The following is a 56,005-nucleotide window of genomic DNA, read 5'->3' on the forward strand; positions in this document are numbered from 1 at the left end:
ATGCAGCAAGCGGTATTCCGCCTGCTGGGCATCGAGGCGGCAGAACAGGAAGAGAAGTTCGGCTTCCTGCTCGACGCCCTGAAGTTCGGCGCACCGCCGCACGGTGGCCTGGCCTTCGGCCTGGATCGCCTGGTCATGCTGATGACCGGCGCCCAGTCGATCCGTGAAGTGATCGCCTTCCCGAAAACCCAGAGCGCCGCGTGCGTCATGACCCAGGCCCCTGGCCTGGTCGACGCCAAGGCCCTGCGTGAGCTGCACATCCGTCTGCGCGAGCAGGCCAAGGTCGAGTGATCGACCGGGGCGCCACGGTCACGGGGTGCCCCCGCGCTTGATGCGCAGGATTCTTCACGTTCCGCCCTTCGGGGCGGAACCTGTTTCTGTTTCAAGGATTCGGAGTCGTTATGGCTGGTCATTCCAAGTGGGCGAACATCAAGCACCGCAAAGAGCGCCAGGATGCCAAGAGAGGCAAGGTCTTCACCAAGTGGATCCGCGAACTGACCGTCGCGGCCAAGCAGGGCGGCCCTGACCCGGCCTCCAACCCGCGGCTGCGCCTGGCGCTGGACAAGGCCCTGGGTGCCAACATGAGCCGCGATATCATCGATCGCGCCGTGGCCCGTGGTGCCGGCACCAACGAAAGCGACAACGTCGAAGAGCTGAGCTACGAGGGCTACGGCCCGGGCGGCGTGGCGATCATGGTCGAGGCCATGACCGACAACCGCAACCGTACCGCCGCCGCCGTGCGTCATGCCTTCACCAAGTGCGGTGGCAACCTGGGCACCGACGGCTCGGTCGCCTACCTGTTCGAGCGCAAGGGGCAGATCAGCTTCGCCGCCGAGCTTGCGGTCGACGAGGACGCGCTGATGGAAGCCGCGATGGAGGCCGACGCCGACGACGTGGTGGCCAACGACGATGGCTCCTTCGAGGTGTTCACCTCGTTCAACAGCTTCTATGCCGTGCGCAATGCGCTCGAAGAGGCCGGCTTCAAGGCCTCGGACGCCGAGATCGTGATGCAGCCGACTACCAGTGCAGAGCTGGACAAGGACGGCGCGGAGAAGGTGCTCAAGCTGATCGACATGCTCGAGGACCTGGATGACGTGCAGAACGTCTACTCCAATGCGCAGATCTCGGATGAGATCATGGAAAGCCTCGGCTAAGGTGTTCTGGCGATCCCTGCCGGTTCTTTGAATTTGTCAGCGCCTGTCCCGGCTCTTTCGCGGGTAAACCCGCTCCCACAGGTACTGCACCGACTCTGAATGTGGTGCAGTACCTGTGGGAGCGGGTTTACCCGCGAAAGGGCCGGGACAGTTTGCAGAGATGCACCAATTTTTTCACAGACACTATGACTCTGATTCTTGGTATTGACCCCGGCTCGCGCATCACTGGCTTCGGCGTGGTCCGCCAGACCGCCCGTGGTTGCGAGTATGTGGCCTCGGGCTGTATCCGCACCGGTGGCGGCGAGCTGCCCGAGCGTCTGCAGATCGTCTTTCGCGGGGTGAGCGAGATCATCCGCGAGCATGGTCCGGTGACCATGGGCATCGAGCGGGTGTTCATGGCGCGCAACGCCGATTCGGCGCTCAAGCTGGGCCAGGCCCGGGGCGCGGCCATCGTCGCCGCGGCCGAGGCGGGCCTGGAGATCGCCGAGTACAGCGCCAGCCAGGTCAAGCAGGCCGTGGCCGGCACCGGCGGGGCCAATAAAGAGCAGGTGATGATGATGGTCATGCACCTGCTCAAGCTGACCCAGAAGCCGCAGATCGACGCCTCCGACGCCCTGGCCATCGCCCTGTGCCACGCCCATACCCGTTCCAGCCTGATTCCCCATGGGTTGGCGACGGCGCGGCGGCGCGGCGGACGCTTGCGTCTGTAACCGCTTCATGCGCTGATACACATTTTGTCCGGGTGACGCGCGCTCCCGGCGCATTTGCTGATAGGGTGGACCGGTTTTCGACCGGCGCCCGAGAGGAAGGATCGGAACGTGATTGGACGTTTGCGTGGCACCCTGGCGGAAAAACAGCCGCCGCACCTGATTATCGACGTCAACGGCGTGGGCTACGAGCTGGAAGTGCCGATGACTACCCTGTACCGCCTGCCCAAGGTCGGCGAGCCAGTGACCGTGCACACCCACCTGGTGGTGCGCGAAGATGCCCACCTGCTCTATGGTTTTGCCGAAAAGCGCGAGCGCGAGCTGTTCCGCGAGCTGATCCGTCTCAACGGCGTGGGGCCGAAGCTGGCGCTGGCGCTGATGTCCGGCCTGGAAGTGGACGAACTGGTGCGCTGCGTGCAGGCCCAGGACGCCTCGGTCCTGGTGCGTGTGCCCGGTGTCGGCAAAAAAACCGCCGAACGCCTGCTGGTCGAACTCAAGGACCGCTTCAAGGCCTGGGAAACCTCCCCGGCGATGTTCACCCTGGTCTCCGACGGCCCGCTGCCGGTCGCCAGTGAGTCCTCGGCCGAGGCCGACGCGGTCAGCGCCCTGGTCTCCCTGGGCTACAAGCCACAGGAAGCGAGCAAGGCGATTGCCGCGATCAAGGACAAGGCGGGCCTCAGTAGCGAGGAGCTGATCCGTCGCAGCCTTAAAGGGATGATTGCCAAGTGATCGAGACCGACCGCCTGATCGCCGCCAGTGGCCGCGACCGTGAAGAAGTCCAGGACCGCGCGATCCGCCCGCTGCGCCTGGACGAGTACATCGGCCAGCCGGTGGTGCGCGAGCAGATGGCGCTGTTCATCCAGGCGGCGCGCGGGCGCAACGAGTCCCTCGACCACACCCTGATCTTCGGCCCGCCAGGCCTGGGCAAGACCACCCTGGCCAACATCATCGCCCAGGAAATGGGCGTGTCGGTCAAGAGCACCTCGGGCCCGATTCTCGAGCGCCCGGGCGACCTGGCGGCGATGCTGACCAACCTCGAGCCCCATGACGTGCTGTTCATCGACGAGATCCACCGGTTGTCGCCGGTGGTCGAGGAGGTGCTGTACCCAGCGATGGAAGACTTCCAGCTCGACATCATGATCGGCGAAGGGCCGGCCGCGCGCTCGATCAAGCTCGACTTGCCGCCGTTCACCCTGGTTGGCGCCACCACCCGAGCCGGCATGCTGACCAATCCGCTGCGTGACCGTTTCGGCATCGTCCAGCGCCTGGAGTTCTACAGCAACAAGGACCTGGCCACCATCGTCAGCCGTTCGGCCGGTATTCTCGGGCTGCCGATGGACGACAAGGGCGCCTTCGAGATCGCCCGTCGGGCGCGGGGCACGCCGCGGATCGCCAACCGCCTGCTGCGGCGGGTGCGCGACTTTGCCGAAGTGCGCGGCAAGGGCGAGATCACCAAGGCCGTCGCGGATATGGCGCTGAACCTGCTGGATGTCGACGAACGTGGCTTCGATCACTCCGACCGGCGTCTGTTGCTGACCATGATCGAGAAGTTCGACGGCGGTCCGGTGGGGCTCGACAACATTGCCGCGGCGATCGGCGAGGAGCGTCACACCATCGAGGACGTGCTCGAGCCCTATCTGATCCAGCAGGGTTACATCATGCGTACCCCGCGAGGCCGCGTGGTGACCCGACACGCCTACCTGCATTTCGGCCTGAACATCCCCGGGCGTTTCTGCGAAGGTGGCGAATATGCCGCCCAGGACGACGAATGACAGATCGAATCGGGTTTTTCATGGTCCTACCGCTGGCACGGCGCAGGCTCGCTGGCAATACGACATTATCGATGCAAAAACAGTTGCCGGGGCGGATTGGCAAGTTCAGGAGTAACCACTAGAGTATGCGCGCGCAAAATGGGCTGGAACCGTTCGCACACCGCTGTCGCGTCTATTACGAGGATACCGACGCCGGTGGCGTGGTGTATTACGTCAACTACCTCAAGTTCATGGAGCGCGCCCGCACCGAGCGGCTGCGTCACCTGGGGTTCTCCCAGGTCCAGCTGGCGCAGGACAACCTGCTGTTCGTGGTCCATTCCAGCGAGGCGCGCTATCACGCGCCGGCCCGCCTGGACGATGAGCTGCGGGTGACCGCGCAAGTGCTTGAATTGAATCGTGCCAGCCTGCGCTTCGTGCAGCAGGTGTGGCGAACACAGGATGAAGTGCTGCTCTGCGAGGGGCAGTTCCTGGTGGCCGCCGTGCGCGCCGACACTTTCAAACCCCGGGCCATTCCCCCAGAACTGCGCGACGCATTCCTGGCGGACGGCGCGGGTACTCAATCGAACGCAGGAGAATAAGCGTGGAAGCAAACGTCGTCGACCATACCTCCATGTGGAGCCTGGTCGCCAATGCCAGTGTCGTGGTTCAGCTGGTAATGCTGACCCTCGTGGCAGCCTCGGTGACCTCTTGGATCATGATCTTCCAGCGCAGCACCATGCTGCGCGCCGGTCGTCGTGCACTGGACGCTTTCGAAGAGCGCTTCTGGTCGGGCATCGACCTGTCCAAGCTGTACCGCCAGGCGGGCAGCAACCCCGATCCGGACTCGGGCGTCGAGCAGGTGTTCCGCGCCGGCTTCAAGGAATTCTCGCGTCTGCGCCAGCAGCCGGGCGTTGACCCTGACGCGGTCATGGAAGGTGTCGGTCGTGCCATGCGCGTGGCCATTTCCCGCGAGGAAGAAAAGCTCGAGCAGAGCCTGCCGTTCCTGGCGACCGTCGGTTCAACCAGCCCGTACATCGGTCTGTTTGGTACCGTGTGGGGCATCATGAACTCGTTCCGTGGCCTGGCCAGCGCCCAGCAGGCGACCCTGGCGACCGTGGCTCCCGGTATCGCCGAGGCCCTGATCGCCACCGCGATCGGCCTGTTCGCCGCGATCCCGGCCGTTATCGCCTACAACCGTTTTGCCGCGCGCAGTGAAGTGCTGATTGGCCGCTACTACACCTTCGCCGACGAGTTCCAGGCGATCCTGCACCGCAAAGTACACACCAGCGAAGAGTGATCAGGTAGAAACCCATGGCCCGAGTTCGCCACAAACGCAAGCCGGTCGCCGAGATGAACGTGGTGCCCTACATCGACGTGATGCTGGTGCTGCTGGTCATCTTCATGGTGACCGCCCCCATGCTCAACCAGGGCGTGAAGGTGGATCTGCCCAAGGTTTCCAGCGAAGCCCTGCCGCAGGACAACAACGTCCAGGTCCTGACCATCTCGATCAAGGCCGACAAGACCTACTACTGGAACCTTGGCAGCGAAGTCGACACCGACAAGCAGATGGACAAGGCCATGACCTTGCCGGAAATGACCGGTGCGGTGACCAAGATCATTGCCGCCGGCCGTGACCAGGGCAAGCAGACCCAGGTCTTCATCCGTGGCGACAAGGCCGTCGACTACGGCGCGGTCATGGGCGCCATGGGCGGGTTGCAGAAGGCCGGTGTCGGTAACGTTGGCCTGATTACCGAGGCGCCCTGATGCAGCAGCGAGAGCCATCCGCCTCGGAAAGCTACTTCTGGCCCAGTGTCTGGGCCATTGGCCTGCATGTGCTGGTGTTCGGCATGCTGTTCGTCAGCTTTGCCATGACCCCCGAGCTGCCACCATCCAAGCCCATCGTCCAGGCCACGCTCTACCAGCTCAAGTCCAAGAGCCAGGCGACCACCCAGACCAATCAGAAGATTGCCGGGGAGGCGAAGAAGACTGCTTCGCGCCAGACCGAGGTCGAGCAGCTGGAGCAGAAGAAGGTCGAGCAGGAGGCCGTGAAGGCCGCGGAACAAAAGAAAGCCGACGCCGCTCAAAAGGCCGAGGAGGCTCGCGAAGCCGCCGAGGCGAAGAAGGCTGAGGAGGCCGCCAAGGCCGCCGAGCAGAAGAAAGCCGCCGAGGCCAAGAAAGCCGAGGAGGCGAAGAAGGCCGCTGAAAAGCAGCAGGCCGACATCGCCAAGAAGAAGGCTGAGGAAGAGGCCAAGAAGCAGGCCGAGGAAGAAGCCAAGAAACAAGCTGCGGAAGAGGCGAAGAAGAAAGCCGCCGAAGACGCGAAGAAAAAAGCAGCCGAGGACGCCAAGAAGAAAGCGGCGGCCGAGGACGCGAAGAAGAAGGCAGCTGAAGAGGCCAAGAAAAAGGCCGCAGCAGACGCCCAGAAGAAAAAGGCACAGGAAGCGGCCCGCAAGGCGGCGGAAGACAAGAAGGCCCAGGCGCTCGCCGAGCTGTTGTCCGACACCACCGAGCGGCAGCAGGCGCTGGCCGACGAGCAGGGTGATCAGGTGGCCGGCGACTTCGACGACCTGATCCGCATGCGCGCGGCCGAAGGTTGGGCGCGTCCGCCATCTGCGCGCAAGGGCATGACGGTAGTTCTGCAGATCAACATGCTGCCGGACGGCACCATCACCAACGTGAGTGTGGCCAAGTCCAGCGGCGACGGTCCGTTCGACAGCTCGGCCGTGGCCGCAGTGAAGAACATTGGTCGGTTGACCGAGATGCAGGGCTTGAAGCCGAGCGATTTCAATCCGTATCGTTCATTCAAGATGACATTTACACCTGAGGATCTAGCGTTGTGATTAAACGTCTGAGAGGACTCCTGGTCTTGCTCTGCTGCGTGGCAGGCATGGCCATGGCAGAAGAAAAGAACATCCTGGTCACCAGCGGTAGCGACCGGGCAACTCCCATTGCGGTAGTGCCGTTCGGCGTGCAGGGCGGCAGCGTGCTGCCCGAAGACATGGCTGACATCATCAGCAACGACCTGCGCAACTCCGGCTACTACGGGCCGATCCCGCGGCAGAACATGATCAGCCTGCCGACCCAGGCCAGCGAAGTGATCTTCCGTGACTGGAAAGCCCTGGGCGCCCAGTACGTCATGGTCGGCAGCATCGTTCCGGCCGGTGGCCGCCTGCAGGTGAGCTATGCGCTGTTCAACGTCGCCACCGAACAGCAAGTGCTGACCGGCAGCGTTGCCGGCGGCGTCGACCAGCTGCGCGACATGGCCCACTACATCGCCGACCAGTCGTTCGAGAAACTCACCGGCATCAAGGGTGCGTTCTCCACCCGCATGCTGTACGTGACCGCCGAGCGTTTCTCGACCAACAACACCCGCTACACCCTGCAGCGTTCGGACTACGACGGTGCCCGTGCAGTGACCCTGTTGCAGTCGCGTGAACCAATCCTGTCGCCGCGTTTCGCGCCGGATGGCAAGCGTATCGCCTATGTCTCGTTCGAGCAGAAGCGCCCGCGCATCTTCATCCAGCACATCGACACCGGTCGCCGCGAGCAGATCACCAACTTCGAGGGCCTGAACGGCGCCCCGGCCTGGTCGCCTGACGGCACCCGCCTGGCGTTCGTGCTGTCCAAGGACGGCAACCCGGACATCTACGTGATGAACGTGGCTTCGCGCCAGATCACTCGCGTGACCGCAGGCCCGGGCATCAACACCGAGCCGTTCTGGGGCAAGGATGGCAACACCCTGTACTTCACCTCCGACCGTGGCGGCAAGCCGCAGATCTACAAGCAGTCGGTCGGTGGCGGTGGCGCCGAGCGCGTGACATTCGTGGGTAACTACAACGCCAACCCGAAACTGTCGGCGGACGAGAAGACCCTGGTGATGATCCATCGCCAGCAGGGCTTCACCAACTTCAAGGTGGCCGCCCAGGACCTGCAACGCGGAAGTGTAAAGATTCTCACCGAGACCAGTCTTGATGAGTCTCCCACTGTTGCGCCAAACGGCACCATGCTAATCTACGCCACCCGCCAGCAGGGCCGGGGAGTCTTGATGCTCGTGTCGCTTAACGGCCGCGTGAGGCTCCCGCTTCCTACCGCTCAAGGCGAAGTCAGAGAACCGTCCTGGTCCCCTTACCTGAACTGATTGCGGCGTAACACGTTTTGCTTAACACACTGGGGTTTCATTAGGAGTTTCACGATGGAAATGCTGAAGTTTGGTAAATTCGCTGCGCTGGCTCTGGCCATGGCCGTAGCTGTAGGTTGCTCCTCGAAAGGCGGTGACAACGCTGGTGAAGGCGCTGTTGACCCGAACGCTGGCTACGGTGCCAACACTGGCGCTGTCGACGGCTCCCTGAGCGAAGAAGCCGCCCTGCGCGCAATCACCACCTTCTACTTCGAATACGACAGCTCGGATCTGAAGCCAGAAGCCATGCGCTCCCTGGACGTTCACGCCAAGGACCTGAAAGCCAACGGCAACCGCGTTGTTCTGGAAGGCAACACCGACGAGCGCGGCACCCGCGAGTACAACATGGCTCTGGGTGAGCGTCGTGCCAAGGCCGTTCAGCGCTACCTGGTTCTGCAGGGCGTTTCCCCTGCTCAGCTGGAACTGGTTTCCTACGGCGAAGAGCGTCCAGTTGCCACCGGCAACGACGAGCAGTCCTGGGCTCAGAACCGCCGCGTAGAACTGCGTAAGTAAGTTCTTATGCGTATGTGCCGTCGTGCTGTAACCGTCCTCGCACTCAGCCTGCCCCTTTCGGCGTGGGCTGCGGTTCCCGTAGTAGATGACAACGCGGGTGGCTATCCACCTGCGGGTTATGGCACGAGCGGCGCCTATGCCGGAGCAGGGGCTTCGGCCCCTGCTTCTGCAAATGGCCAGCTGTTCATGCAGCTGCAGCAGATGCAGGACCAGATTTCCCGCCAGCAAGGCATCATCGAAGAGTTGCAGAACGATGTGTCGCGCATGAAGCAGGAAAACCTCGAGCGCTACCAGGATCTCGATCGCCGCCTCAGCAGCGGTGCCGCGCCTGCCGCGACTCCAGACAATTCCTCCACCGGTGGCGCGAACAACGCAGCCACGGGTGCCGCTGCCGGCGCCAGCGCCGCGCAGCCACCGGCCGCCAGCAGCGAGCCGGGTGATCCGGCGAAAGAGAAGCTGTATTACGACGCCGCTTTCGACCTGATCAAGCAGAAGGACTTCGACAAGGCCAGCCAGGCCTTCAACGCCTTCCTGCGCAAGTACCCCAACAGCCAGTACGCCGGCAATGCCCAGTACTGGCTCGGCGAGGTCAACCTGGCCAAGGGCGACCTGCAAGGCGCCAGCCAGGCCTTCGCCGAAGTCGGTCAGAAGTACCCGAAACACAGCAAGGTGCCAGATTCGCTGTACAAGCTGGCCGATGTCGAGCGCCGCATGGGCCACACCGACAAGGTCAAGGGCATCCTGCAGCAGGTCATCACCCAGTACCCCGGCACTTCCGCCGCACAACTGGCCCAGCGCGACCTGCAGAAGCTCTGAGCGACCCGTTGATGAAGAAACCCGCGCCTGTCGCGGGTTTTTTCGTTAGAATCACGGCCCTTTTTTCGTAAACACGCTGCCGCGGATAACGCCATGTCGAGTCCGCGACAGTGCCTGACGGAGGCGGACAGCCTGTTCAGCTGTCACGCCCGTGGCGATCATGCAAGACACATTACGCATCACCGAAGTGTTTTACTCGTTGCAGGGTGAAACGCGAACGGCCGGGCTGCCCACGGTTTTCGTGCGCCTGACCGGTTGCCCCCTGCGCTGCCAGTACTGCGACAGTGCCTACGCCTTCAGTGGCGGCACTATTCGCACCCTTGATTCGATCCTCGAGCAGGTCGCCGGCTTCAAGCCGCGCTACGTCTGCGTGACCGGCGGCGAGCCGCTGGCCCAGCCCAACGCGCTGCCGTTGCTGCAGCGCCTGTGCGACGCCGGTTATGACGTGTCGCTGGAAACCAGCGGCGCCCTCGACATCAGTGGCGTCGACACTCGCGTCAGCCGCGTGGTCGACCTCAAGACCCCAGGCTCGGAAGAGTCCCATCGTAACCGCTACGAGAACATCGAGCTGCTGACCGGCAATGACCAGGTCAAGTTCGTCATCTGTTCCCGCGAGGACTACGATTGGGCGGTTTCCAAGCTGATTCAGTACAACCTGGCCGAGCGTGCCGGGGAGGTGCTGTTTTCGCCCAGCCACCATCAGGTGAGCGCCACCGACCTGGCCGACTGGATCGTCGCCGACAACCTGCCCGTGCGTTTCCAGCTGCAGCTGCACAAGCTGCTGTGGAACGACGAACCCGGACGTTGAGGAGCAAGACATGACTGACAAACGCGCGGTAATCCTGTTGTCCGGTGGCCTGGACTCGGCCACCGTGGTGGCCATGGCCAAGGCCGACGGCTACCAGTGCTACACCATGAGTTTCGACTACGGCCAGCGCCATCGCGCCGAGCTCAACGCCGCGGCACGGGTGGCCCGTGACCTGGGCGTGGTCGAACACAAGGTGATCGGCCTGAACCTCGACGGCATCGGTGGCTCGGCCTTGACCGACAGCAGCATCGATGTGCCCGAGGCGCCGAGCGAGGGGATTCCGGTCACCTACGTGCCGGCTCGCAACACCGTGTTCCTGTCCCTGGCCCTGGGCTGGGCGGAGGTGCTCGAAGCCCGTGACATCTTCATCGGTGTCAACGCCGTGGACTATTCCGGTTATCCGGACTGCCGCCCGGAATTCGTCGAAGCCTTCGAGCGCATGGCCAACCTGGCCACCAAGGCGGGTGTGGAGGGGCAGGGCTTCCGCATCCAGGCACCGTTGCAGAACCTGAGCAAGGCACAGATCGTCCAGGCGGGGATCGCCCGTGGCGTGGACTACAGCCTGACCGTTTCCTGCTACCAGGCCGACGACGACGGGCGTGCCTGCGGCAAGTGCGACAGCTGCCGCCTGCGTGCCGACGGCTTCAAGGCGGCCGGCGTAGAGGATCCCACCCGGTATTTCTGAAAAATTTTGCGATGGGGTGTTGATTTCCTCTGAGAAATCAGTAATATACGCGCCATCCAACGGGTCGTTAGCTCAGTTGGTAGAGCAGTTGGCTTTTAACCAATTGGTCGTAGGTTCGAATCCTACACGACCCACCATATGCTGTACGAAAAAGCCCGCCTTCATGGCGGGCTTTTTCATGCCTATCGAAAAGTGGGCTGACTCACCGTCAACGGTTCAGGCGTCGCGCATCGAAGGCATCGCGCGCCTGGTAGGCGGTGTAGGTGGCCTGCGCTGCCACCAGGCCGGCAATCCCGAAGGTGCGGTCGAGGCCGAACTGGCTGAAACCGCTCGGTATCGGCAGGCGGCGGGCGATGGCGTCCGCCAGGACTTCGCCGGCGACCGTGGTCGGTGCCATGCCATGGCCACCGAAACCGACGGCGTGCCAGATGCCGTTGGCGTCCTGGCCGATCTGCGCCATCTGGTGGCGCCCATAGCTCATCAGGCCGCCCCAGGAATATTCCAGCTCAACGTCCTCGAGTTGCGGATAGACGCTCACCAGGTCGGCCTTGAGCAGCTTGGCGATGGCCTGCGGGCCGCGATCAAGGATGGAGATGCGTCCGCCCCAGAGGATCCGGGTGTCTTTCAGCGGGCGGTAGTAATCGAAGGCGAAGCGAGTGTCGTAGATGGCCGACTGGCAGTTGATGGCATCCGGCAGGCGTGCGCCCAATGGCGGTGTGGTCACCACGTAGGTGGCGATCGGCAGCACGGCGCGTTCGATCGGGGCGTAGACGCCGCGGGCATAGCCCCCTGCGGAGAACACCACTTCCTCGGCATGGACTTCGCCCTGGCCGGTGCGCACGATGTAGCCACCGGCCTTCTTCTCGATGCTGGTCACCGGCGACTGCTCAAAGATCGTCACCCCGGCCTGGGTGGCGGCCTGGGCAATGCCGCAGACGTACTTGAGCGGATGGAAGTGGAATGCGTTGCGCTCCAGCAACCCGCCGTAATAGCGCTCGGTCCTGAGCTGTTCCTTCAGGTCGCCGGGTGCGATGTATTCCCAGTCGACGCCATAGGCCTGCTTCATCAGCTGGCGCGGTTTCTCCAGGCGCGACGGGTCGTTGAACCAGTTGGCGAGGATCACGCCCTGGTCGACCAGGTCGCAATCGATGGTGTAGCGGCGGGTGCGCTCGCGGATCAGATCGACGGCGTCGAGTGTCAGCCGATACAACTTGCGTGCCTCGTGGGCGCCCAGGGCCGACAGCAGGTCGGCGTTGCCGAGGCTGTAGCCGCCGAAGACGAAGCCGCCGTTGCGTCCTGAGGCGCCGTGGCCGACGCGTTGCGACTCGAGGAGCGTCACATCGCTCACCCCGCGCTCGGCCAGCCCTATCGCGGTCGACAGTCCGGCCAGGCCGCCACCGAGGATGCACACACGCGTATCGGTGCGTCCGCTTTGAGCGGGATAGAAGGTTCTGCTGGCGGTGGCTTCGTAGTAGGAGTCGAAGGTGCTGTTCATCAGGGTCCCGGAGCAGTGGTGGGCGGACCGGGGCGGGTCCGCCAATGGAGTGTTCAGGCGGGCTGCTGGCTGGCCGCGAGCGCATCGCCGGCGGGCTCTGCCTTGCTGCGTTCGGCCTTGCGCATCTCGATGCTGGAGAAGTCCATTTCCCTGTAGCGCACCACCCTGGAACCTGTGACCAACTTGTGGCCGAACCAGACCACCACGAACAGCACCAGGCCGACGTAGGTGGCGAAGGCGCCGATCCAGTCGATCTGCCCGCCGATGAATGCCTGGTAGTTCTGCCCGAGCATCACCACCATGCACAGGCCGAAGGCGAACAGCGGGCCGAATGGGAAGTACTTCGACACGTACGGCAGTTTCGCCAGGTCGTTGCCGTGGAACAGGTAGCCGCGGCGGAAGCGGTAATGGCTGATCGCGATGCCCAGCCAGGCGATGAAGCCGAGCATGCCGGAGGTGTTGAGCAGCCACAGGTAGAGCTTGCCGGGGCTGAACAGGAAGCTCAGCAGGCACAGGCCGGCGACCGCGGCGGTGGCCAGCAGCGCCCAGACCGGCGTGCCGCTGCGGGTGACCCGGGCGAAGATGGCCGGCGCCTTGCGCTCCAGCGCCAGGCTGTAGAGCATGCGCGAGGAGGCGTACATGCCTGAGTTGCCGGCAGACAGTACCGAGGTCAGGATCACTGCGTTCATCACGGCGGCGGCGGCGAGCATGTCGGCCTTGGCGAAGATCAGGGTGAACGGGCTGATGGTGACGTCAGACAGGCCATCCTTGAGCAGTCGTGGATCGGTGTAGGGGATCAGCAGGCCGATCACGACGATGGTGAGCACGTAGAACAGCAGGATGCGCCAGAAGATCTGGCGCACGGCCTTGGGAATGTTGCGCCCCGGGTTTTCCGTTTCGCCGGCGGCGATGCCGACGAACTCGGTGCCCTGGAACGAGAAGCCGACGATCATCGCCACGCCGATCAGCGCCGGCAGGCCGCCGGCGATGGGCGCGTCGCCGATCTGCCAGAGGTGGGCGCCGCCGTCCTGGCCGCCTTCGAGGATGCCCATGAGCATCAGTACGCCCACGGCGATGAAGATGATGATGGTGATGACCTTGATCAGGGCGAACCAGAATTCCGCCTCGCCGAAGAAGCGCACCGAGGCGACGTTGAGGGCGAACAGCAGCACCAGGAAGGCCGCGCTCCAGATCACCCCGGGCGTGTCCGGGAACCAGTAGAGCATGATGATCTGCACGGCCACCAGGTCCACGGCGATGGTCACGGCCCAGGAGTACCAGTAGTTCCAGCCCAGGGCGAAGCCGAAGCTTTCTTCCACGTAGCGCGAGGCGTAGGTGGAGAACGAGCCGCTGACCGGCATGCACGCGGCCATTTCACCGAGGCTGGTCATCAGGAAGTAGACCATCAGGCCGATCACCGCGAAGGCCAGCAGCGCGCCGCCGGGGCCGGACTGGGCGATGGTGGCGCCGGAGGAGACGAACAGGCCGGTGCCGATGGAGCCGCCGATGGCGATCATGTTCAGGTGGCGGCTGGTAAGGGTGCGTTTGAGGTGTCCGGAAGGCGGGGTTGCGGCAGTCAAACTTGCGTTGTTGTTCGAATGGGTCATGGGCAACCTATTGGATCTGCATTCGGGTGAGTTGTTGTTTTTGTTGTGATCTGACCACTTCCAGTTGCAGGTGACGGGCGCGGTTTGGGCGCCGGTCGGCCGGCGGCTTCTCCAGTGCCGCGGCGCTCGCGATTGCATTGATTGAAATCAGTATTGGCGTTGAAAGGCGTTCTCAACAAACGACAATTAGTTGCTACATCATTCCATTTTGGAATGTTTAATTTCGTCGTTTTGTTCATGTGCCCAAGCGGGTATTCGCACGCATTCATCTGAGTTTCCAGTATTTGCTGAGATGCAGTGACGTCATTCTGAAGTGGAATATTGTCGTTTTGTATTTGTCATGAAATGTACGAAACAATATGGCGGAAATTTATTCATCATTGATGCAACAAAAAACCGATATCTGAGAGACCAGATATCGGTTTTGGGGGCGTGTCCCTTCAAGCGGAGGGATTGGTATGAGGGGCAGCCTTGTCGCGGGCTGTCAGCCTTCGTCAGGGCGAACCGTGCCGCTGCTGGCGGTCCGCTGTTCCTGCTTCACTCGGGTGCCGGGCAGGTTGTCGAACTCGTGCAGCCCGTTTTTCGCGTACGGGTCGCCGATCCAGCGTGGGCTGGCGGTGAACGCTTCGTTGACCAGGCTTTTGGCCGGCTCGTAGCGGTCGTAGCTCAGGCCCGCCAGGTCGGACAGGGTGTGGATCAGGTGTGCGCTGCTGTAGGGGCGGTTGACCATCGACTGCAGGTCGCGCGGGTGCGCCGCCTGCCAGCTGGGCGAGGTCCAGAGCAGGAAGGGGATGGTGTACATCGGCCGGGTCGGGTTGGCCTCGTTGCGGCCGAGGCGATCATGATTGCCTGAACTGTAGACGTCCTCGCCATGGTCGGAGAGGTACAGCAGGAAGCCGTTCGGTGTGCTGGCCGAATAGCGCTTGATCAGGTCGGACACGACGAAATCGTTGTAGCGCACGGCGTTGTCATAGAAGTTGTAGGTCTGTACCTGGTCGGGAGACAGCGCCGCCGGCGCGCCGGTGTTGTCCTTGAAGTGGTCGAAGCCGGCCGGATAGCGGTAGCGGTAATCCATGTGCGTGCCGAGCAGGTGAACGATGATCAGCTTCTTGCTGGCCGGGTCCTGCAGGGCCTTTTCGAAAGGCTCCAGCACCACGCTGTCGTACTGGCTGGCGTTCTGGTTGCGCTGGTTGTTCAGGTAGACCGGCACGTCCGTCTGCTGCGAGAAGGTGGTGAGCATGGTGTTGCGCTTGGTCATCGTCTGCTGGTTGGTGATCCAGAAGGTCTTGTAGCCAGCCTGTTTCATCAGGTTGATCAGCGACGGATCGGTGAGGAAACGGTCAGGGTGCTGTTGATCGCCGAAGGTGAGGATCTGCTGCATCACTTCGATGGTGTACGGGCGTGGTGAGACGACGTTGCGGAACACGGTGAGGCCCTTGTCGCGGGCGGCCAGGGCATCGAGGTTCGGCGTGGTGTCACGGTCGTAGCCGTACAGGTGCATGTGCTCGCGGGTGGTGGACTCGCCCAGTACCAGCACAAGTGTGCGTGGCGCGTCGCCGCTGTTGTCCTTGAGGTCCTGCAACGGCGGCAGGGCGGCGTTCTGCTCCAGTAGGGCCTGCATGTTGTCCAGCTGCTGGCGGTACTGCCGGTAGCCGACCACCAGTTGCCAGGGCACTGCGGCCGCCATGCGCTGCTCGACCTTTTCCCGGGCGTCGGCGAAGCTGCGTTGCTGGGAGACCATCTGCTTGTAGAACGGGTAGCCCAGGGTTGCCGTCAGTAGCACGGCGACCACCGGCAAGCGGCTGTACCGTGGCAGGGTGACCGGGCGGATGCGCCGCCACAGCAGCACGGCGATCGCGCTGTAGAGTAGCAGCCCCAGGCACAGCCAGACGCTGAAGTACTGGCTGAAGTATTCCCCGGCTTCGGCGGTGTTGGACTCGAACATCACGAAGATGACGCTTTGCGAGAACTCCTGGCGGTAGATGCCGAAATAGCTCAGGCCGACCAGCGAGCTGGCCCACAACACCAGCCCGATCAGGGCGGCGAGGGGGCGGGTCAGGCGCGGCAGCAGCAGTACTGGGGCCAGCCACAGGCTGCTGAGGAACAGGGCGTCGCGAAAGCCGGCGAAGCCGGTGGTGCCGCTGAACAACAGCAGGGCCTGGGTGATGCCGGAGAAGTACCAGAAGAACAGCAGGAGCCAGCCGAGGCCGGGCCAGTCGATGGATTTGCGGGCGGGGGGAGTTGTACGGGACACGTATGCCTCAGAGAGCGGTTGCCTGCCGGATTGGTTGGCAGGCGACGCTAAAGGGGGCCGCGTGAAAAGATCGTTAACAATTCATGAAAGTCCCGGAGAGACCGACGAGTGAGATGCGAGTAACTTGCTCTTGTTGTTCGTTCTTGTTGTTCGCTCTCGTTGTTGCTGTTTGCTTTTGCTTCTAAACGCGCGGTAGATCAGGCAACACCAATTGCGACTTCAGGAGGCCGAGCGGAGTTCTTGCGAAGGGAGGTGACGGGCATGGATGCCCGTCAAGCGCTGCGCCCCAGGATGGGGCGTTCAGCGCGGTCCTCCCGGGAGCAAGAACGGAGCGAGGGGACCCCGGAGCGAAGCGTAGGGGCCGGATGAATGGAGCGAGGATTTTTTGGTTCCTTAATGAGATGGTCACCCCGGCACCCTGCGAGGCGTACGCTTTCGCAGGGTGTTTTTTCTTCGGAGACCGTCATCATGAGCACCGTGACACTGATCGGCATCGACATCGGCAAACATACCTTCCACCTGCATGCCCAGGACAAGTTCGGCAAAGAGGTATCGCGCAAGAAGTGCTCAAGGCTGCAGATGATGCGGTTTCTGGCCAATCATCCTCCCTGCACGGTGGTGATGGAGGCCTGTGCCGGTTCGCACTATCTGGCTCGAGAACTCACGGCGATGGGGCATGAAGCCAAGCTGATCTCGCCTCAGTTTGTTAAGCCTTTCGTCAAGAGCAACAAAAACGACTTCGTTGATGCGCAAGCCATCTGCGAAGCTGCTTCCCGGCCTTCCATGCGCTTTGTGACGCCAAAATCGCCTGAGCAGCAAACGCTCTCTGTTTCTCATCGGATGCGTGAATCATTGATCCGCGACCGAACCAAGACGGTGAACCAGATGCATGGGTTCCTGCTCGAATTCGGCGTCAGCCTGCCGACCGGACTGGCAGTGGTCAAACGCCTCGCTTCTGTGCTTGAAGAGCACGACTTGCCTGTACGTCTTGTCGCATTGTTGCAGCGGCTACATGAGCATTTCGTCTACCTGAGCGAGCAGATCAAGTTGTTGGACGAAGAGCTGGTGAGCCAGCTGACTGACGATGATCTGGGTAGTCGTTTGCTGAGTATTCCGTGTGTCGGACCGATCACCGCCAGCCTGCTGGCTGTGGAAATGGGCGATGGCCAGCAATACGGCAGTAGCCGGGACTTTGCGGCCTCTGTAGGTCTGGTGCCCCGTCAGTACAGTACCGGTGGCAGACAGAATTTGCTGGGGATTAGCAAGCGCGGCGACAAGAACCTTCGACGCTTGCTGGTGCAATGCGCACGGGTTTACCTGATGCGTTTGAAGTACCAGAAAGGCCCATTAGCCGATTGGGTGCGCTCACTGCTCGCTCGACGTCACTCCAACGTGGTGGCCTGCGCGTTGGCCAACAAACTGGCACGCATCGCTTGGGCCATTACCACTCGGCACACGCAATATAAAACGGAGCCAGGCGCCATGAACGCCTGACCCCGTAGTGCTGCACCGTGTTTCACCATCAGGTTTTGCGATAGCTGTACAACAGATGAAACAAACGGCCGATCGGCCTGACGATGATCCTGGGATCAAAAATGGCTCTTGGAAGCCGCTTACTTTTTAAGGATTGTCAGGTGCGAACGCTCATCGTGGCGCGGGCGGATACGAGCCCATCAGACGCCGGATAGATTTACGCAAGCCATCCATTTCATCTGATGAACAGTATTGCAGAAAACGGGGTGACCATAGATTTTGATCCTTCAAAAAGGGACCCGCCGTAAGGGCGGAAAGGTGACTATGCGTCACCATCGCAAATGAATGCGCATATAAATTTCAAAACTCATGCTCTAAAAGTCAAAGTCAAAGTCAAAGTCAAAGTCAAATGCGGTCGGCGTCGGTTTTAATAGTTGTAAGTGCATTCATTTGCGATGTCGACGCATAGTCACCTTTTCGCCCTTACGGCCATCCCTTTCAAGGTCTTCGGTAGAATCCACTGAAATCCAGTCAGGAAGACCCGAACGATGTGGGCTGATGTACTAGCGCGATTCGAGAAAAAAGCACCCGCCAGCGTAATGGCCAAACTTGCCTTGGAGCAGGCCATTGCGCCGGAGTGGGTCGATCAGGTTTTCGAGGAGCACCGGCAACGGCAGTATTCTCGCGAATTGCTGTTCTCGACCATCGTCAAGCTGATGTCGCTTGTTTCTCTGGGCTTGAAGCCATCCTTACATGCTGCCGCGAGACAACTAGACGACCTTCCCGTCAGTCTGGCGGCCCTTTACGACAAGATCAGTCGAACCGAACCTGCCCTGTTGCGTGCTCTGGTGACAGGCTGTGCGCAGCGCTTGGCGCCGACAATCCATGAGTTGGGCTATTCAGCCATGCTTCCTGATTGGCAAGTTCGGATAGTCGATGGAAGCCACCTGGCCTCCACCGAAAAGCGTCTTGGTGCGTTGCGCCAAGAGCGTGGGGCGGCTCGCCCCGGGTTCTCGGTAGTGGTCTACGATCCCGATCTGGATCAGGTGATCGACCTCCAACCGTGTGAAGACGCCTACGCAAGTGAGCGCGTCTGTGTCTTGCCGTTACTGGCTCAAGCAAAGGCCAATCAGGTCTGGGTCGCTGATCGCCTCTACTGCACGCTGCCTGTCATGGAGGCGTGCGAACAGGTGAGCACATCATTTGTCATTCGCCAGCAAGCCAAACATCCCCGCTTGATCCAAGAAGGTGAGTGGCAAGCACCGATGCCGGTAGCAACAGGCACAGTGCGCGAGCAATCCATCGAAGTAAAAGGCGGGCACTGCTGGCGACGTGTCGAGTTGACACTTCATTCGCCAAACGACTCAGGTGATAACAGCTTGATGTTCTGGAGCAATCTGCCCGAGAGCATCAGTGCACAACAAATCGCAGACTTCTATCGCCGTCGCTGGAGCATCGAAGGGATGTTTCAGCGACTGGAAGCGATTCTGGAAAGTGAAATTGAAACCCTTGGCAGCCCGCGAGCTGCCTTGCTTGGCTTCACCACTGCCGTTCTGGCATACAACGTTCTGGCCTTGCTCAAACGTAGTGTTGAGCAGGCCCATCGGGATGCCTTGCCCGATAATTGGGAAGCCTCGATCTATCACTTGGCGGTGCAGATCAGAGGGGGTTACGAAGGCATGCAGATTGCCCTGCCATCCGAGTACATGCCAGTTGTACCGATAGACAAACTGGCCCAGCGCCTGCTGGAGCTAGCCAGAAACATCCAGCCCAAACAGGTCGTGAAAAGTCCACGAGGCCCCAAGGTGCCCAAAGCGAAGGCCTGGGTGCAAGGTACGGCTGTGCATGCCCACGTTTCGACGGATCGGGTCATCAAGGCCGCTAAAACCAAAAGACCTTGAAAGGGATGGCCCTTACGGCGAGTTCCTTTTTGAAGGATCAAAAAGGAACCAAAAAATCCTCGCTCCATTCATCCGGCCCTACGCTTCGCTCCGGGTCCCCTCACTCCGGCCTTGCTCCCGGGAGGACCGCGCTGCAGGGCCCATCCTGGGCCCCAGCGCTTGACGGGCATCCATGCCCGTCACCTCCCTCCGCAAGTCCTGCGTTCGGCCTCCTGAAGTCGCGAAGGTACGGGCGGCGCCTGGGCTGGCGTAGCTATCGCTCGTGGGGAGGGGGTTAGCCTTGCGATCAAGATCAAGATCAAGATCAAGATCAAGATCAAGATCAAGATCAAGATCAAGCAACGGCTACACCCGGAACTGCTCCATCAACACCTGCTGTTGGTTGGCCAGGCGGTTCAGCGCCTGGCTGATCCTCGCCGACTCATCGGCCTGTCCGGCCAGCGACTCGGTCACATCACGTATCCCCGCCACGTTACGGTTGACCTCCTCGGCCACGGCGCTCTGTTCCTCGGCCGCCGAGGCGATCTGCAGGTTCATGTCGGTGATCACCGCCACCGCCTCACCGATCCGCTGCAGCGCCGGCAGCGTCTGCTCCATCTGCGCGGCGCTGTCCTGGGCCTGGCGCTGGCCGGCGTGCATCGCGCCGACCACGTCCTGGGTGCCTTGCTGCAGCCCCTCGATCACCTGGCGGATCTCCTCCACCGACACCTGCGTACGCTGGGCCAGGTTGCGCACCTCGTCGGCGACCACTGCGAAACCACGCCCGGCTTCACCAGCGCGGGCGGCCTCGATGGCGGCGTTGAGTGCCAGCAGGTTGGTCTGCTCGGCGATGGCACGGATCACCTCGAGCACCGAGCCGATCTGCTCGCCGCGGCTTTCCAGGGCCCGGGCCTCGTCCATGGCCGCGTCCATGCCACCGGCCAGCTCGCCGATCGCCTCGCGGGTGGCGGCCACCCGCGCCAGGCCATCACGGGTCGCCTGGTCGGCGCCGCGTGCGGCTTGCGCTGCCTGGGCGGCATTGTGGGCGACGTCGTGGGCAGTGGCGCTCATCTCGTTGGCGGCGGTGGCCACCTGCTCGATCTCGCGGTGCTGTTGCTGCATGCCGTCACTGGTCTGGCTGGCGATCAGCGCCGACTGGTCGGCCGTACCACGGGCCTCCTGCAGGGAACCCTTGAGCTGGGCGATCACCGGCTGGAGCTTGTCGAGGAAACGGTTGAACCAGCCGGTCAGCTGGCCCAGTTCGTCGTCGCGGGCGTAGTCCAGGCGCCGGGTCAGGTCGCCTTCGCCGCTGGCGATGTCCTTCAGGCGGGCGGCCACGGCCAGGATCGGCCGGGTCACGCCACGGGCGGTCAGCCACACCAGCAGCAGCCCCAGCACGGCGGCGCCCAGGCCAATCAGCAGGCTGACCAGGTTGGCGCTCTGGTTCTGACTGTCCAGGCGCTGGTTGAGGGCGACGGCGGGAGCCTGCAGCACCTGCTCGGGCAGCTCAAGCAGGACCTGCCACGGCGCCGCGCCGGGGATTGGGGCGAAAGGGCGGGAAATGCGCATGGTGCCATCGTCCAGACGCTCGACCGCCTGGCCGGCGCGCAGCGGGCCGGCCAGCGCGGTGGCGCTGGCGCCGAAGGCCTGCTCCACGGTCTTGCTCAGCTGGTTGGCGTCCTGGCTGTGGCCGGCGAGCAGGCCCGAAGGGCTGACGATGCTGACCTGGCCCTGGCCATCGAACAGCTCCTGGCGGCCGGCCAGGCTCAGTTGCTGCAGATTGTCCAGGCCGATGTCCAGGCCGACCACGCCCACCACCTTGCCGTTTTCCAGCAGCGGCAGGGCGATGCTGGTCATCAGTACCTGGTGGCCGTTGACCTCGTCGAAGTACGGGTCGAGCACACAGGCCTTGGCGGTCTCAAGCGGGCAGGTCAGCCAGCGGTTGTAGGGCGAACCGTTGGCGCCGATGCTGGTGTCGGCGAGCATCGACTCGGGCATCGCCTCCACCTCGAGGTTGCCGGTGCTGGGCTGCGACCAGTACAGGGAGAAGCGGCCGCTGTCGTTGCTGCCGTTGTCGACCTGGCCGGCGAAGCGGGCGTCCTGTTGGTCCAGGGCGTTGGGCTGGAACACCAGGTACAGGCCGATCAGGTCGGCGTTGCCGGCCAGGGCGGTGCGCGCCTCGCGGCTGAGGTCGGCGCGCAGGTCGGCGCCGCCACGGGCCTTGAGTGCCTGTACCAGGCGGGCGAAGCCGTTGCCGTACTGGTAGGCGTCCATGAAGTAGCGCTGGATGCGCAGGGCCTGGGTCTCGCCGTGGGCCTGCAGGCGCAGGCGGGCGCTGTGGTCGAGCAGCTCGGTGTTGGCCTGGAACACCTGCTCGGCGCTGCGCCGGGCCTGGGTGAGCGAGGTGGCCACCAGCAGGGCGACGATGGCCAGCAGGCAGAGGCCGGCAAGCAGGGTGATCTTCCACTGGATGGAGAGACGGCGCAGCAACATGGGCTTTTCCTTCTCGGGCAAACAGGACGCCCGCGGTCAGGCGGGCGTCGGCGGGGTCAGTCGGCGATGCAGTTCGGTGGCGCGACCCTGAAGGCCTTGGTCAGCCAGGCCAGGTAGAGCACGCCAAGCAGGGCCCAGACACCGCCGAACAACAACGAGTGTTCGTTCAGGTCCAGCCACAGCGAGACGATGATGCAGAAGCCTATCGTCGGCGCCACCAGATACTTGAGGTTGTTCGTCAGGCCCTTGTTGCGGCCTTCGCGGATATAGCAGTGGTTGATCACCGAGAGGTTGACGAAGCTGAACGCCACCAGCGCGCCGAAGTTGATCACCGAGGTGGCGGTGACCAGGTCGAAGAAGATCGCCGATAGCGAGATCAGGCCGACCACGGCGATGTTCAGCACCGGGGTCTTGTAGCGCGGGTGCAGGCGGGCAAATACCCCGGCCGGGATCACGTTGTCGCGGCCCATCACGTACAGCAGGCGCGACACACTGGTCTGCGAGGCCAGGCCCGAGGCGATGGTGTTGATCACCGTGCAGGCGATGAAGATCGACTGGAACAGCTTGCCGCCGACATACAGGGCGATTTCCGGCAGGGCCGCTTCCTGGTCATGGAAGCGCGCCATGGTGGGGAAGTAGGCCTGGATGAAGTAGGACACGCCGATGAACACCACGCCGCCGATCAGCGCGGTGAGGAAGATCGCTCGTGGGATGGTCTTGCCCGGGTCGCGGGTCTCTTCCGACAGGCAGGTCACCGCGTCGAAGCCCAGGAACGAGAAGCACAGGATGGTCGCGCCGGCGGCCAGGGCGGCGAACTGGGTCTGGTCGTCGGCGAACGGCACCAGGCTCCAGGCGGTGCCCAGCCCCTCGCCGTGGTCCAGGCCACGCCAGCACAGGTAGATGAACACGCCGATGATCGCCACCTGCACGGCGACGAACAGCAGGTTGAAGTGCGCCACCAGGTTGACGCTGCGCATGTTGATCAGGCTGATCAGGGTGACGAAACCGGCCACCCACACCCAGGCCGGCACCTCGGGGAACATCGCCGACAGGTAGAGCTTGGCCAGCAGCGCGTTGACCATGGGCAGCAGCAGGTAGTCCAGCAGGGATGACCAGCCCACCAGGAAGCCCACGTGCGGATTGATGGCACGCTGGGTGTAGGTATAGGCCGAGCCCGATTGCGGGAAGCGCCGCACCAGGGTGCCGTAGCTCACGGCTGTGAACAGGATGCCGGCCAGGGCCAGGAGGTAGGCGCTGGGCACGTGTCCGGCGGTGATGCCGGAGACGATGCCGAAGGTGTCGAACACGGTCATCGGGGTGAGGTAGGCCAGGCCGATGATCACCACATGCCAGAGACGCAGGGACTTGCGGAACTGGGCGTCAGGCTGCATGGCGTGCCTCCTCTGGGGGGCAGACGGAGGTGTGCGGCAAGGACGTGCGGATGGGCTCCATGTTATTCACCATTTGTAGTTGGAGCGGCAGGTAACGCCCGAGGGCGTGGCAGAAGGTACGCGGATCAGCCGATCGAGGGGCCGGGGCGTGGATGGCGGACGTGCACGAGGGGGTGGCGAAGATGATTCGAGGACGGGATCGGCATGATCGGGGCGCTTGCCTGTAGTTGTGGTTTATCGGGCGCGACGCAAAGCGGGAAAAATAAACGACGAAGGGGGTGGGGGTGTCAAGTGAAACACGACAGCATGTCGGGGTTTTGTGAATTTTTATTGAACGACTAGTCGCTATTTTGGTTTTCTCGTCGTTTTTTGAGTGTTTTCCTCGTTATGTGTGTTGATAAAAATTAACGCTTACCTGAAATGTGCTGTGACGAAATACGTCGCGCTTGCGACGGCTGTCATGGATTTTTCCTTTATCCCTTCTAGGGTGATTCGTTCTAGTAAGAGTACTCGCCTGGCGGCCCTGCAACGGGTTGGCCGGGCCGGGCTCCACGGATCAGGAGTCTGCTGGCGCGCCAATCCTGGCACGCCCTGGGCAAGGGAGCTGGCATGGAGAGCGCGGCGTTTCTGGATTACCTGCTGGTGCTGGTACTCGGCTCGATCGTGGTCGAGGGGGCATGGCTGGCCTGGCGCCGGACAGCGGACTGGCACCCGGCCGAGGGACTGGTCAATTTCGTCCTCGGCATCGGCAACCTGGCGGTCGGCGTGCTGTTCGCCGCGACCAGCCTCGGGCTTTATGCTTACCTGCACAGCCATTGGTCACTGGGGCTGGACCTGGGCAGCCCCTGGGCGAACATCGCCTTTGCCTTCCTCGTCTATGACTTCCTGTACTGGGTCAATCACTGGGCCCATCACAAATGCGCGCTGCTCTGGTGCAATCACCTGATCCACCACTGCGGTACCGCCTTCAATCTCACGACCGCAGTGCGCATAGGCTGGCTGGGCAATTTCACCGTCTGGCTGTTCTTTCTGCCCATGGCGGTGCTGGGCATCCCCCTGCAACACTACCTGCTGGTGGTGGCCGCGCAGCTGATCTACCAGTTCTTCATCCATTCGCCACTGATCCCTGAGCTGGGCGTGCTGGAGCGAATCCTGGTCACGCCGTCCCAGCATCGGGTCCATCACGCCAGCAACGATCGCTACCTGGACAAGAACTTCGGCTGTTTCCTGGTGATCTGGGACCGCCTGTTCGGTACTTACCAGCGTGAACTGCCGCAGGAACCGGTGCGTTACGGGGTGACCACGCCGATCAGCCAGCCGGGCTCGCCTGGCCACCTGAACTTCTTCCTCTATCGGCATTGCCTGCGTTCGGCGCGGGAAGCCAGCGGGTTGCGTGGCAAGTTGCGGGTGCTGTTCGGCAGTCCGGCGCATACCCGGGTCGTCGAGCAACACGCCAGCCTGGGGCTGGGCGCATTCGCCTGGCCGGACTACCTGCCGGCCTTGTTCCTCGGTTTTTTCCTGGTGACCCAGTACGCCGTCCTGCCGCCGGGGCAGGCGGCCCTGGCGGCGCTCGCATTCCTGTTGGCGGCCAATAGCGCCGGCCACCGCGAGTCCGGCCTGGCGCACCTGCGCTGGCCGTTGTATCTGGGGCTGGCGCTGGCCAGCCTGTTCCTGTGGTGGCAGGCGACCGGCGGAGCCTGGTTGCTGCTGTTGGCAATCCTGAGCTGCTGCCTGCCCCTGCTGGCCGTGCGGCGCAATCCATTGTTGATCAAGGAGTGATTGATGAACCCGACAAGCGCCTTGCGGGGCTCGGCCGATGACGGGGCGCAGCCCCAGCGGCTGGCCCGCGACAACCAGGCCCTGGAGAGCCTGCTCGAACGCCTCGAAAGTCTGGTGGGGCAGGGCTACATGGACGTCATCGGGCGGGTGTTCCATTCGATGCCGACCAAGCATGCCTCGGTCAGCTTCAGCGAGCATGCCAGGGTCCCCGAGCGCCGTGACGTGTTGCACCTGGGGTCGTACAACTACTCCGGGCTCAATGGCCATCCCCGTATCAACGAGGCGGCCATCGACGCCATACGCCATTACGGCACCACCTCCAGCGGCGTGCGCCTGCTCAACGGTACCAGCGAGCTGCACCTGGAGATGGAGCGGCGCCTGGCGCAGTTCCTCGGGGTCGAGGCGGTGATCACCTTCTCGTCGGGGTTCGCCGCCAACCTGGCAGCCCTGGGAACCCTGTGCCGCGAGGGCGACGTGGTGCTCAGCGACATGCTCAATCACCAGTCGATCGTCGATGGCCTGCGTCTGAGCGCGGCGCGGGTAGTGCCTTACCGCCATGCCTCGCTACGCAGCCTGGAGAGTCACCTGCAGCGCCTTCCCGCGCAACAGCGCAAGTTCATTGTCACCGATGGCGTGTTCAGCATGGACGGCGACCTTGCTCCGCTGGACCGGATCGCCGAACTCGCCAGGCGCTACAACGCCTTCCTGATCGTCGACGATGCCCATGGCACGGGGCACCTGGGGCCCCATGGGCGGGGCACGCCGGCGTTGTTCGGGGTAGCGGGGCAGGTCGATGTGCTGACCGGCAGCCTGAGCAAGGGGTTGCCGGGTGTCGGCGGCTTCATCGCCACTCGCCATGAAACCGCCAGCCTCTTGCGTGCAGGCGCCAACCCTTACATTTTCTCGGCGTCGCTGCCGCCCCCTGTGCTGGCCTCGATCATCGCCGCGCTGGATGTGCTGGAGGCTTCGCCACAGATCATCGAGCAATTGCGCGACAAGACCGAGTACTTTGTCGCGACCCTGCGCGCCCGTGGCTTCGACCTGCTCGACACACGCAGCAGCATCATCCCGCTGATGACCTACGAAGAGCACAAGGCCTACGAGCTGGCCAAGGCCTTGCACCTGCGCGGCGTCTACGTCAATCCGGTGGCTCACCCGGCGGTGAGCCGTTCGCGTGCCCGGGTGCGCATCAACCTCAGTGCCAATCTCACCCGAGAAGAACTCGACTACAGCATCGAGGCCATCACCGACGTTGGCCGGACACTGCGGCTGATCGATGCGCACGGAGCCCGGGATGGCCGTCGTGTTTGAGTGGACCCGGCAACTGAGTGATATCGGAAGGAGCGAATGGCAGGCCTGCTTCGGCGCCGGCAGGGTGACCGCCTCGTACGAACTGCAGCAGGCATTGGAGCGAGCAGGCATCGTCGACAGCTTTCATTACCTCAGGGTGCTGCGTGACGGGCGGTTGGTCGGCATCGTGCCGTGTTTCGTGATGGACTATTCGCTGTCCGACCTCGCGCCGGTGGAGGTTCAGGCCGTGGTGCGGCAGGCGCGCAGGGTGTACGGGCGCTTGCTCAAGGCACGCCTGTTCGTCATCGGCAGCCCGTTGGCGATCTGTTCCGACCTGCTGGGCCTGCCCGGGGTACGGGAGGGGGCCTGGGATCCGGTGCTTGCGATGCTGCATCAGGAATTGCAGGCCAAGGCCGACGCGTTGGGTATCGGGTTCGTCTGCCTCAAGGAGTTCGACCAGGCCCTGCAGCGGCGGCTTTCAGCGGCGTTCGGCGAGCACTACCTGCTGTGCCGCAGCCCCGACACCACCTTTGTGAGCACTGCGGCGGTGAATGGCATGGGTTATGTCGACAACATGCTCAGCAAGTACCGCAACGTATTGAAGAAGCGCCGCAGGACGTTCGACGAAGCGGGCTTGCGCTGGGTGGTCGAAGTGAACTTCGCCGATCATGCAACACAAATGCATCGGCTCTACCTGAACGTGCTCGAACGCTCCAGCACCCGATTCGAGCGTCTCTCCGAAGCGTTCTTCCGTGAGGTCTGCCACTGCCTTGGTACCCAGGCCTACGCCTTGCTCTGCTTCGATGAGCAGCGTCTGGTGGCGTTCGAGTTGTTCCTCGCGGGCGATGCGTTGCATCCGCTGTACCTGGGCATCGATTACGCCTATCGCGATGCCGGCAGCCTGTATTTCAACTGCCTGTACCGCATCGTCGAGGAGGCCGAGCGTCGTGGCGTGCCGTACATCGAGCTGGGCCAGACCAGCTACGAGGCCAAGTTCAGCATCGGGGCCGTTTCCTCACCGCTGTATTTCTACATCCGCCATCGTTGAGGCTGGGTCAACCGACTGTTGTACCTGCTGCGCGACGGACTGTTCCCGGCGCCGCAGATTCCGGCGCTGCGCAATGTGTTCAAGCACCACGATGCCTACCTGGACAGTCTCAAGGCCCAAGGATTGCTCGACCATGCTGATTGAAACCTACGACCTGGATACCTGGCAGGTGCAGGTTTTCGACAGCATCGACGACCTCGACCAGAGCCTGTGGGACAGCACCCTGGCCTTCCATCATCCGTTTCGCAGCCACGCGTTCATGCAGGTGGTCGAGGCTTGTTTCCACGATCGTGACTACCGCTACCTGGTGGCGCGCCGGCCTGGATCGGCGCAAGTCGCCGGGATGCTGTTCGTCACCCAGCAGGACCTGGACCTGATGGCCGAAGCGCCAGCCTGGTTGCGCCGTGGCGTTGGCCCGCTGCGGCGGCTGGTGCCGCGGATCGGCATGCTGCGGGTGGCCATGCTGGGCTGTTTCGAAACGGCAGGGCAGCACTGGTGGGTAGCGCCGGAGCATGACCAGGACGAACTGTTCGCGCTGCTGGTGACCAGTGCCGAACGGGCGCTGCCGCAGGCCCGGGTGCACGTGGTGCGTGACCTGGACCGCGAGAACGCCAGTCATGCCGCATTCGACGGCCTGCTGCACAGGCGCGGCTTTCGTCATTGCCACAACTACCCCCTGGCACTCATCCACCTGCACGGCCTGGACTGGGCAGGGCATTACGCCCGGCTCAAGGCCAACAGCCGCAAGATCCTCAAGAAGGCACTGAGCAGTTTCGAAACCTCCGGTTACCGGGTGCTTCACCATGAGGGCGAGGTGCCCGGCCTGGAGCGGCTGTACGAGCTGTATGTGTGTACACACCGGCATGCGACTGAGTACCAGCGCGAGCAATTGCCACTGGCTTTCCTTCAGCGCCTGCAAGGCAGTGACCAGGCCGTGTTCTCGGTGTTGCTTGATCCGAATGACCGGGCCGTGGCGTTCGTGCTCAGCGGTGTGGGCGAGCGGGTCATCAACCCGTTCCTGTTCGGCCGTGACTATGCCGTGGACCTGCCGGTTAACGCCTACTATGTGCTGCACATCGACCTGTTGCGCCGGTTTGCCTCGCCGGCCACGGAGCGGGTCGACCTCGGCATCACCAACTATTTCGTCAAGCAGAACCTCGGCTCGCAGCTCAGCGGCAGCGGCCTGTACCTGAAGCTGAAGAACCCCGTCCTGAACAGGATCCTAGGACCTCATGTCGCAGAAATGTTCGATATCAAGCAGCCCGGCCAGCGCCGCATCTTCCGCGCCTCCGCCCAGTCAGATGCGGAACCGGCAGGCCCTGCGTGACGACTTCACGGCCAGGTCGAGCCGTCATCGGCAACAGGCCGTCCGGCTGTCGGCACGCCTGCGCAAGACCGAGTGGGCGCGCCTGCTGGTGTTCCTGGCCATGCCCACCCTGGCCTGGCATGGCTATGAGAACGGCTTCGCGCCATGGCTGTGGTTGGCCTTCGGCGGTTGCCTGGCGCTGTTCGTGGCGCTGGTCCGGCGTCATGCCGGCCTGCGCGAGCGTATCGCCCACCAACAGCACCGGGATACGCTCAATCAGTGGGCCCTGGCACGGCTGGACCGGCGTTTCGACGACCTGCCCGCGTGTCCAACCAGCCTGCGTCCACTGTTCGACAAGCAGGACCTGGACATCAACCTGTTTGGCCCGGCATCGCTGGGCCAGCTGTTGTTCAGCCAGTCCACCAGCCTGGGTGAGGAACGCATCGCCGCCTGGCTGACCCTGCCGGCCACCACGGCCCAGCTGGCCGAGCGCCAGGCGGCCATTGCCGAGTTGGTCGAGCGCCGGAGCCTGCGTCAGGCCCTGGCGGCTAACGCGCTGCAGATCAATGCGCGTGGCTACGGGCTGGGGCGGCTGGCCGCATGGGTGGTTCGGGTGGATGCCGGGGTGTTCCCGCCGGCGCAGGTCGTACTGGGGTTGCTTGCACGCTCGCCAGCCTGGGTGGCGTCGTGGCGGTGCTGGCCGGCGTGGTGCCGCCGTTGGCGTTGCTGGCCTGTATCGTGGTCAATCTGATGTTCTACGGCTGGCGGGCCAAGGCCTGGCACAAGGTGTTCGACGGTGCGGACGATACCGCCGATGCGCTTGGTGGCTTGTCGGACTGGTTGGCCCTGGCCGTTGCGCAGCGCTTCGACAGCCCGGGCCTGAGCCGCCAGGTGACGCGCCTGCAGGCCGATGGCCGGGCACCGGCAGCGGCGATTCGCCAGCTTGACGGCATCCTCGGCTACGCCCGGTTGCGGCACAACCCGACCGTCAGCGTGTTCGCCCAGGCCCTGCTGCTCTGGGACTTCCATTGCGCCCGTGCCCTGGCCCGCTGGAAGCGCGAGCAATGTCGTCGCTTGCCCGAGTGGCTGGAGGTGGTCGCCGAGCTGGAGGCCCTGGCAGCCTTTGCCGGATTGGCGGACGAGAACCCGGGCTGGTGTTGGGCCGAAGCCATCGGCGAGGCCGAGATTCATGCCGAGGCGGCCTGTCATCCGCTGATTCACCCGGAGCGGGCGGTCGCCAACCCGATTGAGCTGGTACCGGGGCGGGTCACGGTGATTACGGGCTCCAACATGTCGGGCAAGACCACCTACATGCGTACCGTGGCCCTCAATCTGCGCCTGGCACAGGCCGGCTCGGTGGTGGCGGCGCGGCATTTCGCTTTCGGGCGGATGCGCATGGTCTCGTCGATCTCGGTCAGCGACTCGCTGGAACAGGGGTTGTCGTACTTCATGAGCGAGGTCATGCAGGTCAAGGCGGTGATCGACACCGTGCGTCAGGCAGCGGAGCCGGTGCTGTACCTGCTCGACGAGCTGCTCAAGGGCACCAACGAGAAGGAGCGCAACCTGGCGATCATCGAGATCCTGCGCACCCTCTGCGCTCATCAGGCACTGGGCATGCTCACCACCCACAACGTGGCGCTGGCCACGGCGCCTGAACTCCAGGGGCTGGGCCGCAACATCTACTTCGAAGAAGGTTTCGAAGAGGGCGAGGCACAGGCGCTGCGCTTCAACTATCAGCTGCGCCACGGCATTTCGCGCAACACCAACGCCATTCGCCTGTTGCGCAGCATGGGAGTGCTCAAGGGTGACTGACACACTGGACATGGGCGGGCAGCTCGCCGATGCCGGGCATGTCGGCCAGGTCGTGCCGCTGGTCGCCAGCATCGCGCCGCAACCCCTGGCGTTCATCTACGGGACACGCCATCTGGAGCCTTACCTGGCGCACGCCTTTGCCCGCAACCTGGGCTGGTTTGGCCATGCCCGGCATCGGGTGCTGTTGCAGGCAGGGGAGTGCCAAGGGGTTGTGGCTACGCTTGGTGCCCGCGAAAAGACCCGTTTCGACCTGGCCCTGCTCACCTCGATACTGCGTTTCTATCCGGGGTTGTCCGGGTTGCGGGTGATCCGCCGCCTGCAGCGGTCGGTGGCGCGCCATCCGCGGCCCGGTCACGATGCGTTGTGGCTGTACAACCTGGCCGTGGCGCCCCAGGCGCGCGGGCGGGGGCTTGGCACGCGGCTGCTGCGAGGCGCCATCGCCCGGGCACGGGCGGCGGGGCATGGGCGCCTGCAACTGGATGTGGACACCGACAACCAGCTGGCGCGGCGCTTGTACCGGGCCCATGGTTTCCAGGTTGACAGCGAGATACCGGGGGTGTGTTGCGACGGCTTTCTGTTCGCCGACCAGTTGCGCATGAGCCTGGATCTGGGCAACCGCGGATAACGATGCGAAAACTTGCGTCTCACGCCGGGCCGGTCAGTGCTAATCTTGCATACCCCCATTCGAGGGGGCCTATCAGCCCTATATGGACAGCAATCGGTTCTATTCATGAAGAAATCAGTAGGCATCCTTTCCGGTCTGGCCGTGGCCATCGCCGTCGCAACCACCGCTGGCGCCTGGTACACCGGCAAGCAGTTGCCCGCGGAGCTGGAGCGCTCCGTTGCCCGCGGCAACGAAGAACTGAAGAAAGCCCTGGCCGGCAACGGTGGCAGCATGACCATCGAGCTGGTCTCGCTGGACCAGCACTTCTTCACCAGCACCGCGCACTACCGCCTGAAGGCCGAGAACGTGCAGGTCGGCGAAGCCGAGGCACTGAACTTCCAGGTGGGCGTGACCGACCAGATCGAGCACGGCCCGTTCCCGTGGTCGCGGGTCAAGGCCCTTAAGCTGATGCCGGTCATGGCCACCAGCAACAGTGCGCTGGACAAGGATGACTTCACCAGCGGCTGGTTCACCGCCGCCGGCGACAAGGCGCCGGTCACCGCCCAGGTCAGCCTCGGCTATGGCGGCAGCATCGACAGCGACATCCGCCTGGCACCGGTCACGCTCAAGGAAGACGGCGGCAATGTCCTGGACTTCTCCGGCCTGCAGCTCAAGCTGCGCGGCGACCGCGAAGGCAAGGTGGTGGAGATCCACAGCAGCGCCGAGCGCCTCGAGCTGAACTTCGTCGACGAGCAGCAGGCGCCGGTGAAGATCCTGCTCAACGGTTTCAAGGCCGGTGGCAAGCTCACTGAGACCGCCCACGACATGGTCTATGTCGGCAACTTCGATCTGGCCCTGGCCGACACCCAGGTGACCTTCGGGCCGAAGCAGGAAGTGCTGGTGCTCAAGGGTCTGCAGCAGAACAACCTGTACAACGCCGAGGGCGAGGACAAGGACAAGCTGGCCGGGCGCCTGGAATACAAGGTCGACGACATCAGCTATGCCGGCCGCAAGGTGGGCAGCGCGGAAATGGTCCTGACCATGAAGTCCATCGACATTCCGGCCATGCAGGCATTGATGGAGTGGTACCAGACCCAGTTGCCGCAGATGCAGCAGGCCGCCGCCGATGGCGAGGCGCCGTCGCTGGAGATGACCCCGGAGGAGCAGGCCAAGGTCCAGGGCGACCTGCAGAAGCTGCTGGTGGCCAAGCCGCAGGTGGCGGTGGAGAAGCTGGCATTCAAGACCGCCAATGGCGAAAGCCACTTCAACCTGGCGATGGACTTTGCCAGCCCGAGCTCGTTCGACCTGCCGCCTGACCAGTTGGGCAAGCAGCTGCTGACGCAACTGAAGGCCAAGCTCAGCGTTTCCAAGCCGATGGTCGCCGACCTGGCCACCTTGCAGGCGCTGCTCGAGGGCGAGACCGATGCCCAGGCCATCGCCCAGCAGTCCAGCCAGGCCGGTGAAATGGTCGGCATGATGGCGCTGCAGAGCGGCATGGCCACGGTGCAGGGCAGCGACGTGGTGTCGAGCCTGCAATACGCCGACGGCATGGTAGACTTCAACGGCAAGAAGATGACCGTCGAAGAGTTCGCCATGCTGATCAGCGGCCACCTGGCGGCACTCCAGCCGCAGGGCTGATTGCTGGCTCGCGGTCCCTTTCGCGGGGCAAGCCCGCTCCCACGAAGTCGCCATGAATTGGATGGCTTCGTGGGAGCGGGCCTCGCGACTGCATTGGGGCGGCCAACGTAAAAACCTCTTTTGCATCCCTCCGATTGCCTGTAGCCTTCGCGTCCGATAAGAATCCGCGCCCGCAGAGGGGCCGAGACGCTGGCCGTCCGGCACCATCAGCCGATCTGCCAGGGCCGGGTGATACACTCGACTGACGCGCTCAAGCGCCCCGCAGGTCCAGCGATCATGACCCAGATTTCCGAACGCCTGTTGGTCCAGGCCCACCTCGATGCCAAGCAGCCCAACCCGCTGACGCCCGCGCAGGAGGCCGAATACCGTGCGGCCATCGCCGCCGAGCTGAAAAAGCAGAACGCCGTGCTGGTGGCCCACTACTATTGCGATCCGGTGATCCAGGCCCTGGCCGAGGAAACCGGCGGCTGCGTGTCCGACTCGCTGGAGATGGCGCGCTTCGGCAAGAATCACCCCGCCGAGACCGTGGTGGTGGCGGGGGTGCGCTTCATGGGTGAAACCGCGAAGATCCTCACCCCGGAAAAGCGCGTGCTGATGCCGACCCTGGAGGCGACCTGCTCCCTCGACCTGGGTTGCCCGGTCAAGGAGTTCTCGGATTTCTGTGACCAGCATCCCGAGCGCACCGTGGTGGTCTACGCCAACACTTCCGCAGCGGTGAAAGCCCGGGCCGACTGGGTGGTGACCTCCAGCTGCGCGCTGGAAATCGTCGAAAGCCTGATGGACAACGGCGAAACCATCATCTGGGGCCCTGACCAGCACCTGGGCCGCTACATCCAGAAGCAGACCGGTGCCGACATGCTGCTGTGGGACGGTGCCTGTATCGTTCACGAAGAGTTCAAGTCGCGCCAGCTGGCCGACATGAAGGCGCTGTACCCGGACGCGGCGATCCTGGTCCATCCGGAGTCGCCGGAAGCGGTGATCGAACTGGCCGACGCGGTGGGCTCCACCAGCCAGCTGATCAAGGCAGCGCAGACCCTGCCGAACAAGACCTTCATCGTCGCCACCGACCGCGGCATCTTCTACAAGATGCAGCAGCTGTGCCCGGACAAGGAGTTCGTCGAGGCGCCGACCGCCGGTAACGGCGCGGCCTGCCGCAGCTGCGCGCACTGCCCGTGGATGGCGATGAACACCCTGGAGCGCACGCTGGACTGCCTGCGCAAGGGCAGCAACGAGATCTTCGTCGAGCCTGCGCTGATTCCCAAGGCGATCAAGCCGCTGAACCGCATGCTCGATTTCACCCAGGCGGCGCGGTTGAAGTTGTCGGGCAACGCCTGACATCACCTTGTAGGAGCGGCCTTGCGCCGCGAAAGGGCCGCAGAGCGGCCCCAGGATGTTCAGGGTCACGCAAAAAACAGGGGCCGCTCTGCGGCCCTTTCGCGGCGCAAGGCCGCTCCTACAGGGTTATCGGTTCTGACGCCTAGCGCCCCATCATCTCCTTGACCATCCGCTGCTGCTCCATGATCTCGCGTTGGCGCTGGTCGATCTGCGAGGCCAGCGGGAAGTTGCTGCCCGAGCGGCGCTTGGCGTAGTCGAGCTGCTGGATCGCCTGGTCGAAATCGCCGACCAGGGTAAAGTACTCGGCGCGGGCACGGTGCAGGCCGATGGTGTTGCCCGACAGCCCGCGGACTTCGGCGACGTCGTACCACACGTCCGGGTCGTCCGGACGGTTCTTGACCAGGTCGTCCAGCACCTTCTCCGCCTCGGCCGGCTTGTTCTGCTTGATCAGCAGGTCGGCGCGCACCTGTTTCAACGGATAGTTGGCCGGGTACAGCGCCTGCATGCGCTGGGCGCGTTGCTGGGCATCGGCCAGGCGGTTGTTGGTGATGTCCAGGTCGATCTGCGCGAGGTTGTAGGTAATGTCGTTGGGCGCCTTGGCCAGTAGTGGCTTGAGGTTCTCCCGTGCTTCGTTGAGCTGGCCACCCTTGATCTGCGCCAGCGCCAGGCCATAGCGCGCGGCGTCCATTTGTGGATTCTCGTCTAGTTGGGCGCGGAAGCGCTTGGCGGCCAGGCCCGGGGTGCCTTCATAGGTGAGCTGTACCCGTGCACGAATCAGCTGGTAACGCAGGCTGTCCTCGACGCCCCCCTTGGGCGCCTGCTCGGCACGGTTACGGGTATCGGCTACCCGCGACTCGGTCACCGGGTGGGTAAGGAGGAATTCCGGCGGCTTGGCGTCATAGCGGTATTGGCGCGCCAGGCGTTCGAACATGCTGGGCATGTTGCGTGGGTCGTAACCGGCTTTTTCCAGATTCAGGATACCGATACGGTCGGCTTCCTGTTCGTTCTGCCGGGAGAAGCGTCGCTGTTCCTGGATCGCCGCCGCCTGGGTGCCGGCAATCACACCGATGCCGGCATCGCCACCACCGCCGGCGGCCAGGACGATACCTGCAAGCAGCGCGGCCATCATTGGCAGTTGCATGCGCTGCTGGGCTTCGACGCCACGGGCGAAGTGGCGCTGCGACAAGTGCGCCAGTTCGTGGGCCAGGACCGAGGCGTACTCGCCTTCGGTCTGCGCATTGAGGAACAGGCCACCGTTGACCCCGACGATACCGCCTGGCGCGGCGAAGGCGTTGAGTTCCTTACTGTCGATGAGGATGAACTCCAGGCGCCGGTCCTGCAGTTGGCTGGTCTCGGCCAGCTTGTACACGCTGGTTTCGACGAAGTCCTTGAGCTGCGGGTCGTTCAGCTGGTTGACCTGGCCGCGCAACAGGCTCAGCCAGGCGCGACCGAGCTGGTGTTCCTGTTGCGGCGAGACGATCGCGGAGCTGGCGTCGCCCAGTGACGGCAGGTCGTCGGCGTGGCCGGGAAGGGCCATCAGGCAGGCCAGCGTCAACAGGGTGGGGCGCAGTAGATTCATGCAGAAGCTCGCGTCGATGAAAAGCCTTACTGTAGCCGGGTCGCGCGATGCCGACCAGTGGCGGTATCCTACCAGACCTTTCTGTTCATACCCCGGAGACGCGCCCGATGAGTGACACCCCGACCAGCGACGCCGAGCTCGACGCCAGCGGGCTGAACTGCCCGCTGCCGCTGCTCAAGGCCAAGATGGAACTCAATCGCCTGGCCAGTGGCGCGGTGCTCAAGGTGATCGCCACCGACGGCGGTTCCCAGCGCGACTTCCGCACTTTCGCCCAGCTGGCCGGTCATACGCTGCTGCATGAAACGGCCGAGGCCGGCGTGTACACCTACTGGCTGCGCAAGGCCTGAGTCTTTTCCAAGGATCGTCAATGTTCAAAGTGCTTCGCGACTGGATGCAGCGCTACTTCTCCGACGAGGAGGCAGTGGTGCTGGCGGTCCTGCTGTTCCTGGCCTTCACCGTGGTGCTGACCCTGGGCGGCATGCTCGCGCCAGTGCTGGCGGGCATGGTCCTGGCGTTTCTCATGCAGGGCCTGGTCAATGCCCTGGAGCGCTTGAAGGTGCCGTCCAGGCTGGCGGTCTGGCTGGTGTTCGCCCTGTTCATGGGCGCGCTGGCAGTGTTCATGCTGGTGCTGGTGCCGCTGCTCTGGCATCAGCTGATCACCCTGTTCAACGAACTGCCGGGTATGCTCGGCAAGTGGCAGTCGCTGTTGCTGCTGCTGCCCGAGCGCTATCCGCACCTGGTGTCGGACGAGCAGGTGCTGCGCGCCATCGAATCGGTGCGCGGCGAGATCGGCAAGTTCGGCCAGTGGGCGCTGACCTTCTCGCTGTCGAGCCTGCCGTTGCTGGTCAATGCGATGATCTACCTGGTGCTGGTGCCGATCCTGGTGTTCTTCTTCCTCAAGGACCGCGAGCTGATCGGGCGCTGGGTCAGCGGCTACCTGCCGCGTGAGCGTACGCTGCTCAACCGGGTGGGCGACGAGATGAACCGGCAGATCGCCAACTACATTCGCGGCAAGGGTATCGAGATCCTGATCTGCGGGATTGCCACCTATATCGCGTTCATCAGCCTGGGCCTCAACTATGCCGCCTTGCTGGCGCTGCTGGTGGGCCTGTCGGTGGTGGTGCCGTATGTCGGCGCGGTGGTGGTGACGGTGCCGGTGACGCTGATCGCGCTGTTCCAGTGGGGCTGGGGCGACCAGTTCATCTACCTGATGGCGGTGTACGCGATCATCCAGGCGCTCGATGGCAACGTGCTGGTGCCGCTGCTGTTCTCCGAGGCAGTGAGCCTGCACCCGGTGGCGATCATCTGCGCGGTGCTGCTGTTCGGCGGGCTGTGGGGGTTCTGGGGAATCTTCTTCGCGATCCCGCTGGCGACGCTGTTCAAGGCGGTGCTGGATGCCTGGCCGCGGCAGGACAAGTCTGTGGCGCCGATGTTGTAGATCTGGGGCTGCTTTGCAGCCCTATCGCGGCACAAGGCCGCTCCTACAGGGGAACGCGATTCCTGTAGGAGCGGCCTTGTGCCGCGATAGGGCGCAAAGCGCCCTCAAGATCTCAAGCCTTATCGAGATTCTGCGCCGCCGCCAACACGGCATCCACATGCCCCGGCACCTTCACCCCGCGCCATTCCTGGCGCAGCACTCCGTCCTTGTCGATCAGGAAGGTGCTGCGGTCCACACCCATGTATTCCTTGCCATACAGCTTCTTCAGCTTGATCACGTCGAACAGCTGGCACAGCGCCTCGTCCTTGTCGCTGATCAGCTCGAAGGGAAGCGCCTGCTTGGCCTTGAAGTTCTCGTGTGACTTGATGCCATCGCGCGACACGCCGAACACCACGGTGTTGGCGGCCTGGAACGCTGCATGCTGGTCGCGGAAGCCCTGGCCTTCGGTGGTGCAGCCCGGGGTGCTGTCCTTGGGATAGAAGTACAACACCACCTGCTGGCCCTTCAGGTCGGCAAGGCTGACGGTCTGGCCGCTGGTGGCCTGGACCTGGAAATCGGCGACGGGTTGGTCGAGTGCTACGGCCATGGGAGCTTCCTTACATGGGGTTCTGTGGGCGCCACGGTTCGATCAGCGCGTCCAGGTTCAGGGCGTCGGCAAAGTCGAGGAACTGGTCACGCAGCCAGCTGATCTGGGTGCCGGCCGGCAGGATCACGGTGAACTGGGCGTTGAGCATGCTGCTGCCAGTTTGCGGCGCGAGGTAGGTGTCGCAGGTCATCGCTTCGAGTTCGACGCGGTGGTCGAGGAAGAACTGGCACAGCTCGTTGATGATGTCCGGGCGATAGGCGGCGCTGACGTAGGCTACATAAGGCAGGGCCTGCGGACGCACTTCCTGGTCGGCGCTGCGCACCACGTCCAGGGTCAGGCCGTGCTTCTTGCCCAGGCCCGGCAGGGTGGCTTCGAGGCGGGCCAGGGCATCCCAGCTGCCGCCGACCTGCAGCACCAGGGCGCTGGTCTCGCCGTGGCGCGACAGGCGCGAGGTGACCACCGCGCAGCGGTTGTCGAAGGCCGCGCGGCTGAGAACGTTGGCCAGTTCCATGGGGTTGGGGCCCAGGGCGCTGATGACGAGGAATTGTTCGCGAACGGTGGGGGTGGACATGCAGCATTCCTAAAGCGATGAGCGGTCGGTGCAGGACGGGGGCAAGCCTCCTGCATCAGCAGGGCCCGGGCCGGTTTTGGCGGCTGTGGACGCAGGCCGGTAGCACTGTCGACGGCCCGGCGGGCCGTGCTGCACCGATCAAAGGATCAAGGGTAGCGAAAAGCGGCGCGAAGGGGAATGCTCCGCCCGCCTGCTTCGCTTGTGCAAGGCCGATGGCGCCAGTACCATTACCGCTCTCTTTTTCCGGCAGGAGCAGTTACATGATTGCGGGCAGTATGGTGGCATTGGTCACTCCCATGGATGCACAAGGGCGTCTGGACTGGGACAGCCTCGACAAACTTGTAGACTTCCACCTGGAAAACGGCACCCACGCGATCGTAGCTGTCGGCACCACCGGCGAGTCCGCCACGCTGGATGTCGAAGAGCACATCCTGGTCATCAAGCACGTGGTCGAGCGGGTCAAGCACAGCAACAAGCGGATTCCGGTGATCGCCGGTACCGGTGCCAACTCCACTGCCGAAGCCGTGCACCTGACCAAGAACGCCAAGAATGCTGGCGCCGACGCCTGCCTGCTGGTGGTCCCGTACTACAACAAGCCGACCCAGGAAGGCCTGTACCAGCACTTCAAGCACATCGCCGAAGCCGTCGACATCCCGCAGATCCTCTACAACGTGCCCGGCCGCACCTCCTGCGACATGCAGGCCGACACCGTGATCCGCCTGTCGAAGGTCAAGAACATCATCGGCATCAAGGAAGCCACCGGCGACCTGGTCCGTGCCAAGGCCATCCTGGATGGCGTCGACAAGGACTTCATCGTCCTGTCCGGCGACGATCCGACCGCCGTCGAGCTGATCCTGATGGGCGGCAAGGGCAACATCTCCGTCACCGCCAACGTCGCCCCGCGCGAAATGGCCGACCTGTGCGAGGCCGCCCTTGAGGGCAATGCCGAGAAGGCCCGCGCGATCAACGAAAAACTCATGCCGCTGCACAAAGACCTGTTCTGCGAAGCCAACCCGATTCCGGTGAAATGGGCGCTGGTGGAAATGGGCCTGATGCAGCAGGGCATTCGCCTGCCGCTGACCTGGCTGAGCGAAGGTTGTCACGAAAAAGTCCGTACTGCCTTGCGCCAGTCCGGCGTACTGGTTTAATCGAGGAAGTACACCGCATGAAGCGACTGGCTGGTCTTTCCGCTCTCGCCCTGATCATTTCCAGCACCAGTGGGTGCGGCTGGCTGTGGGGCGAGGATGGCTATTTCCGCGACCGTGGCAGCGACTACCTGCAGGCGCAGCCGACCGCGCCGATGCAGCTGCCGCCGGACGCCAGCAACGTCAAGCGCCTGGATCCGCTGCTGCCGATCCCGCGCAACGTGGCCGACGATCGCGCCACCGGCGAGTTCGAGGTACCCCGTCCACAGCCGCTGTCGGCCACCGCCGACATCAGCGATTTCAGCCTGCAGCGCAGCGGCAACAGCCGTTGGGTGCTGGCCCAGCGCTCGCCCGCCGAAGTCTGGCCGGTGACCCGCCAGTTCTTCGAAGACAACGGTTTCCGCATTGCCGAAGAGCGTCCGCAGACCGGTGAATTCAACACCACCTGGCAGCGCTTCGACGAGCTGTCGGCTTCCCTCGGCCAGCGCTTGGCCAGTACCTCCAGCAGCCCGGACAGTGAAGTCCGCGTGCGGGTGCGCATGGAGCCCGGCGTGCAGCGCAACACCTCCGAGGTGTATGTGGTCAGCGTCGAGCGTCCGGCCGGCAGCACCGCCGAACCTGATTTCCCGTCCGCCTCCAGCAACACCGGCACCGACGCCCTGCTGGTCGACGAAATGCTCGCCAGCATGAACCGCAGCGCCGAGAAGGGCGGTTCGGTCTCGCTGTTGGCCGCGCGCGACTTCGATGCCCCGAGCCAGGTCAGCCTGAGCGAGGACGGCAGCGGCAACCCGGTGCTGTTCCTGGGCTCGGACCTGGACCGTGCCTGGTCAGGCGTCGGCCGTGCCCTGGAGCAGGGCGAGTGGCGTGTCGAGGACATCAACCGCAGCCTGGGCCTGTACTACATCAACCTGTCCGAGAAGCCCGACGACAAGCAGAAGGAGCCTGGCTTCTTCAGTCGCCTGTTCGGCAGCGAGCCGAGCAAGGAAGAGCGTGAAGCCCGTGCCGAGCGCTACCAGGTTCGCCTGAGCAAGGTCGGCGACAACGTCCAGGTGACCGTCGAGAAGAACATCAACACCGTGGCCCCGGCCGATGTTGCCCGCCGCGTGCTGAGCGCGATCCAGGACCACCTGGGCTAAGTGCGCTTCGCGGTTCTAGGAAGCGGTAGCCAGGGAAACGGCACGCTCGTCGCCAGTGGTGATACTTTCATCCTGGTCGATTGCGGGTTTTCCCTGCGCGAGACCGAGCGGCGCCTGGCGCTGCTCGGGGTGTCGGCCACGCAGCTGAGCGCGGTACTGGTGACCCACGAACATGCCGACCACGTGCATGGGGTGGGGTTGCTCTCGCGCCGCTACAATGTACCGGTCTACCTCAGCCAGGGCACGTTGCGCGGCATGCGCAAGCCGGTCGAGGTGGCCGGTTTTCTCGGTTGTGGCGATGTGCTGCAGGTCGGCGATCTGCAGGTCAGCGCGGCACGGGTCGAGCATGACGCCTATGAGCCGCTGCAGTACGTGATCAGCGATGGTCGTCGGCGCTTCGGCATGCTCACCGACCTGGGCAGTTACGACGCGCGGCTGTTGGAGCGCTATCAGGGGCTCGATGCCTTGCTGATCGAGGCCAACCACTGCCGCGACCTGCTGGCCCGTGGGCATTACCCGCACTTTCTCAAGCTGCGGGTCGGCGGCAGCCAGGGACATTTGAACAACCACCAGGCCGCGAGCCTGGTGGCCGAGTTGGGCTGGCAGAACCTGCAGCACCTGGTGCTGGCCCACCTCAGCAGCAAGAACAACCTGCCACATCTGGCCCGCCAGTGCTTCGTCGACGCCCTCGGGTGCGACCCGGACTGGCTTCAGGTGGCGAATCAGGATCATGGGCTCGACTGGCGCCAAATCGCCTAGCCCACCCACTCAAGCAAGCGGAGCCCATCATGGAAAAACGCGACGAACTCTACCGCGGCAAGGCCAAATCGGTTTACAAGACCGACGACGCCGACCGCTTGATCCTGCTGTTCCGTAACGACACCTCGGCGTTCGACGGCAAGCGCATCGAACAACTCGACCGCAAGGGCATGGTGAACAACAAGTTCAATGCCTTCATCATGCAGAAGCTCGAAGAAGCCGGCGTGCCGACTCAGTTCGACAAGCTGTTGGGCGACAACGAGTGCCTGGTGAAGAAGCTCGACATGATCCCGGTCGAGTGCGTGGTGCGCAACTACGCCGCCGGCAGCCTGGTCAAGCGCCTGGGCGTGGAGGAGGGCATCAAGCTGGAGCCGTCCACCTTCGAGCTGTTCCTGAAGAACGACGAGAAGGGTGACCCCTTCATCAACGAATCCCACGTTGTCGCCTTCGGCTGGGGCACCGCCGAGCAACTGGTCGAGATGAAGAAGCTGTCGCTGAAGGTCAACGAAGTGCTGAGCAAGCTGTTCGACGACGCAGGCCTGCTGCTGGTCGACTTCAAGCTGGAGTTCGGTGTGTTCCACGGCCAGATCGTCCTGGGCGACGAATTCAGCCCGGACGGCTGCCGTCTGTGGGACAAAGAAACCCGCAAGAAGATGGACAAGGACCGCTTCCGTCAGGGCCTGGGCGACGTGATCGAAGCCTACGAAGAAGTTGCCAAACGCCTGGGCGTGCCGCTGTAAGCGGCGCGTTCACGCAAGCGCCTGATACCACGCGAATTTTTTTCAAAAAAGGTTTGCCAGAAACGAAATCGCTGGTATGATGCGCGCCATTGGAGAGATGCCGGAGTGGTCGAACGGGACGGATTCGAAATCCGTTGTACTGGCAACAGTACCTAGGGTTCAAATCCCTATCTCTCCGCCATACGCGAAGTAGTCGAAGCCCCCGAAAACGTTGAGTTTTCGGGGCTTCGTCGTTTATGGTTCGCCCGGAAAAAGTTGGGTAATGTTTTTGCAGTCGCTAACTCAGATCACGTCTCACAACTTCGACTTTTAGATTCGAAGCCTTCCAGCCCTTCAGATTTTTTATAAAGTTTGCTGCAGGCTTTAGGGTACTTTCCGCTGGGAGAAAATGGCCGCTTACATTTGTTAGTTGCACCGTGTTGCCTTTTTTTTTCAGCATCCCTGCAGCGACTACGTTGGTCCGTGTCAAGCCCGCCTGAGCAGCAATGGCAAGAAAAGCTGAGTGTGACGGTTCGACTTCCGGACTATTGTGGTAGCTGCCGACGATGAGCGTCCTATCCTGGGTGAGCACCCACTTATGGCTATGGAGTGAGTTGTTGATGTGTGGCTCGTTGAAAAAGTCCGCGTGTTTGATAATGCTGACTTGCGCTTGTCTACTTTCAAGGTAGGTATTTAGCTCCATTCGTTCACTGGCAAGCTTACCTGCTTTTACATCCGTCAATGGAGGCATGTTCTTAAGCTGCCATTTGTTCACCATTCTACTCAACCAGTTGTTTCCGCTTGGGTCGATCCTGTTTATCGGGTCTCCTGAGCAATAGGCGTAAGCATTGATGCCACCGGCATTGAAGGGGCTGAAGGCGTCTGGGCTTTGAAAACGCATTAAAACTGGGCTGAACGCTCGGTGACCATTGCCCAGCAGGTAGTTCCCGATTTTCGGATCGAAGGGTTTGCCGTTGAACGCCAAGACCGCTGATGCCGGTATTTCCGGGTGATGGTAGCCATAGGCGTTGTAGGTCCGTGTGCTAGCTGATCGACTTGTCTGCAATACAGATTCATGTGAGTCGACCTTGAGCAGCGCCAGGGTTATGGTGGTGTCCGACGATGCAGGCAGCGATTGGCTCATCGCTTTGCTGGGTGGCATGGATGTTTCTCCGTTTATTACAAGGCTCCTTGGAACTTGAATACTCTTGTCCAGAATCAACCTCCTGTGTAGCTGATAAAAATTACAGGTAGCATTCCTTCGGTACGTCAGGCTGGCGGCTATTTGCCATGATTTGCACTCTGGGTGCTTGTTGTACACAATCGCACCCTTTGCCTCGAAAGGATGCGTGCAATGAAGTTCGAAGGGACTTTCCAATACATGGGCAACCACGGGATCGTCTTCAACGTCTCGCAGATCACCCTGACCGACAGTGAGCGTGGACGCCTGCGCGAGCTGCATTTCGGTGAGGCGAGAAGCGCCCATTACGAGGTCAACAGCAAGGTCGTCGAGACCTACGACAGGATGCTGGCCAAGGGGCTGCCCTGCGTGATGAAGATCGGTATCTCCAAGCCGCTTACCCGCCAGCAGGGCGATACCCTCAATGCCCAGCGCACCAAGGTCGCCAACCTTGCCGCCTCGGCGTTCGCCGCCGCCGCGAGTTCTGTCGCATCGCCCTATGTTGGCGTGCCGGTGGGCGCTGGGGTGCGGGCCTATGCCAATGACGTCCTGCCCACCTACCATGCCGGCGATGTATTGGTCAGCATCGAGGCGCAGGTCAATGGCGGCATCGGGCCGCAGCACACCACCTCGACCCTGATCATCAAGACCTGAGGGAGACGCCTGTGTCCGAAATTATCTATGCGGTCATCGCCCTGGTGCTTTACGGCCTGTTGGATCGGTTCCTCAGGCCTTACGCGCTGCGCAAGTGGCTCGGGGTGGCGTTGGCGGTGGTTGGTGTCGTCGGTTGCATCCTTGTGAGCCAGACCCGTTCGTTCGGGTTGGACCTGGGATTGCTGTCGGTGCTTGCCACGGGGGCGGGTGTGGGCCTGTTTGTGAGGCGGCGGCGATTCGAGCAAGTTGGTTGATGCGATAAAGGTTTTTACCCGAAAGCCCCGTAGTTCTTGCTACGGGGCTTTTTGTATCAAACAGCGGAGTTGTTCGTCACTGCGTGGGAGACATCTTGCGACAGTGCTTTGGCCATGCCGGTGAGGTAGTGCGCGGCTACCAGCAATGTAGGTGCGTTCTTCAGATCTTGAGTCAGCGCGATATCGCTCAGGGTGTAGGCGCAGGTTATCAAGTTGGTGGATTGTTCCAGGGCATAGTCCATGGGGTGGCCCGCAACGACCTGGAACAGTGGGTTTTCGTTATCGACTTCACCGCTTTCGCCAAAGCTGCCGATGCCGACGGTGGTGATGCGCTTGTCTTGAGTCATGCCTGTTCTCCTTGTTGTCTGGGCGCGATCAATGCCTTGCCTGTACACGGCTCAGGGCCATTTCGATCAAGCTGCGTGCACTGTCGATTTCGTGCACGGCGGTCAGGGCCATGACCTGGCCCGGCGGCTTGCTGTGGATCATTGCGGCGTGCTGGGCGGCGGTGAGGGCGCAGACGAGATACTCGGCAACTTGAACGAGCAAATCTTCAATCTGATGTGGGGCGTCGCCAAGGCTGTTTGGCGGATCTGGAACCATCTTGCGCATATGCATCTCCGGAGTCGGTGGTGCTGCAACAAGCTTGCTGTCAAACAAGGGGGTGGCAGCGGTACGTGGGTTGACAGACCGAGGACTCCGGGACCCGGCGCACACAAGGTGCCCCACGTACTGCCGCCATAAGGGGTGCACGTGCTCGGAGTAGTATTCGGCCTGTCAAAGCCGGTCGTTGAGTTGGCAACGACGGGTCGAGACTAGGCCGCGAACCGAGCAGCTGCAATGGCTTGAATGGGGGAAAAGTGTGCTTGGGAAATGGACTACAGGAAATCAGGAAAGTCTGATGAAAATCTGTAGGAAGCTGAAAGGAATTGCCAGCAAGTTGGTCTTCTCAATCCTCAGATCACTTATTGGCTCTTTGCGGGAAACTCCGTTTTCACTTCATGCTATCGCCTGTTTATCGGCTTCTCTTGCTGTAGACGTTGGCGGTCTCGAGCGGCCTGACTGTCAGCTCTACACCTAGTGCAAGCATCAGCTTCTGGACGGTAGCGAAGCGCGTCTTGTCCCCTCCCTTGAGCGTTTTATAGAGTGACTCGCGGTTAACGCCTGCATCCTGGGCAAACTGATTCACACCGATGGCCTTGGCGACTTCACCGATGGCCTGCATCAGCGTCTGGGCATCGTTGCTGTGCATGGCTTCTGCCAGGAAGGCAGCAATGGTTTCGGGGTTGTCGAGGAAGCGGGAGGCCTCGAAGCGGTTGGTGTTGCTCAGTTCCAGGTCAAGGATCGGCATATCGCCAGACTCGGCATTTTTACTCATCTTCTTTTACCTCGCAGGGCATCGAGAATGTCCTTCGCTCGTTTGATGCCTCTGTCTTGATCAGTCTTGTCACTGCCGTAGAGCATCAAATAGCGCGCCATGCCTGTCCGCACATAGTAGATGCGGTAACCAGGCCCGATGAACACGCGCATTTCGCTGACACCGTCGCCGACGGGTTCGGTGTCACCGAAGTTGCCACCTTCTGCGCGGAGAATCCGTCCGGCGATCGCACCTTTGCCGATGGGGTCCTTGACGCCATCGAGCCAGGATTCAAATTCCGGCGTTGTGTCGATCAGGTTACTCATGCATGAAAGTAGCCTACTGGCTACTCCTTGTCCATGTGGGTGGTATTTTCGGATCAGACGCCAAGCCGGACGACGCTCGATTCAGCGCAGTGACGGCCTGAGGCTAGAGAGCGATTCGGTCGGTTGCAATGCTTTGAAGGAAGGGGACATCCGACTCGGAAAAGGACTACGGGCAGAGGGAAGTCCATGCTTTTCAGTCGGGATAGGCATCAGTCCCAGGGAATCAAGCTATTTCCGGTAAGGGCAATCTGTGCGAACTACGCCAACCTGTAACGTTTTAGCAAGTAGTTCATTACACTTAGTTGCCGTGCCGACAACTTGTTAGTTGACCCCCGTCAACTAGTGCAACTGTACTAACGCCTTTCGCTCACACCCCCTTTTCCCGTATGATCCGCGCGCCATCAGTTTGATGGTGGATCATGGACTAAAGGATTTTTATGAAAAAGCTGATCAAAGCTACTGTCGCTGTTGCTGTCGTTTCGGGCGTTGCCCTGCTGTCCGGCTGCACCGGCCAGGTCTACAACCAGCCTAAGAACTGCTCGTACGACTACCTGTTCCACCCATCGGTTTCCATCTCCAAGATCATCGGCGGCTGCGGCCCGATCGATAAACTGCCTCAGCAGCAGTAATCTTGGAAATACCCTGATCGGGTCGTTCACGGCCTGATCCAAGACCCCCGACCATGGATGTGGCCGGGGGTTTTTGTTTCTGGGGGGCGTGGTGGCTTGTCGCGTGGCAACCTGTCGTCTTGACGTCCCGGCGCGCGTTTGTTTGTGCTGGCAATTCGGTTACAATCCGTAAATCGTTTCAGCCTTGTCGGTCAATCCGACCAAAGGCTGGCGCGTCCAATGTCTCTCTGGCTGCTGAACAATGATCACAACAAGCCTGCGCTGAAGAACATGGAATACCTGGGCCAGCCACAGGCCCACCCTCCGTTCTACTGACTGGAATCGATCAATGTTCAAGAAAGCTGGCAAGACCTTGCTGGGTCTGGCAGTCGCGGCGAGCTTCATGCAAGCGCACGCCGAAGACACCAAGAAAGTCGACGTGCTGCTGGTTGGCGGCGGCATCATGAGTTCCACCCTGGCGGTCTGGCTCAACGAGCTGGAACCGAGCTGGTCGATGGAAATGGTCGAGCGCATGGACGGCGTCGCCGAAGAAAGCTCCAACGGCTGGAACAACGCCGGTACCGGCCACTCCGCGCTGGCCGAGCTGAACTACACCCCGATGGACAAAGATGGCAAGGTCAACATCACCAAGGCCATCGAGATCAACGAGTCGTTCCAGATCTCCCGCCAGTTCTGGTCCTGGCAGGTACGCCAGGGCGTGCTGAAGAACCCGCACTCGTTCATCAACACCACCCCGCACATGAGCTTCGTCTGGGGCGATGACAACATCAAGTTCCTGAAGCAGCGCTACGACGCCCTGCAGGCCAGTCCGCTGTTCCGTTCGATGCAGTACTCGGAAGACCACGCGCAGATCGCCAAGTGGGTCCCGCTGATGATGGAAGGCCGCGACCCAAGCCAGAAGCTGGCCGTGACCTGGAGCCCGATCGGCACCGACGTCAACTTCGGTGAGATCACCCGTCAGTTCGTTGGTCACCTGAAGACCAAAGAAAACTTCGACCTGAAGCTGTCCAGCGAAGTGCAGGACATCACCCGCAACGAAGACGGCTCCTGGCACGTCGAGTACAAGAACCTGAAGGATGGCACCGAGCACGCCACCGACGCCAAGTTCCTGTTCATCGGTGCCGGCGGCGGCGCGCTGAAGCTGCTGCAGAAGTCGGGCATTCCGGAAGCCAAGGAATACGCAGGCTTCCCGGTGGGCGGCTCGTTCCTGGTGACCGAGAACCCGACCGTTGCCATGCAGCACATGGCCAAGGCCTACGGCATCGCCTCGACCGGCGCGCCACCCATGTCGGTTCCGCACCTGGACACCCGCGTGCTGGACGGCAAGCGCGTGATCCTGTTCGGGCCATTCGCCACCTTCTCGACCAAGTTCCTGAAGAACGGCTCGTACCTGGACCTGCTGAGCAGCACCACCACCCACAACGTCTGGCCGATGGCCCGCGTCGGCATCGATCAGTACCCGCTGGTCGAGTACCTCGCCGGCCAGCTGATGCAGTCCGACGACGACCGATTCGCCGCCCTGCAGACCTACTTCCCGAACGCCAAGAAGGAAGACTGGAAACTGTGGCAGGCCGGTCAGCGCGTGCAGATCATCAAGCGTGACGCCGACAAGGGCGGCGTGCTGAAGCTGGGCACCGAGGTCGTGGCTTCCGAAGACCGCACCATCGCCGGCCTGCTGGGCGCCTCGCCAGGTGCCTCGACCGCCGCGCCGATCATGCTCAACGTGCTGGAAACCGTGTTCAAGGAGAAGGTCGCTACCCCTGAGTGGCAGGCCAAGATCAAGGAGATCATCCCGAGCTACGGTACCAAGCTGAATGATTCGGCCGCCGCCACCCAGAAAGAGTGGGACTACACCGCCGAAGTCCTGCAGCTGGAGAAGCCGCCGGTGATCGACCAGAGCGTCAAGACCAGCGTGGCGCCAGCCGCACCGGTCGAGAGCAAGCCTGCGAACGACATGGCGCTGTAAGGCCCCTGCTTGCCGGGCTTGCCCGGCAACACCAACCACGAGGATCGCCCCTGGCGGCCTCGTGGTTTTTTTGTGCCTGAGAATCGGGCAAGGGATTTACGCCTACCCTGTAGGAGCGGCCTCGTGCCGCGAAAGGGCTGCGTAGCGGCCCCAGCATTTCGGCGTTGAGCAAAGATTGCCGGGGCCGCAATGCGGCCCTTTCGCGGCACAAGGCCGCTCCTACAGGGATCGCGCAAGACTTGAGGTTGGCGTGGCCGGGTGCGGCTCAACGCTGCTCGAGAATACTGCCCAGCAACCCCGGGAAGCGGCTTTCGAGTTCTTCGCTGCGCAGCGAATTCATATGCGTGGTGCCGACGTTGCGGGTGTGCACCAGCCCGGAATCGCGCAATACGCGAAAGTGATGGGACATGCTCGACTTGGGCCGGCCGCCGTCCAGCTCGCCGCAGCTGGCTTCGGCGACACCGGCCAGGCGACGGACGATTTCCATGCGCACAGGGTCGCTCAGGGCATAGAGCAGGCGCTCCAGCGTCAGGTCTTCGGGGTTGGGGTGGGTATAGGCTCGCATGGACGACATGATAACGGGGGTTTCACAAATTGCCATAGTTCGAATATGATCGAACAATCGTATCCACCCTGTCCCTGGAGTTACCTCATGGCCGCCTTGTTCGAACCCTATACCCTCAAAGACGTCACCCTGCGCAACCGCATCGCCATTCCGCCGATGTGCCAGTACATGGCCGTGGATGGCCTGATCAATGACTGGCACCAGGTGCATTACGCGGGCCTGGCCCGTGGTGGCGCCGGCCTGGTGGTGGTCGAGGCCACCGCGGTGTCGCCGGAAGGGCGTATCACCCCCGGCTGCGCCGGCATCTGGAACGACACCCAGGCCCAGGCCTTCGTGCCGGTGGTCAAGGCGATCAAGGCCGCCGGTTCCGTGCCGGGCATCCAGATCGCCCACGCCGGGCGCAAGGCCAGTGCCAACCGTCCCTGGGAAGGTGACGACCATATCGCCGCCGACGATGCCCGTGGCTGGGACACTATCGCCCCGTCCGCCATCGCCTTCGGCGGCCACCTGCCGAAAGTGCCCAAGGCCATGACCCTGGACGATATCGCCCGGGTCAAGCAGGACTTCGTCGATGCCGCGCGCCGTGCCCGCGATGCCGGCTTCGAGTGGATCGAGCTGCACTTCGCCCACGGTTACCTGGGCCAGAGCTTCTTCTCCGAGCACTCCAACCAGCGTACCGACGCCTATGGCGGCAGCTTCGACAACCGCACGCGCTTCCTGCTGGAAACCCTGGCCGCGGTACGTGAGGTGTGGCCGGAGAACCTGCCGCTGACCGCTCGCTTTGGCGTGGTGGAATACGATGGCCGTGACGAGCAGACCCTGCAGGAGTCCATCGAACTGGCCCGTCGCTTCAAGGCCGGCGGCCTCGATCTGCTGAGCGTCAGCGTCGGCTTCACCATTCCCCAGACCAACATCCCGTGGGGCCCGGCGTTCCTGGGGCCGATCGCCGAGCGGGTGCGCCGCGAGGCGAAGCTGCCGGTGACCTCGGCCTGGGGCTTTGGCACGCCGGAGCTGGCCGAGGGCGCGTTGCAGGCCAACCAGCTCGACCTGGTGTCGGTGGGGCGTGCGCACCTGGCTGATCCGCACTGGCCGTATGCCGCTGCCAAGGCACTGGGTGTGGACAAGGCGGCGTGGACGCTGCCGGCGCCTTATGCGCACTGGCTTGAGCGTTATCGCTGAGTGAGGCTGGGGCCGCTCTCATGAGGCAAGACCTAATTCTTTGATCTCACTGGGGCAGCGTGGGAGCGGGCTTGCCCCGCGATATGGTGTATGGCACCGGCTTTGCCGGTGATCGCGGGGCAAGCCCGCTCCCACGCTGGTAGTGTTTGCAACGTTATTCTTTGAACGGCCTGGTGCTCGAAAAATCAGAACCGATCCAACCTGTACACCTGTTCCACTTCGGCCCCCGCAGCCAACCGCCCCACCCACTCTGCCGTCACCGCCGCCTGGGTCAACCCCAGGTGCTGGTGCCCGAACGCCAGCAGCACCTTGCCATCAGCCACCCGGTCGATCACCGGCAGCGAATCCGGCAACGAAGGCCGGAACCCCATCCACGGTGTCGCTCCCTTGGCATCCAGCTCACGCCGGAACAAGCCCTTGCTCAACCGATGCAGTTGCCATGCCCGCTGCATGCTCGGCGGCGCCTCGAGCCCGGCGAATTCCACCGTGCCGGCCAGGCGCAGGCCGTCGGCCATGGGCGTCATGATGAACTTGCGCTCCAGCGAGGTGACGGCGAATGGTAGGCGCTGGTGTTCCGCCGGCAGCATCAGGTGGTAGCCGCGCTCGGTATCCAACGGTACCTGCCGACCGGTCAGGGCGGCCGTGAGCCTGGCCGAATGTGCCCCGGCACTGATCAACACCTGGCGGGCCTCGAGGGTGCCCTGGTCGCTGGCAAGGGTGATGCCCTGGCCATGCACCCGGCCGCCATCGACCTCGGCATGCAGGAAGCGCACGCCGCTGGCCCTGGCGGCGCTGAACAGGTCGCAGACCACCTGATAGGGGTCGAGGAAGTGACCGGTGCGCGGGAAGAACAGGCCGCCCAGGATCGACGGACTCAACTGCGGCGCCGCTTCGCTTACCGCCTCGGCCGACCACAGGTCCACGGGCACGGCCTGTGCCTGCAGGCGGGCGTGCAATGCCGCGAGCGCCTGGCGCGATTCGTGGCGTTCGAACACCAGCAGCGAACCGTCTTCCTTGAGCAGGTGGTTGCGGTCGATGGATGCAAGCAGCCGTTGCCAGGCGCCGAGGCTGCTTTCGTTCAGCGCACGAAGGCCCGCGACGCTACGCTGGAACGGCGCCGGTCGCAGGTTGAGCAACAGGCGGGTGAACCAGGGCAGGGCCCGTGGCAGGTACTTCCAGTCCAGGCGCAGCGGGCCCATCGGGTCTAGCAGCATGGCCGGCAGGCGCTTGAGAATCGTCAGGTCGGCGATGGGAAACACCTGCTCGGTGGCCAGGTGCCCGGCATTGCCAAACGACGCACCGTGGCCCGGCGCCTGGCGATCGATCAGCAGCACCCGGCGGCCCTGGCGGGCCAGTTGCAGGGCGCAGGCAACGCCGACAATGCCGGCGCCGACCACGGCGATGTCCGTGTCAGTGGCGGTCATGGTTCAGCCTTCCCGTCGGCCATCGAGCAAGCGGCGCAGTTGCAGCGGGTTGCCCTGTTGCAGCGCATCGGGCAGCAGTGCATCGGGGAAGTCCTGGTAGCACACCGGGCGCAGGAAACGCAGGATCGCCGCAGTACCCACCGAGGTGCCGCGGGTGTCGGAGGTGGCCGGGAACGGGCCGCCGTGGACCATCGCGTCGCACACCTCGACCCCGGTCGGCCAACCGTTGACCAGGATCCGCCCGGCTTTGCGTTCGAGGGTGGGCAGCAGCTGGCGGGCGCGGTCGAGGTCGGCGGCGTCCAGGTGCAGGGTGGCGGTCAGTTGTCCTTCCAGGTGCTCGGCAACCTGGCGGACTTGCTCGTCGCTGTCGCAGGCGACCACCAGCGAGGTGGCGCCGAACACCTCGGCCTGCAGCGCAGGGTCGGCGAGAAACGCCTGGGCCGAGCTGGCGAACAGGTGCGCCTGGCACTGGTTCGGGCCTTGATGAGGCTGGCCGCTGGCGATCTGGCGGGCATTGCGGTTCTCACCCAGTGCGGCGACGCCGTTGGCATAGGCACTGGCAATGCCGGGGGTGAGCATGGTCTGCGCCGCGGCTTGCCGGACTTGCTCGGCGGCGGCATTGATGAAGCGCTCGAGGGCCGGCCCCTGGCGGGCGATCAGCAGTCCGGGGTTGGTACAGAACTGGCCGGCGCCCTGGGTCAGCGAAGTGACGAAGGCTTGGGCCAGAGGTTCCGCTCGGGCCTGCAGGGCGGCTTCGAAGAGGAACACCGGGTTGATCGAGCTCATTTCGGCATAGACGGGGATTGGCTCGGGACGTGCCTGGGCGGCCTGGCACAGCGCGAGACCGCCGCTGCGCGAACCGGTGAAGCCAACGGCCTTGATGCGCGGGTCGCTGACCAGACCGATACCGACCTCACGGCCGGCGCCGTACAGCAGCGAGAACACGCCTTCGGGCAGCTCGCACTGCGCGACCGCCCGGGCCACGGCCTGGCCGACCAGTTCGCTGGTGCCGGGGTGGGCGCCATGGGCCTTGACCACCACCGGGCAACCGGCGGCCAGTGCCGAGGCGGTGTCGCCGCCGGCCACCGAGAAGGCCAGCGGGAAATTGCTGGCGCCGAACACCGCTACCGGGCCCAGGGCAATCTGTCTTTGGCGCAGGTCGGGGCGTGGCAGTGGCTGGCGCTCGGGCAGAGAGTTGTCCACCCGTACATCCAGCCATTCACCGGCCCGCACCACGCGAGCGAAGGTGCGCAGTTGCGCGCAGGTGCGGCCGCGCTCGCCCAGCAGACGCGCCTTGGGCAGGCCGGTCTCGGTGTTGGCGCGGTCGATCAGGGCATCGCCCAGGGCTTCGATCTGCTCGGCGATGGTTTCGAGAAAGTGGGCGCGTTGTTCGAGGGTGGTTTCGCGGTAGGCATCAAAGGCCGCCCAGGCCAGGGCGCAGGCCTGGGTTACCTGTTCGGCGCTGGCGCCGGCGTAGCTGGGCTCCAGCGATTGGTTGCGAGTCGGGTCGACGGCACGGATCGGTGCTTCGGTGCCGACCACGGAGCGTTGGCCAATTAGCAAGTTGCCGGTAAGGGGCATGAGCACATCCTTTGGAATTAAATTCAGAATCAAGGGCGTGTCGCAGCCCTGTGGGAGCGGGTTTACCCGCGAAACAAGCAACTCGGTGCATGGCACCGGCTTTGCCGGTGTTCGCGGGTGAACCCGCTCCCACAGGGGGGCGGGCTGTCCTCGATATCAAGCCTGGTTGTGCTCGGCCGACCAGCTGGCGTACCAGGTGCGGAACAGCGCGTATTGCTGTTCGGCGTAGTGGCGCTGGGCGTCGGTGAGGGCGTCGGTTTCGTTGAAGTGCAGGCGGTACTCGGTGTCGCCGTTGAGCACCATCAGGTGCTTGTAGTACAGCACCAGGTCGCAGCCTTCATCGAACGACGACAGCACCGCCAGCGCCGACTCCAGCTCCCGGGCCTGGCGTCGGGCCTTGGCATCGCCCTTGGCGGCGCGCTTGCTCAGGCTGACCAGTTGCAGCACTTCACGGGGCAGCGCGTTGCCGATGCCGGTGATGGCGCCGGTGGCGTTGCAGTTGACGAAACCGTGCACCACTTGCGTGTCGACGCCGACCATCAGGGTCACGTCATCGTCCTGCGAGGTGATGTGCTCGGCGGCGTAGCGCAGGTCGGCGGCGCCGCCGAACTCCTTGAAGCCGATCAGGTTGGGGTACTCGCGACGCAGCGCGAAGAACAGGTCGGCGCGGGTGGCGAAACCATAGTAGGGGCTGTTGTAGATCACTGCCGGCAGCTTCGGCGCGGCGCCGAGGATCGCCGAGAAGTGATGCTGCTGGGCGGTCAGCGAGGCGCCGCGGGACAGCACCCGGGGGATGACCATCAGGCCGGCGGCGCCGACCTTGGCGGCGTGGGCCGCGTGGGACACCGCTTCGCGGGTGTTCACCGCGCCGGTGCCGACGATGGTCGGGATGCCGGCGGCGACCAGGCGCGCCACGCCCTCCTGGCGCTCGGCCTCGGTCAGCAGCGGCCAGTCGCCCATCGAGCCGCAGTACACCACCGCGCTCATGCCGGCGTCGATCAGTTCGCGGCCCTTGCGCACCAGGGCGTCAAAGTCCGGCTTGCGCTCGGCGGTGCAGGGGGTCATCAGGGCGGGCATGGTGCCGGTGAAGATGTTGTCGGTCATTGTTGTCACTCCTGGCGGTATTCAGTGGGAAATGAACGGGGTCAGATGCCCCAGGCGAACGGATCCTGCTCGTCGATCAGCAGGGTGCTGTCGGCGGTCATGTGGGCGCGGCCGGTGATGATCGGACGAATGCGTTCGCCGTCGCGTTCGTAGCGGCCGTGGAACTGGCTGCCGGTGATGCTGGCCTGGACCCAGGTCTGGCCTTCGGCGAGCTTGCCGTCGGCGGCCAGGCACGCCAGCTTGGCGCTGGTGCCGGTGCCGCAGGGTGAGCGGTCGTAGGCCTTGCCGGGGCACATGACGAAGTTGCGGCTGTCGGCGTTGGCGTCGTCGGCGAACAACTCGACATGGTCGATCGGGGCGCCGTGTTCGCCGGTGATGCCTTGGGCCTCGAGGGCCTTGAGCAGGGCCCAGGTGTAGTCGGTGAGGGCTTCGCGGTTGTCCAGCGCGATGCGCTGGCCGTGGTCGGAAACCAGGAAGAACCAGTTGCCGCCCCAGGCGATGTCGCCGCGCACCAGGCCATGCCCCGGCACGTCCACCGTCACCTGCCGGCGGTAGCGGTAGGACGGCACGTTGCCGACAGTGATGGCGCCGTCGTCATGCAGGGTGGCGCTGACCTGGCCGACCGGCGTGTCGATCTTGTGCTCGCCCGGCTCGATCAGGCCCAGGTGGCGCAGCGAGGCGACCAGGCCGATGGTGCCGTGGCCGCACATGTTCAGGTAGCCGGCGTTGTTGAAGAAGATCACCCCGCAGGTGGCATCCGCAGAGACCGGCGGGCAGTACAGCGCGCCCACCAGCACATCGTTGCCGCGAGGCTCCAGCAGGCAGGCGCGGCGCCAGTGGTCGTGCAGCTCGCGCAGCTCGTCGCGCTGTTCGGCCATGCTGCGGCCGTGCAGTGGCGGGAAACCCTTCATCACCAGGCGGGTCGGTTCACCGCCGGTGTGGGAGTCGATGACGTGGATCTGTTTCATAGGTCAGTTCGTTCCAACGTGTGGGGGAATCGTGGGAGCGGGCTTGTCCCGCGATGAGGCCGCTTGCCCTGAATCGCGAGGCAAGCCCGCTCCCACGAGTTCCCGTCAGTGTTCAGGAGGCCAGCGCAGCCGGCTCGTGCCCGTGATGCGCTTCGGCACCCGCTTCGCTTTCATCGTCGCCATCGAGCCGCACCAGCCGGGCCGGCACGCCGGTGGCCGCGCCCCAGTAGTAGATGCCCAGGGCACTGGCGGCGACGATCACGGTGTCCAGCGGATGGCCGATCACGCCCAGGCCGCCGAAGCTGCCCAGCCAGGAGAGGAAAATGGTCACGGCGTAGAAGCCGATCAGCCAGGCCGACGAGCGCACCTGCTGGCCCAGCGACAGGTGTTCGGTGGGCACGAAGCGGCGGCACAGCAGGTACAGCACGAACATCACGATCTGCAGCGCCAGCAGCCAGGACACGGTGTTCCAGCCCGACCAGTAGACGATCAGCGCGGCGATGATGAACGACAGCGGGCCGAGCACGCCCATGCCCTTGACCCGGAACGGCCGTGGCATGTCGGGGGCGTTGCGGCGCAGGGCGGCGACCGATACCGGGGCCACGGCGTAGCTCAGCACCAGGGCGGCGGACACCACGTTGATCAGTGCTTCCCAGGACGGGAACGGCAGGGTCCAGAACACCGCCAGGCCGAAGGTCAGCCACAGCGCCGGGCGCGGGATGCCGGACTGCTCGTCGATGCGGGTGAAGTACTTGAAGAAGGTGCCGGTCTGCGCCCAGCCATAGATCACCCGTGGGGTGGCGTTCATGTAGATGTTGCCGCAGCCGCTGGGCGAGATCACCGCGTCGGCCACCACCAGGTAGGCCAGC

General features: G+C 63.4%; 56 protein-coding genes, 2 tRNA genes and 1 pseudogene (2 of these 59 cut by a window edge). 39 read left to right on the forward strand and 20 right to left on the reverse strand.

The features are described 5' to 3' along the window. The 15 genes from aspS to VUG52_RS06595 all read left to right on the forward strand — a co-directional run. On the forward strand, positions 1-291 hold the final stretch of the coding sequence (aspS, locus tag VUG52_RS06525; RefSeq protein ID WP_050704474.1) for an aspartate--tRNA ligase. Its footprint begins 1,485 nt before the window's first position; 291 of the gene's 1,776 nt are visible here — the last part of the coding sequence; the start codon falls outside the window, past its left edge; its stop codon occupies positions 289-291. 110 nt (positions 292-401) lie between these two features. Continuing rightward, on the forward strand, positions 402-1,154 hold the full coding sequence (locus VUG52_RS06530; RefSeq protein ID WP_050704475.1) for a YebC/PmpR family DNA-binding transcriptional regulator: 753 nt from the start codon (positions 402-404) through the stop codon (positions 1,152-1,154). Between the two features lie 185 nt (positions 1,155-1,339). After that, entirely contained in the window at positions 1,340-1,864 is a 525-nt protein-coding gene (gene ruvC / locus VUG52_RS06535; protein WP_050704476.1) for a crossover junction endodeoxyribonuclease RuvC, read from the forward strand. Between the two features lie 108 nt (positions 1,865-1,972). Continuing rightward, positions 1,973-2,590, forward strand: a complete 618-nt coding sequence (gene ruvA, locus VUG52_RS06540) for a Holliday junction branch migration protein RuvA (RefSeq protein WP_011535159.1) — start codon at positions 1,973-1,975, stop codon at positions 2,588-2,590. Then, positions 2,587-3,633 carry a Holliday junction branch migration DNA helicase RuvB gene (ruvB, locus tag VUG52_RS06545; protein ID WP_011535158.1) on the forward strand — a complete coding sequence of 349 codons (1,047 nt, stop codon included), beginning with the start codon at positions 2,587-2,589 and terminating at the stop codon, positions 3,631-3,633. The genes ruvA and ruvB overlap by 4 nt, the downstream gene beginning before the upstream one ends. Positions 3,634-3,758: 125 nt before the next feature. Next, entirely contained in the window at positions 3,759-4,211 is a 453-nt protein-coding gene (gene ybgC, locus VUG52_RS06550) for a tol-pal system-associated acyl-CoA thioesterase (RefSeq protein WP_050704477.1), read from the forward strand. A 2-nt stretch (positions 4,212-4,213) separates the two neighbouring features. Then, the gene (tolQ, locus tag VUG52_RS06555) at positions 4,214-4,909 is read left to right on the forward strand and encodes a protein TolQ (protein ID WP_023628695.1); all 696 of its coding nucleotides are present in this window, start codon (positions 4,214-4,216) and stop codon (positions 4,907-4,909) included. Between the two features lie 14 nt (positions 4,910-4,923). Then, complete coding sequence (tolR, locus tag VUG52_RS06560) at positions 4,924-5,376, forward strand: protein TolR (protein ID WP_011535155.1); 453 nt, start codon at positions 4,924-4,926, stop codon at positions 5,374-5,376. After that, positions 5,376-6,452: a cell envelope integrity protein TolA gene (gene tolA / locus VUG52_RS06565; protein WP_050704478.1), complete on the forward strand. Its 1,077-nt coding sequence runs from the start codon at positions 5,376-5,378 to the stop codon at positions 6,450-6,452. The genes tolR and tolA overlap by 1 nt, the downstream gene beginning before the upstream one ends. Before the next feature lie 47 nt (positions 6,453-6,499). Continuing rightward, complete coding sequence (tolB, locus tag VUG52_RS06570) at positions 6,500-7,750, forward strand: Tol-Pal system beta propeller repeat protein TolB (RefSeq protein WP_050704479.1); 1,251 nt, start codon at positions 6,500-6,502, stop codon at positions 7,748-7,750. A 54-nt stretch (positions 7,751-7,804) separates the two neighbouring features. Beyond that, positions 7,805-8,302 carry a peptidoglycan-associated lipoprotein Pal gene (gene pal / locus VUG52_RS06575; protein WP_028690581.1) on the forward strand — a complete coding sequence of 166 codons (498 nt, stop codon included), beginning with the start codon at positions 7,805-7,807 and terminating at the stop codon, positions 8,300-8,302. 6 nt (positions 8,303-8,308) lie between these two features. Continuing rightward, the gene (gene ybgF / locus VUG52_RS06580) at positions 8,309-9,118 is read left to right on the forward strand and encodes a tol-pal system protein YbgF (protein ID WP_050704480.1); all 810 of its coding nucleotides are present in this window, start codon (positions 8,309-8,311) and stop codon (positions 9,116-9,118) included. A gap of 160 nt (positions 9,119-9,278) precedes the next feature. Beyond that, positions 9,279-9,926, forward strand: a complete 648-nt coding sequence (gene queE, locus VUG52_RS06585; protein ID WP_050704519.1) for a 7-carboxy-7-deazaguanine synthase QueE — start codon at positions 9,279-9,281, stop codon at positions 9,924-9,926. Positions 9,927-9,936: 10 nt separating this feature from the next. Then, complete coding sequence (queC, locus tag VUG52_RS06590; RefSeq protein ID WP_050704481.1) at positions 9,937-10,611, forward strand: 7-cyano-7-deazaguanine synthase QueC; 675 nt, start codon at positions 9,937-9,939, stop codon at positions 10,609-10,611. Positions 10,612-10,672: 61 nt separating this feature from the next. Further along, a tRNA-Lys gene (locus VUG52_RS06595) sits at positions 10,673-10,748 on the forward strand. 71 nt (positions 10,749-10,819) lie between these two features. Here the strand turns inward: VUG52_RS06595 and VUG52_RS06600 are convergent. The 3 genes from VUG52_RS06600 to VUG52_RS06610 all read right to left on the reverse strand — a co-directional run bounded on the left by VUG52_RS06600 (position 10,820) and on the right by VUG52_RS06610 (position 15,967). After that, positions 10,820-12,106 (reverse strand): NAD(P)/FAD-dependent oxidoreductase, encoded by a 1,287-nt coding sequence (locus tag VUG52_RS06600; RefSeq protein WP_050705284.1) that lies wholly within the window; start codon positions 12,104-12,106, stop codon positions 10,820-10,822. A gap of 53 nt (positions 12,107-12,159) precedes the next feature. Next, positions 12,160-13,713, reverse strand: coding sequence for an amino acid permease (locus tag VUG52_RS06605; protein ID WP_050705285.1), 1,554 nt, complete (start codon positions 13,711-13,713; stop codon positions 12,160-12,162). A gap of 484 nt (positions 13,714-14,197) precedes the next feature. Beyond that, positions 14,198-15,967: a phosphoethanolamine transferase CptA gene (locus VUG52_RS06610; protein ID WP_050705286.1), complete on the reverse strand. Its 1,770-nt coding sequence runs from the start codon at positions 15,965-15,967 to the stop codon at positions 14,198-14,200. Between the two features lie 468 nt (positions 15,968-16,435). Here VUG52_RS06610 and VUG52_RS06615 point away from each other — a divergent pair, with 468 nt between their 5' ends. Continuing rightward, positions 16,436-17,461, forward strand: coding sequence for an IS110 family transposase (locus VUG52_RS06615; protein WP_050707629.1), 1,026 nt, complete (start codon positions 16,436-16,438; stop codon positions 17,459-17,461). A 578-nt stretch (positions 17,462-18,039) separates the two neighbouring features. Next, positions 18,040-19,341 carry an IS4 family transposase gene (locus tag VUG52_RS06620; RefSeq protein ID WP_050707627.1) on the forward strand — a complete coding sequence of 434 codons (1,302 nt, stop codon included), beginning with the start codon at positions 18,040-18,042 and terminating at the stop codon, positions 19,339-19,341. A gap of 345 nt (positions 19,342-19,686) precedes the next feature. Here VUG52_RS06620 and VUG52_RS27210 read toward each other — a convergent pair whose 3' ends face one another. The 3 genes and pseudogenes from VUG52_RS27210 to VUG52_RS06630 form a co-directional block, all read right to left on the reverse strand. Then, complete coding sequence (locus VUG52_RS27210) at positions 19,687-20,442, reverse strand: methyl-accepting chemotaxis protein (protein ID WP_371263126.1); 756 nt, start codon at positions 20,440-20,442, stop codon at positions 19,687-19,689. A gap of 102 nt (positions 20,443-20,544) precedes the next feature. After that, a pseudogene (locus tag VUG52_RS27215) lies at positions 20,545-21,813 on the reverse strand (PDC sensor domain-containing protein); the annotation flags it as partial. A gap of 56 nt (positions 21,814-21,869) precedes the next feature. After that, positions 21,870-23,204 carry an APC family permease gene (locus tag VUG52_RS06630; RefSeq protein WP_050704275.1) on the reverse strand — a complete coding sequence of 445 codons (1,335 nt, stop codon included), beginning with the start codon at positions 23,202-23,204 and terminating at the stop codon, positions 21,870-21,872. Between the two features lie 609 nt (positions 23,205-23,813). Between VUG52_RS06630 and VUG52_RS06635 the strand changes: the two genes are divergently transcribed. From VUG52_RS06635 to nadA, 10 genes are all read left to right on the forward strand, one after another. Beyond that, the gene (locus VUG52_RS06635; RefSeq protein ID WP_050704276.1) at positions 23,814-24,983 is read left to right on the forward strand and encodes a sterol desaturase family protein; all 1,170 of its coding nucleotides are present in this window, start codon (positions 23,814-23,816) and stop codon (positions 24,981-24,983) included. A gap of 3 nt (positions 24,984-24,986) precedes the next feature. Beyond that, the gene (locus VUG52_RS06640) at positions 24,987-26,294 is read left to right on the forward strand and encodes an aminotransferase class I/II-fold pyridoxal phosphate-dependent enzyme (RefSeq protein WP_050704277.1); all 1,308 of its coding nucleotides are present in this window, start codon (positions 24,987-24,989) and stop codon (positions 26,292-26,294) included. Continuing rightward, on the forward strand, positions 26,278-27,321 hold the full coding sequence (locus VUG52_RS06645) for a GNAT family N-acetyltransferase (protein WP_331832602.1): 1,044 nt from the start codon (positions 26,278-26,280) through the stop codon (positions 27,319-27,321). Before VUG52_RS06640 ends, VUG52_RS06645 begins: the two co-directional genes overlap by 17 nt. A gap of 18 nt (positions 27,322-27,339) precedes the next feature. Further along, positions 27,340-27,465: a hypothetical protein gene (locus VUG52_RS06650; protein ID WP_331832603.1), complete on the forward strand. Its 126-nt coding sequence runs from the start codon at positions 27,340-27,342 to the stop codon at positions 27,463-27,465. Further along, positions 27,455-28,648, forward strand: a complete 1,194-nt coding sequence (locus VUG52_RS06655; protein ID WP_050704279.1) for a GNAT family N-acetyltransferase — start codon at positions 27,455-27,457, stop codon at positions 28,646-28,648. Before VUG52_RS06650 ends, VUG52_RS06655 begins: the two co-directional genes overlap by 11 nt. Further along, a complete protein-coding gene (locus tag VUG52_RS06660) occupies positions 28,623-29,378 on the forward strand; it encodes a hypothetical protein (protein WP_331832604.1) in 756 nt (251 codons plus the stop codon). Before VUG52_RS06655 ends, VUG52_RS06660 begins: the two co-directional genes overlap by 26 nt. Then, the gene (locus tag VUG52_RS06665; protein ID WP_331832605.1) at positions 29,315-30,439 is read left to right on the forward strand and encodes a MutS-related protein; all 1,125 of its coding nucleotides are present in this window, start codon (positions 29,315-29,317) and stop codon (positions 30,437-30,439) included. Before VUG52_RS06660 ends, VUG52_RS06665 begins: the two co-directional genes overlap by 64 nt. Beyond that, positions 30,432-31,064, forward strand: coding sequence for a GNAT family N-acetyltransferase (locus VUG52_RS06670; protein WP_331832606.1), 633 nt, complete (start codon positions 30,432-30,434; stop codon positions 31,062-31,064). Before VUG52_RS06665 ends, VUG52_RS06670 begins: the two co-directional genes overlap by 8 nt. Before the next feature lie 105 nt (positions 31,065-31,169). Further along, entirely contained in the window at positions 31,170-32,681 is a 1,512-nt protein-coding gene (locus VUG52_RS06675) for a YdgA family protein (RefSeq protein ID WP_050704282.1), read from the forward strand. Between the two features lie 276 nt (positions 32,682-32,957). Next, entirely contained in the window at positions 32,958-34,016 is a 1,059-nt protein-coding gene (gene nadA / locus VUG52_RS06680) for a quinolinate synthase NadA (protein ID WP_050704283.1), read from the forward strand. 142 nt (positions 34,017-34,158) lie between these two features. Here the strand turns inward: nadA and VUG52_RS06685 are convergent, their stop codons facing one another. Then, positions 34,159-35,595: a M48 family metalloprotease gene (locus VUG52_RS06685; RefSeq protein ID WP_050704284.1), complete on the reverse strand. Its 1,437-nt coding sequence runs from the start codon at positions 35,593-35,595 to the stop codon at positions 34,159-34,161. A 107-nt stretch (positions 35,596-35,702) separates the two neighbouring features. Between VUG52_RS06685 and VUG52_RS06690 the strand changes: the two genes are divergently transcribed. Both VUG52_RS06690 and VUG52_RS06695 read left to right on the forward strand, forming a co-directional pair. Continuing rightward, on the forward strand, positions 35,703-35,942 hold the full coding sequence (locus VUG52_RS06690; RefSeq protein ID WP_028692991.1) for a sulfurtransferase TusA family protein: 240 nt from the start codon (positions 35,703-35,705) through the stop codon (positions 35,940-35,942). A 20-nt stretch (positions 35,943-35,962) separates the two neighbouring features. Continuing rightward, positions 35,963-37,033 (forward strand): AI-2E family transporter, encoded by a 1,071-nt coding sequence (locus VUG52_RS06695; protein WP_050704285.1) that lies wholly within the window; start codon positions 35,963-35,965, stop codon positions 37,031-37,033. A 112-nt stretch (positions 37,034-37,145) separates the two neighbouring features. On the opposite strand, the gene VUG52_RS06700 is transcribed toward VUG52_RS06695, so the two are convergent. Continuing rightward, positions 37,146-37,619, reverse strand: coding sequence for a peroxiredoxin (locus VUG52_RS06700; protein ID WP_050704286.1), 474 nt, complete (start codon positions 37,617-37,619; stop codon positions 37,146-37,148). Positions 37,620-37,629: 10 nt separating this feature from the next. Continuing rightward, positions 37,630-38,190, reverse strand: coding sequence for a glycine cleavage system protein R (locus VUG52_RS06705; RefSeq protein WP_028692994.1), 561 nt, complete (start codon positions 38,188-38,190; stop codon positions 37,630-37,632). A gap of 260 nt (positions 38,191-38,450) precedes the next feature. Between VUG52_RS06705 and dapA the strand changes: the two genes are divergently transcribed. From dapA to VUG52_RS06730, 5 genes are all read left to right on the forward strand, one after another. Beyond that, positions 38,451-39,338, forward strand: a complete 888-nt coding sequence (gene dapA / locus VUG52_RS06710) for a 4-hydroxy-tetrahydrodipicolinate synthase (RefSeq protein WP_028692995.1) — start codon at positions 38,451-38,453, stop codon at positions 39,336-39,338. A 17-nt stretch (positions 39,339-39,355) separates the two neighbouring features. Beyond that, on the forward strand, positions 39,356-40,471 hold the full coding sequence (bamC, locus tag VUG52_RS06715; RefSeq protein WP_046856746.1) for an outer membrane protein assembly factor BamC: 1,116 nt from the start codon (positions 39,356-39,358) through the stop codon (positions 40,469-40,471). After that, positions 40,472-41,230 carry an MBL fold metallo-hydrolase gene (locus VUG52_RS06720; protein WP_050704287.1) on the forward strand — a complete coding sequence of 253 codons (759 nt, stop codon included), beginning with the start codon at positions 40,472-40,474 and terminating at the stop codon, positions 41,228-41,230. Between the two features lie 29 nt (positions 41,231-41,259). Then, the gene (purC, locus tag VUG52_RS06725; protein ID WP_011535129.1) at positions 41,260-41,970 is read left to right on the forward strand and encodes a phosphoribosylaminoimidazolesuccinocarboxamide synthase; all 711 of its coding nucleotides are present in this window, start codon (positions 41,260-41,262) and stop codon (positions 41,968-41,970) included. Between the two features lie 91 nt (positions 41,971-42,061). Then, a tRNA-Ser gene (locus VUG52_RS06730) sits at positions 42,062-42,151 on the forward strand. Positions 42,152-42,247: 96 nt separating this feature from the next. Here the strand turns inward: VUG52_RS06730 and VUG52_RS06735 are convergent. Further along, a complete protein-coding gene (locus tag VUG52_RS06735) occupies positions 42,248-43,111 on the reverse strand; it encodes an RHS repeat-associated core domain-containing protein (RefSeq protein WP_156329585.1) in 864 nt (287 codons plus the stop codon). A 192-nt stretch (positions 43,112-43,303) separates the two neighbouring features. Between VUG52_RS06735 and VUG52_RS06740 the strand changes: the two genes are divergently transcribed. Together VUG52_RS06740 and VUG52_RS06745 are read left to right on the forward strand one after the other, a co-directional pair. After that, entirely contained in the window at positions 43,304-43,783 is a 480-nt protein-coding gene (locus VUG52_RS06740) for a hypothetical protein (RefSeq protein WP_050704288.1), read from the forward strand. Positions 43,784-43,794: 11 nt separating this feature from the next. Next, positions 43,795-44,037, forward strand: coding sequence for a hypothetical protein (locus VUG52_RS06745; protein ID WP_050704289.1), 243 nt, complete (start codon positions 43,795-43,797; stop codon positions 44,035-44,037). A 56-nt stretch (positions 44,038-44,093) separates the two neighbouring features. On the opposite strand, the gene VUG52_RS06750 is transcribed toward VUG52_RS06745, so the two are convergent. The 4 genes from VUG52_RS06750 to VUG52_RS06765 all read right to left on the reverse strand — a co-directional run bounded on the left by VUG52_RS06750 (position 44,094) and on the right by VUG52_RS06765 (position 45,720). Then, positions 44,094-44,384, reverse strand: a complete 291-nt coding sequence (locus tag VUG52_RS06750) for a DUF3077 domain-containing protein (protein ID WP_050704290.1) — start codon at positions 44,382-44,384, stop codon at positions 44,094-44,096. Between the two features lie 28 nt (positions 44,385-44,412). Continuing rightward, a complete protein-coding gene (locus VUG52_RS06755; RefSeq protein WP_050704291.1) occupies positions 44,413-44,649 on the reverse strand; it encodes a hypothetical protein in 237 nt (78 codons plus the stop codon). A 403-nt stretch (positions 44,650-45,052) separates the two neighbouring features. Beyond that, a complete protein-coding gene (locus tag VUG52_RS06760) occupies positions 45,053-45,415 on the reverse strand; it encodes an addiction module antidote protein (protein WP_050704292.1) in 363 nt (120 codons plus the stop codon). Next, the gene (locus VUG52_RS06765; RefSeq protein ID WP_050704293.1) at positions 45,412-45,720 is read right to left on the reverse strand and encodes a type II toxin-antitoxin system RelE/ParE family toxin; all 309 of its coding nucleotides are present in this window, start codon (positions 45,718-45,720) and stop codon (positions 45,412-45,414) included. The genes VUG52_RS06760 and VUG52_RS06765 overlap by 4 nt, the downstream gene beginning before the upstream one ends. A gap of 437 nt (positions 45,721-46,157) precedes the next feature. Between VUG52_RS06765 and VUG52_RS06770 the strand changes: the two genes are divergently transcribed. Both VUG52_RS06770 and mqo read left to right on the forward strand, forming a co-directional pair. Beyond that, positions 46,158-46,349 carry a DUF4223 family protein gene (locus tag VUG52_RS06770; RefSeq protein WP_023630554.1) on the forward strand — a complete coding sequence of 64 codons (192 nt, stop codon included), beginning with the start codon at positions 46,158-46,160 and terminating at the stop codon, positions 46,347-46,349. A 328-nt stretch (positions 46,350-46,677) separates the two neighbouring features. Continuing rightward, positions 46,678-48,315, forward strand: a complete 1,638-nt coding sequence (gene mqo, locus VUG52_RS06775) for a malate dehydrogenase (quinone) (protein ID WP_050704294.1) — start codon at positions 46,678-46,680, stop codon at positions 48,313-48,315. 265 nt (positions 48,316-48,580) lie between these two features. Here mqo and VUG52_RS06780 read toward each other — a convergent pair whose 3' ends face one another. Then, entirely contained in the window at positions 48,581-48,916 is a 336-nt protein-coding gene (locus VUG52_RS06780) for an ArsR/SmtB family transcription factor (RefSeq protein ID WP_052896291.1), read from the reverse strand. 51 nt (positions 48,917-48,967) lie between these two features. Here VUG52_RS06780 and VUG52_RS06785 point away from each other — a divergent pair, with 51 nt between their 5' ends. Next, positions 48,968-50,059, forward strand: coding sequence for an NADH:flavin oxidoreductase/NADH oxidase (locus VUG52_RS06785; RefSeq protein ID WP_050704296.1), 1,092 nt, complete (start codon positions 48,968-48,970; stop codon positions 50,057-50,059). 185 nt (positions 50,060-50,244) lie between these two features. Here VUG52_RS06785 and VUG52_RS06790 read toward each other — a convergent pair whose 3' ends face one another. From VUG52_RS06790 to VUG52_RS06810, 5 genes are all read right to left on the reverse strand, one after another. Then, positions 50,245-51,483 (reverse strand): NAD(P)/FAD-dependent oxidoreductase, encoded by a 1,239-nt coding sequence (locus VUG52_RS06790; protein ID WP_050704297.1) that lies wholly within the window; start codon positions 51,481-51,483, stop codon positions 50,245-50,247. Positions 51,484-51,486: 3 nt separating this feature from the next. Then, a complete protein-coding gene (locus VUG52_RS06795) occupies positions 51,487-53,064 on the reverse strand; it encodes an aldehyde dehydrogenase (NADP(+)) (protein WP_050704298.1) in 1,578 nt (525 codons plus the stop codon). Between the two features lie 156 nt (positions 53,065-53,220). Further along, positions 53,221-54,168, reverse strand: a complete 948-nt coding sequence (locus VUG52_RS06800; protein WP_050704299.1) for a dihydrodipicolinate synthase family protein — start codon at positions 54,166-54,168, stop codon at positions 53,221-53,223. Between the two features lie 41 nt (positions 54,169-54,209). Then, positions 54,210-55,136, reverse strand: a complete 927-nt coding sequence (locus tag VUG52_RS06805) for a 4-hydroxyproline epimerase (RefSeq protein ID WP_050704300.1) — start codon at positions 55,134-55,136, stop codon at positions 54,210-54,212. A 112-nt stretch (positions 55,137-55,248) separates the two neighbouring features. After that, positions 55,249-56,005, reverse strand: partial view of an APC family permease gene (locus tag VUG52_RS06810; RefSeq protein ID WP_050704301.1) — the 3' end only. Its footprint extends 860 nt past the window's final position; only the last 757 of its 1,617 coding nucleotides appear in the window; the start codon falls outside the window, past its right edge; its stop codon occupies positions 55,249-55,251.

Source organism: Pseudomonas sp. LH21 (genome assembly GCF_036549575.1).
Classification (GTDB): Bacteria; Pseudomonadota; Gammaproteobacteria; order Pseudomonadales; family Pseudomonadaceae; genus Aquipseudomonas; species Aquipseudomonas peradeniyensis.

Coding starts and splice junctions, on each gene's coding strand:
- pal (WP_028690581.1), top strand. CDS start 7,805: ATGGAAATGCTGAAGTTTGGTAAATTCGCTGCGCTGGCTCTGGCCATG.
- VUG52_RS06635 (WP_050704276.1), top strand. CDS start 23,814: ATGGAGAGCGCGGCGTTTCTGGATTACCTGCTGGTGCTGGTACTCGGC.
- VUG52_RS06660 (WP_331832604.1), top strand. CDS start 28,623: ATGCGGAACCGGCAGGCCCTGCGTGACGACTTCACGGCCAGGTCGAGC.
- VUG52_RS06640 (WP_050704277.1), top strand. CDS start 24,987: ATGAACCCGACAAGCGCCTTGCGGGGCTCGGCCGATGACGGGGCGCAG.
- VUG52_RS06790 (WP_050704297.1), bottom strand. CDS start 51,483: ATGACCGCCACTGACACGGACATCGCCGTGGTCGGCGCCGGCATTGTC.
- VUG52_RS06695 (WP_050704285.1), top strand. CDS start 35,963: ATGTTCAAAGTGCTTCGCGACTGGATGCAGCGCTACTTCTCCGACGAG.
- VUG52_RS06615 (WP_050707629.1), top strand. CDS start 16,436: ATGAGCACCGTGACACTGATCGGCATCGACATCGGCAAACATACCTTC.
- VUG52_RS06805 (WP_050704300.1), bottom strand. CDS start 55,136: ATGAAACAGATCCACGTCATCGACTCCCACACCGGCGGTGAACCGACC.
- VUG52_RS06780 (WP_052896291.1), bottom strand. CDS start 48,916: ATGGCAATTTGTGAAACCCCCGTTATCATGTCGTCCATGCGAGCCTAT.
- VUG52_RS06645 (WP_331832602.1), top strand. CDS start 26,278: ATGGCCGTCGTGTTTGAGTGGACCCGGCAACTGAGTGATATCGGAAGG.
- purC (WP_011535129.1), top strand. CDS start 41,260: ATGGAAAAACGCGACGAACTCTACCGCGGCAAGGCCAAATCGGTTTAC.
- VUG52_RS06605 (WP_050705285.1), bottom strand. CDS start 13,713: ATGACCCATTCGAACAACAACGCAAGTTTGACTGCCGCAACCCCGCCT.
- ybgC (WP_050704477.1), top strand. CDS start 3,759: ATGCGCGCGCAAAATGGGCTGGAACCGTTCGCACACCGCTGTCGCGTC.
- VUG52_RS06795 (WP_050704298.1), bottom strand. CDS start 53,064: ATGCCCCTTACCGGCAACTTGCTAATTGGCCAACGCTCCGTGGTCGGC.
- ruvC (WP_050704476.1), top strand. CDS start 1,340: ATGACTCTGATTCTTGGTATTGACCCCGGCTCGCGCATCACTGGCTTC.
- VUG52_RS06530 (WP_050704475.1), top strand. CDS start 402: ATGGCTGGTCATTCCAAGTGGGCGAACATCAAGCACCGCAAAGAGCGC.
- VUG52_RS06785 (WP_050704296.1), top strand. CDS start 48,968: ATGGCCGCCTTGTTCGAACCCTATACCCTCAAAGACGTCACCCTGCGC.
- VUG52_RS06750 (WP_050704290.1), bottom strand. CDS start 44,384: ATGACTCAAGACAAGCGCATCACCACCGTCGGCATCGGCAGCTTTGGC.
- VUG52_RS06675 (WP_050704282.1), top strand. CDS start 31,170: ATGAAGAAATCAGTAGGCATCCTTTCCGGTCTGGCCGTGGCCATCGCC.
- queE (WP_050704519.1), top strand. CDS start 9,279: ATGCAAGACACATTACGCATCACCGAAGTGTTTTACTCGTTGCAGGGT.
- VUG52_RS06740 (WP_050704288.1), top strand. CDS start 43,304: ATGAAGTTCGAAGGGACTTTCCAATACATGGGCAACCACGGGATCGTC.
- VUG52_RS06755 (WP_050704291.1), bottom strand. CDS start 44,649: ATGCGCAAGATGGTTCCAGATCCGCCAAACAGCCTTGGCGACGCCCCA.
- queC (WP_050704481.1), top strand. CDS start 9,937: ATGACTGACAAACGCGCGGTAATCCTGTTGTCCGGTGGCCTGGACTCG.
- VUG52_RS06630 (WP_050704275.1), bottom strand. CDS start 23,204: ATGCAGCCTGACGCCCAGTTCCGCAAGTCCCTGCGTCTCTGGCATGTG.
- VUG52_RS06690 (WP_028692991.1), top strand. CDS start 35,703: ATGAGTGACACCCCGACCAGCGACGCCGAGCTCGACGCCAGCGGGCTG.
- VUG52_RS06600 (WP_050705284.1), bottom strand. CDS start 12,106: ATGAACAGCACCTTCGACTCCTACTACGAAGCCACCGCCAGCAGAACC.
- dapA (WP_028692995.1), top strand. CDS start 38,451: ATGATTGCGGGCAGTATGGTGGCATTGGTCACTCCCATGGATGCACAA.
- tolR (WP_011535155.1), top strand. CDS start 4,924: ATGGCCCGAGTTCGCCACAAACGCAAGCCGGTCGCCGAGATGAACGTG.
- ybgF (WP_050704480.1), top strand. CDS start 8,309: ATGCGTATGTGCCGTCGTGCTGTAACCGTCCTCGCACTCAGCCTGCCC.
- VUG52_RS06800 (WP_050704299.1), bottom strand. CDS start 54,168: ATGACCGACAACATCTTCACCGGCACCATGCCCGCCCTGATGACCCCC.
- tolB (WP_050704479.1), top strand. CDS start 6,500: ATGGCCATGGCAGAAGAAAAGAACATCCTGGTCACCAGCGGTAGCGAC.
- VUG52_RS06685 (WP_050704284.1), bottom strand. CDS start 35,595: ATGAATCTACTGCGCCCCACCCTGTTGACGCTGGCCTGCCTGATGGCC.
- VUG52_RS06760 (WP_050704292.1), bottom strand. CDS start 45,415: ATGAGTAAAAATGCCGAGTCTGGCGATATGCCGATCCTTGACCTGGAA.
- VUG52_RS06770 (WP_023630554.1), top strand. CDS start 46,158: ATGAAAAAGCTGATCAAAGCTACTGTCGCTGTTGCTGTCGTTTCGGGC.
- VUG52_RS27210 (WP_371263126.1), bottom strand. CDS start 20,442: ATGCAGCAACAGCACCGCGAGATCGAGCAGGTGGCCACCGCCGCCAAC.
- nadA (WP_050704283.1), top strand. CDS start 32,958: ATGACCCAGATTTCCGAACGCCTGTTGGTCCAGGCCCACCTCGATGCC.
- bamC (WP_046856746.1), top strand. CDS start 39,356: ATGAAGCGACTGGCTGGTCTTTCCGCTCTCGCCCTGATCATTTCCAGC.
- VUG52_RS06705 (WP_028692994.1), bottom strand. CDS start 38,190: ATGTCCACCCCCACCGTTCGCGAACAATTCCTCGTCATCAGCGCCCTG.
- VUG52_RS06700 (WP_050704286.1), bottom strand. CDS start 37,619: ATGGCCGTAGCACTCGACCAACCCGTCGCCGATTTCCAGGTCCAGGCC.
- VUG52_RS06620 (WP_050707627.1), top strand. CDS start 18,040: ATGGCCAAACTTGCCTTGGAGCAGGCCATTGCGCCGGAGTGGGTCGAT.
- VUG52_RS06655 (WP_050704279.1), top strand. CDS start 27,455: ATGCTGATTGAAACCTACGACCTGGATACCTGGCAGGTGCAGGTTTTC.
- VUG52_RS06735 (WP_156329585.1), bottom strand. CDS start 43,111: ATGCCACCCAGCAAAGCGATGAGCCAATCGCTGCCTGCATCGTCGGAC.
- VUG52_RS06765 (WP_050704293.1), bottom strand. CDS start 45,720: ATGAGTAACCTGATCGACACAACGCCGGAATTTGAATCCTGGCTCGAT.
- mqo (WP_050704294.1), top strand. CDS start 46,678: ATGTTCAAGAAAGCTGGCAAGACCTTGCTGGGTCTGGCAGTCGCGGCG.
- tolA (WP_050704478.1), top strand. CDS start 5,376: ATGCAGCAGCGAGAGCCATCCGCCTCGGAAAGCTACTTCTGGCCCAGT.